At 40.5% G+C, this 41,756-nt stretch carries 27 protein-coding genes; 16 read left to right on the top strand and 11 right to left on the bottom strand.

The window, feature by feature from the left end:
• The first annotated feature begins 112 nt into the window (after positions 1-112).
• The gene (locus WC743_RS25555; protein WP_373016390.1) at positions 113-352 is read left to right on the top strand and encodes a hypothetical protein; all 240 of its coding nucleotides are present in this window, start codon (positions 113-115) and stop codon (positions 350-352) included.
• Here WC743_RS25555 and WC743_RS25560 read toward each other — a convergent pair.
• The 3 genes from WC743_RS25560 to cobA all read right to left on the bottom strand — a co-directional run bounded on the left by WC743_RS25560 (position 349) and on the right by cobA (position 3,388).
• Complete coding sequence (locus WC743_RS25560) at positions 349-2,178, bottom strand: DNA topoisomerase 3 (RefSeq protein WP_373016391.1); 1,830 nt, start codon at positions 2,176-2,178, stop codon at positions 349-351. The genes WC743_RS25555 and WC743_RS25560 overlap by 4 nt on opposite strands.
• Positions 2,179-2,277: 99 nt before the next feature.
• Positions 2,278-2,625 carry a hypothetical protein gene (locus tag WC743_RS25565; protein WP_373016392.1) on the bottom strand — a complete coding sequence of 116 codons (348 nt, stop codon included), beginning with the start codon at positions 2,623-2,625 and terminating at the stop codon, positions 2,278-2,280.
• Entirely contained in the window at positions 2,579-3,388 is an 810-nt protein-coding gene (gene cobA / locus WC743_RS25570; RefSeq protein WP_373016393.1) for a uroporphyrinogen-III C-methyltransferase, read from the bottom strand. Before cobA ends, WC743_RS25565 begins: the two co-directional genes overlap by 47 nt.
• Before the next feature lie 289 nt (positions 3,389-3,677).
• Between cobA and nirB the strand changes: the two genes are divergently transcribed.
• A complete protein-coding gene (gene nirB, locus WC743_RS25575; RefSeq protein ID WP_373016394.1) occupies positions 3,678-6,173 on the top strand; it encodes a nitrite reductase large subunit NirB in 2,496 nt (831 codons plus the stop codon).
• A 45-nt stretch (positions 6,174-6,218) separates the two neighbouring features.
• The gene (nirD, locus tag WC743_RS25580) at positions 6,219-6,569 is read left to right on the top strand and encodes a nitrite reductase small subunit NirD (protein WP_373016395.1); all 351 of its coding nucleotides are present in this window, start codon (positions 6,219-6,221) and stop codon (positions 6,567-6,569) included.
• Between the two features lie 4 nt (positions 6,570-6,573).
• Here the strand turns inward: nirD and WC743_RS25585 are convergent, their stop codons facing one another.
• The gene (locus WC743_RS25585; protein ID WP_373016396.1) at positions 6,574-7,272 is read right to left on the bottom strand and encodes a Crp/Fnr family transcriptional regulator; all 699 of its coding nucleotides are present in this window, start codon (positions 7,270-7,272) and stop codon (positions 6,574-6,576) included.
• Between the two features lie 502 nt (positions 7,273-7,774).
• Between WC743_RS25585 and WC743_RS25590 the strand changes: the two genes are divergently transcribed.
• The 6 genes from WC743_RS25590 to WC743_RS25615 all read left to right on the top strand — a co-directional run bounded on the left by WC743_RS25590 (position 7,775) and on the right by WC743_RS25615 (position 17,049).
• Positions 7,775-9,325: an alginate export family protein gene (locus WC743_RS25590; protein ID WP_373016397.1), complete on the top strand. Its 1,551-nt coding sequence runs from the start codon at positions 7,775-7,777 to the stop codon at positions 9,323-9,325.
• 9 nt (positions 9,326-9,334) lie between these two features.
• On the top strand, positions 9,335-10,633 hold the full coding sequence (locus tag WC743_RS25595; RefSeq protein ID WP_373016398.1) for an MFS transporter: 1,299 nt from the start codon (positions 9,335-9,337) through the stop codon (positions 10,631-10,633).
• A gap of 2 nt (positions 10,634-10,635) precedes the next feature.
• Entirely contained in the window at positions 10,636-14,148 is a 3,513-nt protein-coding gene (locus WC743_RS25600; protein WP_373016399.1) for a molybdopterin-dependent oxidoreductase, read from the top strand.
• 9 nt (positions 14,149-14,157) lie between these two features.
• Positions 14,158-15,621 (top strand): rubredoxin, encoded by a 1,464-nt coding sequence (locus WC743_RS25605; protein WP_373016400.1) that lies wholly within the window; start codon positions 14,158-14,160, stop codon positions 15,619-15,621.
• Between the two features lie 18 nt (positions 15,622-15,639).
• Positions 15,640-16,230: a DUF4202 domain-containing protein gene (locus WC743_RS25610; RefSeq protein WP_373016401.1), complete on the top strand. Its 591-nt coding sequence runs from the start codon at positions 15,640-15,642 to the stop codon at positions 16,228-16,230.
• Positions 16,231-16,455: 225 nt separating this feature from the next.
• Positions 16,456-17,049: an RNA polymerase sigma factor gene (locus WC743_RS25615; RefSeq protein ID WP_373016402.1), complete on the top strand. Its 594-nt coding sequence runs from the start codon at positions 16,456-16,458 to the stop codon at positions 17,047-17,049.
• Positions 17,050-17,216: 167 nt separating this feature from the next.
• Here WC743_RS25615 and WC743_RS25620 read toward each other — a convergent pair whose 3' ends face one another.
• On the bottom strand, positions 17,217-17,630 hold the full coding sequence (locus WC743_RS25620) for a multiprotein-bridging factor 1 family protein (protein WP_373016403.1): 414 nt from the start codon (positions 17,628-17,630) through the stop codon (positions 17,217-17,219).
• Between the two features lie 63 nt (positions 17,631-17,693).
• On the opposite strand from WC743_RS25620, the gene WC743_RS25625 reads away from it, so the two are divergent.
• From WC743_RS25625 to WC743_RS25655, 7 genes are all read left to right on the top strand, one after another.
• Positions 17,694-18,509, top strand: a complete 816-nt coding sequence (locus WC743_RS25625; protein WP_373016404.1) for a type II CAAX prenyl endopeptidase Rce1 family protein — start codon at positions 17,694-17,696, stop codon at positions 18,507-18,509.
• A 140-nt stretch (positions 18,510-18,649) separates the two neighbouring features.
• Positions 18,650-19,906 carry a FecR family protein gene (locus WC743_RS25630; RefSeq protein ID WP_373016405.1) on the top strand — a complete coding sequence of 419 codons (1,257 nt, stop codon included), beginning with the start codon at positions 18,650-18,652 and terminating at the stop codon, positions 19,904-19,906.
• Positions 19,907-20,036: 130 nt separating this feature from the next.
• Positions 20,037-23,435 carry a TonB-dependent receptor gene (locus tag WC743_RS25635; RefSeq protein WP_373016406.1) on the top strand — a complete coding sequence of 1,133 codons (3,399 nt, stop codon included), beginning with the start codon at positions 20,037-20,039 and terminating at the stop codon, positions 23,433-23,435.
• 10 nt (positions 23,436-23,445) lie between these two features.
• Positions 23,446-25,125 carry a RagB/SusD family nutrient uptake outer membrane protein gene (locus tag WC743_RS25640; protein ID WP_373016407.1) on the top strand — a complete coding sequence of 560 codons (1,680 nt, stop codon included), beginning with the start codon at positions 23,446-23,448 and terminating at the stop codon, positions 25,123-25,125.
• A gap of 87 nt (positions 25,126-25,212) precedes the next feature.
• Complete coding sequence (locus tag WC743_RS25645) at positions 25,213-27,225, top strand: FAD-dependent oxidoreductase (RefSeq protein WP_373016408.1); 2,013 nt, start codon at positions 25,213-25,215, stop codon at positions 27,223-27,225.
• Between the two features lie 23 nt (positions 27,226-27,248).
• Positions 27,249-29,171 carry an FAD-dependent oxidoreductase gene (locus tag WC743_RS25650; RefSeq protein WP_373016409.1) on the top strand — a complete coding sequence of 641 codons (1,923 nt, stop codon included), beginning with the start codon at positions 27,249-27,251 and terminating at the stop codon, positions 29,169-29,171.
• Positions 29,161-30,435: an MFS transporter gene (locus tag WC743_RS25655; protein WP_373016410.1), complete on the top strand. Its 1,275-nt coding sequence runs from the start codon at positions 29,161-29,163 to the stop codon at positions 30,433-30,435. Before WC743_RS25650 ends, WC743_RS25655 begins: the two co-directional genes overlap by 11 nt.
• A 58-nt stretch (positions 30,436-30,493) precedes the next feature.
• On the opposite strand, the gene WC743_RS25660 is transcribed toward WC743_RS25655, so the two are convergent.
• From WC743_RS25660 to WC743_RS25685, 6 genes are all read right to left on the bottom strand, one after another.
• Complete coding sequence (locus WC743_RS25660; RefSeq protein WP_373016411.1) at positions 30,494-32,230, bottom strand: hypothetical protein; 1,737 nt, start codon at positions 32,228-32,230, stop codon at positions 30,494-30,496.
• Between the two features lie 63 nt (positions 32,231-32,293).
• Positions 32,294-34,312 carry a sialate O-acetylesterase gene (locus WC743_RS25665; protein ID WP_373016412.1) on the bottom strand — a complete coding sequence of 673 codons (2,019 nt, stop codon included), beginning with the start codon at positions 34,310-34,312 and terminating at the stop codon, positions 32,294-32,296.
• A 48-nt stretch (positions 34,313-34,360) separates the two neighbouring features.
• Positions 34,361-36,634: an FAD-dependent oxidoreductase gene (locus WC743_RS25670; protein WP_373016413.1), complete on the bottom strand. Its 2,274-nt coding sequence runs from the start codon at positions 36,632-36,634 to the stop codon at positions 34,361-34,363.
• Positions 36,635-36,657: 23 nt separating this feature from the next.
• Entirely contained in the window at positions 36,658-38,334 is a 1,677-nt protein-coding gene (locus tag WC743_RS25675) for a sodium:solute symporter family protein (protein ID WP_373016414.1), read from the bottom strand.
• Between the two features lie 54 nt (positions 38,335-38,388).
• Positions 38,389-40,110, bottom strand: coding sequence for a hypothetical protein (locus WC743_RS25680; RefSeq protein WP_373016415.1), 1,722 nt, complete (start codon positions 40,108-40,110; stop codon positions 38,389-38,391).
• A gap of 15 nt (positions 40,111-40,125) precedes the next feature.
• A partial coding sequence (locus tag WC743_RS25685; protein ID WP_373016416.1) for a RagB/SusD family nutrient uptake outer membrane protein occupies positions 40,126-41,756 on the bottom strand: 1,631 nt, incomplete at its 5' end.

Consider the following 41,756-nt stretch of genomic DNA (forward strand, 5'->3'; position numbering starts at 1 on the left):
GGCAATTTTAGTGCACAATAACATACAATAACCCGTATCTTTTTACGTATTTAATATAAATTACAGCATATGGAATAAACAGATTTTTACTTTAACGTTTATCTTTTACCCAATGAATTACAAGATCAAATTAGCCGACGGTACTACACAATTAATACAGATCACTACTGAATTATATAAAAGTTGGAAAGTATGGAAGATCCAGTTTACTGATGGCAAAGCAGCTATGCTATTTAAATCAGGCAATCAATGGTTACAACGAAATGAAGACATCCTGGATGCTTATTTGTTAAACACTATAGGTAAATGTATTGATGAGATCATATTAAATAAAAACCGTTTAGCGTTTTAAGATGCTTTGATCACTATTCCCTTGCCTGCTTTAAGTAATTCTTGCGTAATGGCGCGGGTATAGATCTTGATCTCTTCCTGGAATTCCATTACAGAAGCGCCGCTGCGGATCTCTTCCAGCCGTTTTTCCCAGTTGCCTGTTAATTCCGCCTGGGCAATCTGTTGGTTTTTAACCACATCGTATACCGCTAACCCCGTATGTGTAGGTACCAGGTTCTTCTTTTCGCGGGCGATATAATTGCGTTTAAGAAGCGTTTCTATCATGGCTGCCCGGGTGGCGGGTGTGCCAAGTCCGCTATCTTTCATTGCCTGGCGCAGTTCCTCGTCATCAATTTCCTTGCCCGCGGTTTCCAGTGCTTTTAATAAACTGGCTTCGTTGTAGAGCGGTTTGGGTTTGGTTTGTTTTTCTAATAGCGTTTTATCGGTTACCGGCAGGTTTTCACCCATCTGTACTTTTGGTAAGGTTGCGTTTTCTTCATCTGCTTTCTCCTCGTCCTTATCATTGAAAACTGCCCGCCAACCTGCTGTCTGTATTATCGTTCCGCTGGCAATAAACTTTGATCCGGATCGTACCGTGATCTTTGTGATCTCCTTGATGCAATCCTGATGAAATGCTTCCAGCATGCGGCCTGTTACCATATTATAAATGACCTGTTGCTCTGCCGAAAGCTGGTTAGGTGTTTCACCCGTGGGCAATATCGCATGATGATCCGTTACTTTTTTGGCATTAACACTTCGTTTGTTAAGTTTTGTACTTGACAGCAATGTGGCTTGTTTGCCAAAGTCAGGGTGATCATTGAACTTGCCGATTAACGCCGGTACTTCCGCAAAAACATCATCTCCTATATAGCGGCTGCCTGTACGGGGGTATGTCACCAGTTTGCTTTCATACAGGTTTTGCAGTAGGGTAAGTGTTTGGTCGGCAGTAAACCCTTTGCGCTTATTTGCCTCTTGCTGCAGGCTGCTCAGATCATGCAATAAAGGTGGTGGTTCTTTGCGGGGCTTAGCTTCCACGCTTAAAATATGCCCGCCCTGTGAGAAACCTGAGGCAACATCCTCTACCTGTTCTAATATCGCTTGCGCCTCTTCTTTCGTTTTAAAGCTTTTATCAGAAATAGCTTTAAAAGCCTGCCCATTTTTATCCGGTTGGATACTTACCTGGAAATAAGTTTGCGGCACAAAGTTTTTGTTCTCTAAATAACGTGCGCAGATCATTGCAAGGGTAGGGGTTTGCACACGCCCTAAAGATAATACGGACCTTGTGCCGGACGATAGGCTCAATGCCTGTGTGGCGTTCATGCCAACCAGCCAGTCGGACTGAGAACGGCAATGCGCCGAATTAAACAGCGTATCATAATCTGTACCCGGTTTTAGATTACGGAACCCTTCTTTAATAGCTGCATCGGTTTGCGATGAGATCCATAATCGTTTAAATGGTTTTTTACACTTCAGGTAATAGTAAATATAACGGAAGATCAATTCGCCCTCCCGCCCCGCATCTGTTGCAACAATGATCTCAGTTGCTTCATCAAACAAAGCCTTAATAATATCCAGCTGCTTTCTAACACCCGGATCTTCTACCATACCATCCTTGGTTTTGATTTTACGAATAGATAGTTTGAATTTTGAAGGCAGCATTGGCAGGTTTTGCACATTCCAGCCGTAATACCCATATTTCTGCGGCGGGGCCAGTTGCAGTAAATGCCCAAAAGCCCAGGTAAACGTATATCCTTTGCCCTCTATATAGCCATCCTTTTTTGTGGTGGCTCCAAATACTTTAGCGATCTCTCGCCCTACAGAAGGCTTTTCAGCAATAATTACTTTCATAAATGATCGCAGCGAAAATAGGGAAACCCTATACAGGCTGCAACCTTTGTGGAGAAAATGGCATGTAGCCGTTATTGTCTAACAAATAGCTTCAATAAACTATTTTTTAAGCGGATTAGGGTAATTATCGCTTTGATCCTCGGCTACATCATCCAGGCATTTAAAATCCTTTTCTATCAATAAGTATAACTCATTATCAGTGCTTTCAAATCCAACCTTTTCAGTTGCAACCCATTCATTAGCCATATCTGCAGGCATAAATAAAGTTATGCAATTGTTTTGGAGATGGGCAGTTAAATTAGGTAAACTATAGCGTTGTAACGCATATATAAAACGCTGCCCTCCAAAATCTGTGATCTCTTCCAGGTACCCATGCTTCGCGAAACATTCTACATCTGTTTTAGTGAGCCTGTAGCGCAACGAATTTCCCTTGATGCGAATTTTCATAATTTGTTATTACTTCGTTATATAGTAAGTTTGTTTGTGTTTCTAACCCTGCTACTTCTCCTATAATAATAATAGCCGGATAAGTTAATTGATGTTTAGCAACTATATCAGGGAGGTCTTTAACAAGGCCTTTAACGCATTTTTGGTGTGGCAACGATGCATGCTGAATAATTGCTGCAGGCATATCGGCTTTACCTTCTTCTAAATAAGTTGCTGTTATAGTAGCTATTTGTTTCATGCCCATATAAATAACAACAGTGGCATTGCTTTGCATGGCCAATTTCAGGTCGGCAGATAATGAACCATCTTTTTTGGTGCCGGTTATCATCCATACACCTTCGCTTACAGCCCGGTGGGTTAATGGTATATCCAGAAAACCCGATGCCTGCATACTGGTAATCCCAGGTATAAAATGTGTTTTTATTCCATGTTGGCGGGCAAAGATGACCTCTTCAAAACCCCTGCCAAAAATAAAAGGGTCGCCGCCTTTTAATCTTACTACTTTACCTTTAGTAAAAGCATAGTGTTTAATCATTTCATGTATGGTTTCCTGCGGCGTATAATTCCCGTAGGGTTGCTTGCCAACATATATTTTCTCACAGCTTTCTTTTGTAATAGCTAAAAGATCCTTGTTAGCCAGGTTATCATATAGTATAACATCGGCTTCCTGTAAAAGCTTATAACCCTTAACAGTTATTAGATCAGGGTCGCCCGGACCTGCACCTAACACAAATAATTCAGGAAAAATCTCATTATTTTCCATTTTCTTTAATTTTAATGATTAAAAGTCTATTTCCTGTATTTAAAATCTCTATGATTCTAATTTAAGGAAGAAACATGTATATAAGAAGCGTTATTTTATATAATAATTATAAAAATAGCGTTTTTTTAACAAATTATATTGCTAATATCATAAAAAGTAAATTAAATCTTAAATTTTATCGGTTATTTATATGATTTTAATCAATTAATTGTTAATATTGTTACTGTAAATGCATTTCGGTCGCAACTAAATGTATTTTTAATTAGAAAATGCTTTAACAAATTTAAAAATGAACATGCCACAGCAAACCATCATAGTTATAGGCAATGGAATGGTAGGTTATAAGTTTTGTGAAAAACTGGTAGCCAAATCATCTCATTTTAATATTGTTGTATTTGGCGAGGAATCCCTCATAGCTTACGATAGAGTTCATTTAAGTGAATACTTTAATGGTAAGTCTGCCGATGATCTTTCACTATCTTCAAGTTCTTGGTATGAGGAAAACGGTATTGCTTTATACCTAAATGATCCTGTGCAGGAAATTGATCGTTCCAGGAAAGCAATTCATTCATTAAGCGGTATTACTTTAAAATATGATTACCTGGTGCTGGCAACAGGTTCTTCGGCTTTTGTGCCCGACATACCAGGCGTAGAAAAAGAAGGGGTATTTGTATACCGTACTATTGAAGATCTGGATCAGATTAAAGCTTATTCTGCAAATGTTAAAACTGGCGCGGTTATGGGTGGTGGGCTTTTAGGGCTCGAAGCTGCAAAGGCGTTGATAGATTTGGGTATAACAGAAACACATGTTATTGAATTTGCACCAAGGTTAATGCCCCGCCAGATAGACTCTGCCGGAAGTGGCATGCTGACATCAAAACTAAAAGCCCTGGGGTTAAATATTCATCTTAATAAAAGCACAGCAAGCTTTATAGGTGAAAGTAAAATTGAGGCCCTGCGCTTTAATGATGATAGTACGCTGGCGGTAGATATGATGGTGATATCTGCAGGGATACGCCCGCGCGATGAGTTAGCTAAGTTGGCAGGTTTGCAGGTAGGTACCCGCGGGGGAATTATAGTGAACGAAAAGATGCAAACCAGTGATGAGTTCATATTTGCCATTGGTGAGTGCGCGCTTTATGAAGGAATGATCTATGGCTTAGTGGCGCCGGGTTATGAAATGGCCGACATTGTGGCTGCCTGGTTAACCGGTGGCAGTAAGGCATTTTACGGTTATGATATGAGCACTAAGCTTAAACTAATAGGTGTGGATGTAGCCAGCTTTGGCGATGCCTTTATAACCGAGCCTGATTGCCGTACCCTTGTTTTTGAAGATACCTATAAAGGCATATATAAACGTATAAATATTAGCAATGACGGTAAATACCTGTTAGGCGGCATTTTAATTGGCGATGCTGATGCTTACAATATTTTACTCCAAACAGTTAACAATAAAATAGTACTTCCGCCAAATCCGGAAGACCTTATATTAGGCTCAAGGGGGGGCGATGCTGGTGAAAATGCCGGCGCAATGAGCCTGCCTGATGATGCGCTTGTATGTTCATGCGAGGCGGTGAGCAAGCTATCTATTTGCAACGCGGTAAACGATGGCGCAACAAATATTGACAGTATAAAGAAATGTACAAAGGCCGGTACGGGGTGTGGTGGTTGTGTTCCATTGGTAAAGGATCTCATCACAGGGGCATTAAAAGCCAACGGCCAGTATGTTAAAAATGTAATATGTGAACATTTTGATTATTCAAGACAGGAGTTGTATGACCTGGTCAAAATAAACAAGGTTAAAAATTACGATCTGGTACTTGATCATTTCGGAAAGGGCGATGGCTGCGAAGTGTGTAAGCCGGTTATCGCGGGTGTTTTATCCAGCTTGTGGAATGATGTGATTGTTAAGCAGGATACTATACAGGATAGTAATGACCGTTATTTGGCCAACATTCAAAAAGGCGGTACCTATTCTGTGGTGCCGCGTATCCCCGGCGGGGAGATCACTCCGGATAAGCTTATTGTTATTGGGCAGGTAGCCAAAAAGTACGGGCTTTATACCAAAATAACGGGTGGTCAGCGTATAGATATGTTCGGTGCGCATGTAAATGATCTTCCGCAGATATGGGAAGAGTTGATAGATGCGGGTTTTGAAAGCGGGCATGCCTATGGTAAAGCCTTGCGTACTGTAAAAAGTTGCGTAGGTAGCACATGGTGCAGGTTTGGTTTGCATGATAGTGTGTCATTTGCTATCGAAATAGAAGAACGTTATAAAGGGGTGCGTTCGCCTCATAAATTAAAAGGCGGTGTAAGCGGCTGTGTGCGCGAGTGCGCCGAAGCACAGGCAAAGGACTTTGGGGTTATAGCAACCGAAAAAGGGTGGAATTTATACGTATGCGGTAACGGCGGTTCTAAACCGCAGCATGCTCAGTTACTGGCAACAGATATTGATAATGAAACGTGTATGAGATATCTCGACAGGTTTCTGATGTTTTACATTAAAACTGCCGATCCTTTAACGCGTACTGCAACCTGGCTCAACAAAATGGAGGGCGGGATGAGCTATCTTAAAAATGTGGTGATCAATGATAGTTTGGGTATAGTGGAACAGCTTGAAGAAGAAATGCAGGAGTTGGTAAACACTTATCACTGCGAGTGGAAGGAAGTTGTAGATAATGCCGATCTGCGTAAGCGTTTTGCCCACTTTGTAAATGCACCCCAGGCAAAAGATCCCAATATAAAATTTGAACCTATGCGCCAGCAGGTGAAAGCCCAGTGGTAGCATGAACATATAATTAATTATATCACTATTCTATTAAATGATAATATGGAAACAGTAACAGATATTGAATGGGTATTGGCTTGTTATGCTGACGATGTGCCGGCAAACGGCGGCGCCTGCATGAAACATGGTGATGAACAGATAGCGATATATAATTTCGCCCGCCGCAATGAGTGGTATGCCACGCAAAACTTATGTCCGCATAAACAGCAGATGGTATTATCGCGGGGGATGATAGGAAGCACAGGTGATGATTGTAACCCCAAAGTAGCCTGTCCGTTCCACAAAAAGACATTTTCTTTAATTAACGGCGAATGTTTAAGCGGAGATGAATATCAGATTAAAACTTATCCTGTTAAGGTAGCGGATGGGAAAGTGTATGTAGGTATTGTTTAACTAATTAGGGAAACATAACGTCCTGTGCCAAAATAGAGAGCGCATCAAGATTATTTATCCTGATGCTTTTTGCTGAAATACTTATAAGGCCGTCATGCACAAGTTCATTAATCATTCTGAATACGGTTTCATAAGTTGCGCCGCAATAGGATGCCAGGTCTTGCCGGCTCATACCGATATTTATAAAGCCATCATGATTTGTTCCAAACTGTTTTTGCAATGCCATCAATGCTTCAGATACCCGCCCTTTAACGGGCATATGTGCAAGGTTGCGCATTTTTCGTTCAGATTCTCTTAACTCATCAGCAAAGAACATTAATAACTGGTAAGTAAAATTTGTATTTACTTTTAAGGTGGCCTCAAAAAAATCCAGGCTGATGTAGCAAACTATCCCCGCTTCCATTGCCGATGCCGATACAGGGTAGGTGTCATTTTTCCCCAGGCCACGGTGGCCAAAAATTGCACCTTCTTTGGCAAAGCGTATAATCAACTCCTTTTCAGTGTCCCATTTTTTGTAAACTTTTACTAATCCTGTATAAACAAAGTAAATACCTGTAACCGGATCGCCTTCTTTAAAAATGATCTCACCTTTCTTAACTTTTAAATTGGTTTTATTGGCAGCTATTGCAGATTTCCATTCTGAGAGGCAATTCTTGCACATAAAGCAACTTTTGGTATCGCAGATATTGGTTTTTTGTATCATTTAAGAAGAATAAACAGTTTAAAGCATTATAATGGTAACAGTTTGGCTTTATTTGATGGGCATTGTGTGGTTTTATTATAATTATATCAAATAGTATGGATAAAAATATTAACATTTTGTCGTTGGCGCACTGTTTTGTCAATAATTATTGGCAAAGTAATTACTAATTAGCGTAATAAATGCAATGTATGTTTAAAATTATGTTGTAAACTTCGTATTTTCTCTAATTTGTTAATGTGGATTTTTACTTTTTTAATAAAAAACGCTATTAAATATGATTTAAATCATAAAAATTAATCATAATTAAGATTTCGTTGATTAATTAAATTAAATTAGATATATTTATAATAATGAAACCAATAATTTATTAATATTTAAACAAATAAATGCCCATGGTGATAAATTAATAATTACACAACATAAAAAAGCCCTGCCGGGAGGTCGCATTCCCGAACAGGGTTAAACAGTTTTCATTGCTTTAACAAATTAAAAACTATTTCAAATGTACAAAAATGTATTAAACCAATACACTATTGCGCTTTCTATCCCAATAATTATAATATTATCTGCCTGTAGCTTAAATGTTAAAGCACAGGTATCAATTGTTGGGCAATTACGGGCAAGAGGTGAATTGAGGAGTGGTTACGGCACATTACAAACCACGGGTTACAAAAATGCTGCCTTTATTTCACAACGAACGCGTTTAACGTTCAATTATAAATGGAGCAATCTGATTTTTCATACTTCAATACAGGATGTAAGATTGTGGGGGCAGGATGCATCAACTATAAGCAGTGCAGATGGCAATAAGCTGGGCCTACATGAAGCATGGGCCGAACTCATATTATCCAACAAAAGCGACTCTTCATTTAAAATATCGCCGGTTGATTACTTTTCTGTTAAAATAGGCCGCCAGGAACTGGTTTATGATGATGAGCGCTTACTTGGTAACTCTGATTGGTTGCAACAAGGCCGGCGGCATGATGCTATTGTGTTAAAGTTGCTGCAAAAAGGCTGGCGGCTTGATATTGGCGCCGCATTTAATCAAAATTCTGAGGCTATAAATTATAACGGTACTTATTATACCCCCGCTAATGTACCGGCCACTGTAAAAGATAGTAAGGGTAACCTGGCCAATACCCCATCCGGATTAATCCCTTTAATTAATAGCGCGGGTATCAGCGCAAAAAACGGCAGCCCGGCTTTTTTAAACGCTCCCGGTACAAATGCCTTAAATCAAAATTACAAAGCCCTTCAATATTTGTATGTCGCCAGGAAAATCAATAAAACTAACATTTCGGGCCTTTTCCTGGCCGACCAGTTTGGCAGATATATTCTTGATTCAGTAAAAAACGTTAGCGGTACAGATGTAGGTTATATATATGGTAAGCGTTTTAATCAAACGGGTGTAAACACACGCTATACCACCGGCTTATTGATTACCCCTGTTTTCGGAGATAAAAATCAGTTGGGATTAACTGGTGGTTATTACTACCAGGGTGGGCATGATAAGGATGGCTTAACTTTAAATGCTTATACTTTTACAGCATCCTTAACCTATAAGCCAGCCAATTTAAGTTATACTGCCGGATGGGATTATCTTTCAGGCAACGATGCTTATTCAACTTCAACAACTAATCACAGGTTTGACCCTTTGTATGGCACACCCCATAAGTTTTGGGGATACATGGACTATTTCTATGCAGTAAGCGGGGCACCCACAGGCGGCTTAAGCAACCTGTATTTAAAAGCAAAGTTTGCATCACCTAACAAACGTTTTAGCACTGAGCTGGCCGGCCATTATTTTATGCTGGCGCAGGATCAAAAAGACATAAGTGGGCAGCCTGTTAGCAAACATCTCGGATCGGAATTTGACCTCACTACAGGCTATAAGCTAAATAAATTTACTGGTATTGATCTGGGCCTTTCCTATATGGCTGCTACCCGCAGTATGGAATATGCCAAGAATATCGTACCCGGCTCATCAGGCATGCACCCATTTTGGGCTTACCTGCAACTAAACATCAAACCTGAATTTCTTAATAAACAATAAAATATCACAATGGAAAAGCAACTAACCAAACTCAATATATTTTCAATGAAAGGTGTACAAATGCGCACTTTTCACATTACCTGGCTTATGTTTTTTGTATGTTTTTTCGGTTGGTTTGGGTTGGCGCCTTTAATGCCAACCATTCGCGCCGAACTGCATTTAACTAAGGGACAGGTAGGTAATATTATTATAGCATCGGTATCAGCAACTATAATTGCCCGGCTTATCATAGGCAAACTTTGCGATACCTGGGGGCCTCGTAAAACAGCAATAAGGCTGCTAATTGTGGGATCGTTGCCTGTGTTTTTTGTAGGCCTTGCACATGATTATGCTACATTTTTATTGTTCAGGTTGGCTATTGGTATTATAGGTGCATCTTTTGTAATTACACAGTTTCATACTTCCATGATGTTTGCCCCTAAAATAAAGGGAACGGCTAATGCAGTTACCGGTGGCTGGGGTAACCTGGGGGGTGGGGTAACCAATATGGTAATGCCGTTAATATTTGCCGCTATTGTGGGTTTTGGTTATACCAAGGCAGATGCGTGGCGCTATGCAATGATAGTACCGGGTGTTATGATGCTTGTTATAGCCTACTTATATTCAAAATACACTAAGGATACGCCCAATGGCAATTATGATGAGATAGGATATACCACTGGTAAATCATCAAAAACCGATTGGAAGATACTTGCAGACTGGAGGGTATGGGCCTTAACGCTAGCTTATGCCATGTGCTTTGGCATGGAGATCACTTTTGATAATGTGGCCTCACTGCATTTTGTTGATTCATTTCACTTGTCCCAAAGTCAGGCAGGTTTTTGGGCTGGTGTATTTGGGTTTATGAATTTATTTGCACGTGCATTGGGTGGCATTGTATCTGACAAGGTTGGTCACAAATTTGGTATGCGGGGCAAGGGTTTATTGCTTGCCGGTGTTTTGCTGCTTGAGGGGGCCGGCTTGATATTATTTGCGCAATCCGGTACTTTATTGATAGCTATTGTTTCTATGCTTTCATTCGCGCTATTTCTTAAGATGGCTAACGGGGCTACTTATGGTATTGTACCTTTTATTAACTCAAAAAATGTTGGGATGATAAGCGGCATTGTTGGTGCAGGCGGTAACCTGGGAGGAATGATGTTTGGTTTTCTTTTTAAATCTGACTCAATTACCTATGTACAGGCATTCACTTATATAGGCTATACAGTTATTGTGGTAGCCGTAATTGTTTTTTTAACCCGATTTATTAAAAAACCGGTAACAAGTAATCAAACAGAAATTTCTGTTATGGTAGAAAGCATGGCATAAAAATGGACGTAAAAGCATCATCGGGTACATCAACAACTGTATGCTGCTACTGTGGCGTAGGTTGCGGTATAGTTGTAAATAAGGAAAGGAACGGAGCTATTACTGTGCTTGGTGATCAGGATCATCCTGTAAATAAGGGTATGCTTTGCAGTAAGGGCCTTAATTTACATTATACGGTTAATGATAAAAGTGACCGTTTGCTGTATCCGCAAATGCGTTATAATAAAAGTATGCCCTTACAGCAGGTAAGCTGGGACGAAGCCCTTGACCGTACCGCCGCCGTATTTAAAACCTTTATTGATAAATACGGTCCGGATTCTGTTGCTTTCTATGCATCGGGGCAATGCCTAACGGAAGAATATTACGTGGTTAATAAACTGATGAAAGGGTTTATTGGCAGTAATAATATTGATACTAATTCGCGTTTGTGCATGAGCAGTGCTGTAGCGGCCTATAAAATAGCCCTGGGCGAGGATGCTGTTCCGGTTTGTTATGACGATATTGAACTTGCTGATTGCTTTTTTATTACAGGAGGTAACCCGGCATGGTGCCACCCTATATTATGGCGCCGGGTAGAGGCACATAAGGCAGCCAACCCGCACGTAAAGATCATTGTTGTTGATCCACGGATTACGGATACCTGCGCTATTGCAGATCTGCACCTGCCTATAAATCCGGGAACTGATATTACTTTAAATTACGCCATTGGCCGGTTGTTGATTGAGAACGGTGATATTGATATTGACTTTATAAATAACCATGCAGAAGGTTTTGAACAATACAGTAATTTGGTGTTTAAAAAGACACTTTCAGAATTAGCGCAGATCTGCGGGGTAAGCGAAAGCAGCATTCGCCTGGCGGCAAAGTATATTGGTGAAGCAAAGGGATTTATCACCATGTGGACAATGGGGCTTAACCAAAGCGCCATAGGAGTTAACAAAAACCTTAGTCTTATTAACCTCAATTTAATTACAGGCCATATCGGTAAACCCGGTTCTGGCCCCTTTTCGCTTACGGGACAACCAAATGCTATGGGCGGCAGAGAGGTCGGAGGTTTAGCCAATTTACTTCCGGCCCACCGTGAGTTAAATAACCCTATTCACAGGGAAGAGGTTCAAAAATTCTGGGGCGGCAGCATTATCCAGCCCAAACCGGGATTAACTGCTACAGAAATGTTTGAGGCATTGAACGACGGCCGTTTAAAAGCCATCTGGATAATGTGTACCAACCCGTTAACCAGCCTGCCAAATGTTCGCCTTGCCGAAGAAGCCTTAAAAAAAGCAAAGTTTGTAGTTGTGCAGGAGATCAGCAATAAGCCGGAAACACTGGCCTATGCTGATGTGATTTTACCCGCTGCTGCCTGGGCCGAAAAGGAAGGCACCATGACCAATTCTGAAAGACGTATTAGTTATTTAAATAAAATAATTGAGCCGCCGGGCGAAGCCTTACCTGATGCCGAGATCATTTGCCGCTTTGCCCGTAAAATGGGCTATAAAGGATTTGATTTTGAAAACCCAGCTGCTATTTATGCAGAACACGCGAAACTTACCGCTAAAACCAATATAGATATCAGTGGATTAAGCTATGCTATTTTAAAGGAGAACAAAACCGTACAATGGCCTTATAAAAAAAAGAGCCGGACCCAGGGTACACAACGATTGTTTACCGATAAGCTTTTCTATACACCATCAAAAAAAGCCACGATCAGTGCTGTTCCGGATATTCTGACGAGTGAAAAGCCTGATAATGATTATCCGTTTATACTTACCACGGGCCGCATACGCGATCAATGGCATACCATGAGTAAGACAGGGAAAGTGAACAAGCTTAATCAGCATTATAAGCAAGCCTTTGTAGAGATACATCCTGCAGATGCAGCGTGCCTGCAAATTAATGAAGCGGATATTGTAACCATTTCATCAAGAAGGGGCGAGGTACAGGTGCAGGCAAAATTATCGGCACAAATAAAGCCTGGCGTGGTGTTTTTACCCATGCACTGGGGCAAAGTATTAAATAATGACCTGAACAGAACTAATAATGTCACCAATGACTTGATTGACCCAATATCTAAAGAACCGGATTTTAAGTATTGTGCCGTCAACGTAAAGAGATACCAAAAGCCTTTTCAGCGTATTGTGGTTATTGGTGCCGGGGCGGGTGCATATGGCTTTGTTAAATCATACCGGGAATTAAATCCTGATGACCAGATCACAATTTTCAGCAAAGAAAACCATCCATTTTATAACCGTGTAATGCTGCCTGATTACATAAGTGGCGAACAGAAATGGGAGCAGCTGGTAAAAATGAAAGATGAAGAAGAACCCGCGTATAATATTTCGCTTTTAAGAGGGATAAGTATAGAGAAGATAGATCGGATAAATAAACAAGTTACCGATTCGCGCGGCATTAAAACATCTTACGATGTTTTGCTGATAGCTACAGGCAGCAGGGCAACTATCCCCAAAAACGTACCAACATTGCCGGGTATATTTAGTATGCGCAGCCGTAACGATGCGGATAATTTTAAGCGGTTTGTTCCGGCAAACGGCCATGTGGTTATTGTTGGTGGTGGTTTGCTGGGGTTGGAAATGGCAGCGTCATTGCGCGAGATCGGGATTAAAATTACGATAGTACAACGGGTATCCCGTTTTTTAAACCGCCAGCTGGATACATTAGGCAGCCAGTTATTGCACGAAGAAATGGTAGACCAGGGTTGCGATATTTACTATGACGATGAGGTGCAGCTGTTTTACGGCAGATCGAAATTGACTGGCGTGGTTTTAAAAAGCGGGCGTAAAATTGAGTGTAATGCCATGATTATTGCGGTAGGTACAACACCAAACTTAGAGATAGCAAGAGACTGCGGCCTTGACTGCAAACGCGGGGTTATTGTGAACGAAAGAATGCAAACCAGCGACCCGGATATATATGCCATTGGCGAAATTGCAGAATTTGAGGGGACCTTATATGGTATTACCGCTGCAGCAGAACAGCAAGCGGAGGTAATGGCTAAATATATGAATGGTGATATTGCAAGCTATTATAAGGGTAGCATATTTATGAATATAATAAAGATCAATGGATTTGATCTTTGCAGCATAGGATTACCGGAATGCCCGGATAATAGCGATTATGAAGAGATAGTATTTATTGATAAGGCCAAGCGATATTACAAAAAATGTATTATTCATAATGACCGTTTGGTTGGGGCTATACTAATTGGCGATAAAAGTGAGATGCTGGAGTTTAAAGAACTGATAGCTAACAAGACAGAGCTGAGCGAAAAACGCCTTCAATTATTACGTGGCGGCAATAAAGCCGAACCTGTATTGGGGAAACTGGTTTGCAGTTGTAATAATGTTGGCAGCCAAAATATTATTAATAAAATAGCATCTGGCTGCGATAATCTTAAAGACATATGTTTGGCTACAGGTGCCGGCACAGGGTGCGGATCTTGCAGGCCAGAAGTAAAACGATTACTGGAAGAAAGCCTTAATAGTATGGTTTCAAATTAAGCAGATCAAATGGAGGTAAAAAACCAATATTGTATAAAAATAAATCTGCCTGGTGGTGTTGCATCAGCGGGAGATATGTATGAGATATTGATAATTGCTTCAAATGCCGGGGCAACAACAGTAAGTATTGGTAATCGGCAGCAATTATTTTTTTATATAGATGCGGATAGGCTTGAAGATATAAGAACAGATTTGATGCAGGCTGAGATCAACTATGAAATTGATAAAGATGATTTCCCTAACATTCTCAGTTCCTATGTAACAGATGCCATTTTTAATGTGGAGAGTTGGATTAAAGAAGGGGTTTATAAAGATATATTCGACCTGTTTGATTTTGTACCCAGGTTAAAAATCAACCTTGTGGACAATAATCAAACTTTTGTGCCTTTTTTTAGCGGAAATTTAAATTTTATAACATCTAATATAAGTAACTATTGGTTTTTATACATCCGGTTCCCTAAAACCAACAGCAGTTATTGCTGGCCTTCACTTATATATTCTGATGATATCCCGGTTATAAGTAAGGTAGTAGAAAATACTATATTAAATAACAGGCACTTGTTTTACGATCAGCCGGAAATTAAGCATCAACTGTTTTTTAAGATGGTTATGGCCGGTAATACTTTTGGCGACCAGCCAGTAACCGAACCACTTAAACTCCCTGATTTTTACTTGCCATATTACGAAGGCTTTAATAAATATGCCAATAATAAATATTGGCTGGGTGTTTATCGCCGAAATGAGGTTTATCCATTAGAGTTTTTAAAAGACATATGCGCTTTATGCCTTAAAACGCGCGTAGGGCAATTGTATACTACCCCCTGGAAATCATTATTAATAAAAGGAATAAATGAAGCCGACCGTGCCCAATGGGGTGCAATCTTAAATAAATACCGGGTGAATATAAGGCACGCAGCAAATGAATTGAACTGGCAACTGGAAAATTTATGCAGCAAAAGCCTTGAGTTAAAAAAACAGCTTGTAAGAGAATTTGAAGAACATGACTTAAGAACGTACAGGCTCGGCTTCGCTATAAAAATGCAACCTAAAACCGGGTTACCCGGCTCCATAATTATACGAAAGCAAAGGGGGGAGCTATTTGATATTTTGCATTCAAAGGATTTCAATCCAAACTCAAAAGATTTGGTCAATTATAAAGATAATGTATCACAAAATGACCTGGCACAATGCCTCATAAGCCTGTGTAACTATTATCACTTAACATTAAGTGATAATAGCGGAGCATTAAGTACATTAGAAAACGAGGTAGAACAAAACGATACTGAAATTGTAAAGCATATTGTTTACCAATGCAAGAGCTGTTTAACTATTTATGATAAATCTTACGGTGACCTGGTTAACGGAATTGCGCCTTATACAGAATTTGAATCGCTTATTGAATATGCCTGTCCGGTTTGTGAAGCATCAAAAGAAAACTTTTTACTTGTAGAAAAGATGATAGCCGCGTCTTAATAAGTATTTTAGTAGAATATGGACAAATTAACCACTGCATTTGAGCAATTTGACAATTACAATAAAGCAGATCCTAACGTTTTTACGTTGGACGGTACAGCATATCCACAGGAATACATTTTAGCGCTTAAATTATACGAATGGGTTTTGAAACTGGCGCCAGACGCAAGTGAGGCGCTTTTACTGGCTTCCCGTAGTCAGCATATAGGTCGGTGGGAAATTCCGCGCGATAGTTATCCCGAAGGAAGGGAAGCCTATTTACAATGGCGCAAAGATTTGGCTAAACACCATGCAGAAATAGTTGCAACAATTTTACAGCATTTAGGATACGGGGCTGAGCAGATTAATAGGGTTACTCAAATAATTTTGAAACAAAAAATCAAAGTTGATGCAGAAGTACAGGTTATGGAAAATGCACTGTGCCTGGTTTTCCTTGAATTTCAATACGAGGATTTTTATCCAAAACATGAACCTGAAAAGGTGATCAATATTCTTAAAAGGTCGTTACTGAAAATGGACGCCCGGGGCCATGGGTTTGCTTTATCGTTAAACTATTCCAATAAAGGTTTATATTATATAAATGAAGCTTTAAAGCTTATTAATAAATAAAAATAACATTAAGATGTATTGGTTGCTGCTCAACTCTGAGCACATTGAGCTCTTACTACTTTAAATTTATAATGGCATATCTGTAATGCTATAGTTTTGGTTCAGTCGATTTATCTGTAAAAATTCGGCAAGAATGATGTTAAAATGCAAACGACATAAAATATGTTGTTAATGTAAATTATTCATTACATTTGGTTACCAATTATTATTTAACCTAATTATTAAATGACCGGACATGAAGATGAAAGGACACTAATACTACGTATTATTGAAGGCGAGCGCACAGCCTTTACTGTCCTTTATTCACGATATATTAATAGCCTTTATCGCTATATATACTTGTTTACCAAATCAAAGGAGACAAGCGAAGATATCGTTCAAAATGTCTTTATAAAAATATGGGAGCGCCGCGCATCGTTAAAAAACATAACCTGCTTTAAAGCCTACTTATACCAATGCGCCAAAAACCTTATGCTTGATGAGATAAGGAGAAACCAAACCCGGGAAAAGATATTCTTGATGATCAAAGACGGTACAGAAGAATCTGTAGAAGGACTTGAATCTGATATTATTTACGGCGAATATTATCAAATAGCCCAGGATGCAATAAATCTTCTTCCCGAGAAGAGAAAGCTAATAGTTGAAATGCGTACTAAAGAAGATCTTAGCCTTGATGAGATCGCAGAAAGATTGGACATCTCCAAATTTGTTGTAAAAAAACAACTATATACGGGTTTGCACTTCGTCAAATCTTACCTGCAAAAGCATGCCGAGCTCACGCTGTTTTTAGGGCTATTTATCTCTCTTTTTGAATTGTAATAAGTCTTAATAAAGAAAAAACTGTCCTTAAACCTTAGTTGCGATTGTAACAATTCACAGTTTATCATACACCTTATTCATCGTTAATCTTCCACATCGATTTGCTGCTATAAATTGACAAAAAGAGATATAGTGCGCAATAGTCCCGACCTTAAGCATATCCTGTCTTAATCCCAGATACGGTAAAGGATAATGCCATAGATGATGCAGCCGGCGAGCAGCATTAGTAAGCTCTCGAATAGCGTTTCGGGAAAGGTGGGCGACTGGATCACATAGGCGGAGAAAGCCAGTACCAGCCCCACGAGCGAACTGACACTTAATATCCATTTGCGGGCCAGGTTGGGTTTGGGGGCCGTCGCAGGTACGTGCATCAGGTCGATATGCGCAGCCAGTTGGCGCCACGTGTAGGCCCGTGGCAATACCTCTGCGTTCTCGATGCGTTGGAGCGAGCGGAGGCTGATACCGGCCAGATCGGCCAGTTCTTTTTGGGTCAGCGGCTTTTTGAGGCGCGCTTCCCTGACCAGCCGGGCGGTCTGCTCACGCGTCAGCGGGGGTGTTTCGGGAAGGACATTCAGCGACATTTGGACGACATTTACATTAAAGGTACCTGGATCTGCTTGCGAAGGTAGTAATTTGGCCCTTGCATGAAAAACCTGTTCCGTACTTATCCTGATTGGACGCGCCTGGTCGTGGGCGCTGTATTACTTGCTGCCGCGCTGATCGGCAGTGGTTTTATTCACCTGCCTTACATACCAGCAGGCCTGTTGCTGGTCATCCTGGTCACGTGGCTGTTGTACCGCTCCGAAAACAAAAACCTCACTGCGCTGGGTTTCGATCTGAAGCGCGGGCACTTGCTATTGATACCGGCCGGGCTGCTGCTGGGTATGGGCTCGTTTCTGTTGTCGTTCTATGTGGGTACGCTGGTCAGGGGCGATCACATTGTGGTCAGCCACACGACGGACTGGAACGGTCTACTGAAGGCATTTTGGTGGGTCTTCCCGACCGCGGCGGTGCAGGACTTTATCGTGGTCGGCTACTGTTATAATAAGTTGATCCGGCTGACCAATAAATGGGTGGCTACGGTAGCGTTCGGCCTTTTTTTTATTTCCCTGCATGATGTGTGGGGCGGTAATTTCGTCAACGTGCTTTTTTATGCGGTCGGGCTGTTCGTGGGTTATCTGATGTTCTCGACGGCGCTGCTTCGTTCGGGCAGTATCTGGCTGGTGATCGGGATCCATTGGGGAAATAATTTTACCAACTCTTTTCTGTTCACGTTCAGTCATACGCCGACGTCTTGGTTATATCTCAGCGGGCAACAGCAACAGAATTTAAATGTGTGGCAAGCCATCGGGCTGTTCATCGCGCTGAACATCGGCGCGGCGGCCGTGATCGCGCTCGTTTTGTTGCTTTGGAAGACCAAAGACAGTCTACAGCTATCAGATCAGAAAGTGGTATCTTAATTTGGCTCCCCGCATTGCGCCGATAGGTTAAATATGAATAAGGTGTATGATAGACTGCGAATAATGACAGCTATAATATTAAATTAAAAAAAGATACACCCTGAGGGGTTCTTTTGTTCTGTTCGTTCGTCTCTGCAATAATGATGGACGAAAAATCACTTAATGAGTTCCTTGAAAAATATATGGCTAACCGCCATACAGAACAGGAACATGAATTATTTATTGAATGGTTAAACACTGCACCTTTAGACCAGGTGCAGCAAATAATTGATAAATATCAGTTTGTTGTTCAAAGGAATCTAAATGAAGAGCCAGTGCTGTATCCGCATCTGGCCAGCCGTATTGAGGCAGGGATTGATGAGTTAGGCAAGAAAGATCAACAAGTTAAACCTGTAAAAATGCTGTGGCCATCTTTTAAAAAGATAGCTTCTGTAGCAGCTGTTTTTTTAGTGATTGCTTCAACTGCAATATATTTTCTTTCATCTCCGGATAGTAAAAAGCAGGAAATTGCAGCAGCTAAAACCACATCAAAAAATCAAATTCTTCCGGGTGGCAATAAGGCTGTACTTACCCTTGCCGATGGTTCACATATTATATTGGGTGATGCACAGAACGGTATATTGGCCAAACAGGCTAATATTGATATCCGGAAAGCAATTGGCGGCAAAATTATATACAATGCATCAAACACCTTAAGCTCCAATACTCCGGTTTTATATAACACTATTACCACCCCTCGTGGCGGGCAATATCAGGTTACTTTATCTGACGGAAGTAAAGTATGGCTTAATGCCGCCTCTTCATTGAAATTCCCGGCTGCATTTTCAAATAACGAACGTGTAGTTGAACTAACGGGAGAGGCGTACTTTGAAGTAGCAAAACTTACCGGCCCGGCGGTTGCAGGACGTGAGGGTGGCCGTATACCATTTAAGGTAATTACAAATAATCAAACGGTTGAGGTATTGGGCACTCATTTTAATATTAATGCCTATGCTGATGAAACTACTATAAATACAACTTTATTAGAGGGCAGCGTAAAAGTAGTTCAATCCAAAACTAATAACTCACAGCTTTTAAAGCCAGGCCAACAGGCAAAGGTTGGGGCTAAAATTCAAGTCTCAGATGTAGATGCTACTCAGGCTATTGCCTGGAAAAATGGCTATTTTATTTTCTCACATGAAAATATCGGCAGCATCATGCGCCAGGTATCCAGATGGTATGATGTCAATATTCAATATGAAGATAATGTTACACAAGAAGGGTTTATAGGTACAATATCAAAATTTAAAGATGTAGCGCAGGTATTGGATATGCTACAATTAACAGGGGCCGTTCATTTTAAAACAGAAAACGATCCGGCAGAACCGGGAAAGAAAAGGATAATAGTTATGCCTTAAGAAAAACTTTTAATGTACTCTGGAAATATGAAGGTTCCGCTGGCAGGCGGAACCTCAAAATGTCTGGAATTAGCATATAAATCATCGTCTAACAATCTAATAACCAATTAAAAACCAAACGTTCAAATGTATGAATTTTTTTACTCAAACCGGGTATAAGCTCCCAGCTTATGTCCATGACAAAATGCTTATTGTTGCAGATTTGAAGCTTTTTGGCTGCAATTCGGCAAATAAAAGAAAGATCATTATGCGAATAAACCTAACATTTGCTTTTTTGATTACCATGCTTCTGCAAATAAGCCTCGCGGCAGATGCACAAAAAGTAACCTTTCACAAAGAAAACGCTTCACTTGAAGATGTCTTAAAAGAGATCAGAAAGCAAACGGATTACAATTTTTTGTATACCGATGCAATGATGAAAGATACTAAACCGGTTGATGCCCAGTTTAAAAATGTTTCTCTTGAAGATGCGCTTAAACAATGTTTTGCTGGTCAGCCATTAACTTATTCCATCAGTCAAAAAACGGTGGTCATAAGGAGGCTTTCTAAATCGGTAAAGCAGGTATTGGTAGCACCATTGCCACCGCTTTCTATTAAGGGTAGGGTAACCGATACCTTAGGAGCGCCTCTCCCCGGTGTGAATATTAAACTTAACGGAACAAGTACCGGTACTACTACCGATGCTGATGGCCGGTATTCGATAACTATCCCTGATGCGAACGGTACACTAATCTTTAGTTATTTAGGCTTTACCACGCAGGAAGTAGAAGTAAACGGCAGAAACACTATCAATATCCAGCTTAAGGAAAAAGCCTCAGCGTTAAATGAAGTGGTAGTTGTAGGATACGGAACGCAAAAGAAAGTGAATTTAACCGGTGCTGTTTCGGTAGTATCAGGTAAGGATATCGATACCCGCCCGGTTGGGCAAACATCGGCGGCTTTAGAAGGTATAGCGCCCGGGGTAACTGTTACACAAAGCTCGGGAAGGCCGGGTGGCGATGCGGGAACTATCCGCATCAGGGGCGTTGGAACTATACCGAATGCTGCTAATGGTAGTAGTGCTAATCCTTTAGTACTGATAGATGGAATAGAAGGTACAATGGATAATATTGACGCCAATATTATTGAATCTATATCCATTTTAAAAGATGCCGCATCAGCATCTATCTATGGTTCACGCGCTGCAAACGGTGTTATTTTGGTAACCACAAAGCGTGGTTCTGGAAAAAAAATTGCCATTACCTATAATAGCTATGCCGGTTGGCAAAAGCCAACAAACATGCCTGATGTGGTGAATGCGCTTGATCATATGCTACTGATGAATGAAGCTTATACCAATGTAGGCAGAACCCAGTTGTATCCTAACGATTTAATTGAACAATACCGTGGCCAAAACGGGGTAAGCTCTGATAAATATCCAAATACGAACTGGCAAAAAGAGGTATTAACCGGTTCTGGTTTTCAGCAAAGCCATTTTGTAAATATCAACGGCGGATCGGACAATATCCGTGTACTTACATCAATAGGCTATTTTGACCAAAAAGGTATCATAGAAAACTCGGGTTACAGGCGCTATACCGTTCGTAATAATACCGATATCACGTTTTCGAAGAAACTGAGTATGAAATTCGATCTTCAGTTTGTAAACGGAATTACCAGAGAGCCTGCTATAGGCACAGGAAACGTGTTTAACTATATGGATGGTATTCCTGCTAACCAGTTAGCAAAAAACTCTAACGGAACATGGGGTATCGGCTGGAACGGCCTTAACCCGGTAGCCGCAAGTATAGACGGCGGTACTAATCAAACTACCAGTCCATCAGGAATTATCAATGCATCCCTTAACTATCGCCCTGTAGAATGGCTTACAGCTGAATTTACCATAGCACCTAAATTGGGAGAATCTATTGGTAAAAACTTTAACAAGGCTATTCAAACTTATTATCCCGACGGAACTATAGGTTATAGATCGCCTGCCTTGACTTCGTTAACAGAAAATAACAGTCGCTCAATTTATAACAACATGCGGGCCACGCTTACTGCGGATAAAGCATTTGGGGCCCATACGCTTAAAGTGCTTTTAGGTGCCTCGCAGGAAGATTTCCATAATGATTATATAAGCGCTTTCCGCGATACCTATATATTGCCAAATTACCCGGTATTAAACACCGGTTCGGCTGTGAACCAGCAAACTTCTGGTACATCCGAAGAATGGGCGCTGCGTTCATTTTTTGGCAGGATAAATTATGATTATAAGCAAAAATATCTGTTGGAAGTAAATGCCCGGTATGATGGGTCTTCCCGTTTTGCTACAGGTAATAAATATGCCTTTTTTCCTTCGGCTTCTGCCGGATGGCGCATATCTCAGGAGAAATTTATGCAGCCACTTAAAAATGTTATTGATGAGTTGAAGCTAAGGGCATCATGGGGACGTTTAGGTAATCAAAATATCGGGACTTATCCATTTGTAACATCTGTAGACTTAGGATCAGGTACTTTAGGGAAACAGATAGTAAATATAGCGGCACTTAATAACCTGGCCAACCCGGATATCAGTTGGGAAACTACAGAAATGTCTGATATAGGAATTGATATGGTTTTGTTCTCTAACCTGACAATAACTGCCGACTACTACAACAGGAAAACAAAAGACATATTGTTATTACTAAATGTCCCTTTAATTATCGGCTTAAATGCTCCATTTCAGAATGCCGGGGTAGTTAGTAACAAAGGATGGGAAGTAGCGGTAGGTTATAAAGGAAATATAAATGAATTTAAGTATGGCATAAACGTAAACCTGTCTGATGTAATAAATAAAGTGGTTGATATGCGTGGAATAAGCGAAAACAGGCTTCAGGTTAGCCGGGAAGGTTATTCTTACAATTCTATTTATGGTTTACAGGCAGAAGGGTTTTTTAAAGACGCCCAGGATGTTGCAAGCCATGCAAAACAATTTGGCACGGTTGCCCCGGGTGATTTAAAATATAAAGACCAAAACAATGACGGATTCATAAATGATAACGATAAGGTAGTTTTAGGAAGTACTATTCCACGGTATACATTTGGTGTTAATTTTAACAGTTCTTATAAAGGTGTTGATTTAAGCTTTCTTTTACAAGGTGTCGGAAAAGGCAACTCTTATCTTTATGGGCCAGGTATAATGCCATTTAGCGTAGGTAATTTAGGCGGTACCATCCTTGAACCTAATAAAGACAGGTGGACACCTGAAACACCTAATGCTAAATATCCACGACTGGCATTTGGCGAATCCAACAACGAGCAAAACTCAAGCTTTTGGATGAAGGATGCTTCTTATGTGAGGCTTAAAAATGTACAGTTAGGTTATACATTCCCTGTCTCAATATCCAGCATGGCCGGAATTAAAAAATTACGGTTATATGTAAACGGTTCAAATCTCTTCACGCTTGATAAATTTTGGGATGGCTTTGATGTTGAATCGCCTGTTGGAACTGTAAGTGTGTATCCGCAGGTTAAAGTTTACAGTTTTGGTTTAAGTGCTAATTTTTAATATTTTAAAAATGAAAAAGAATATAAAGTTTTATTTATTAATCACTGTCCTGGTTCTGGCAGGCACAGCTTGCAATAAAGACTACCTGGATAAAGACCCCTTATCTGGCCCATCAAATGAATCTTTTTTCGCAAGTCAGGATGAATTGGTGCTGGCGGTAAACGGTTTATATACTGCAATGGCTATCAGCCCTACTGATGCTATGCCCTTTAATACTACTATAGATGCCACAACAGACATTAACTGGGACCGTAACACAAGTGGCCTTCAGGCTTTAGGCAGAGGTAATCAAGATAGCAATAGCGATTATGCGCTAAGCCTATGGACTTCATTTTATAAACTTATTGCAAGGTGTAATTTTATATTAGACAACGTAAGTAAGGTAAAAGACAAAACCACGCCTGCAATTTATGCAAGGTCTGTTGCAGAAGCACGTTTTGCAAGGGCATATGCCTATCAAAACTTAATTGAGCTTTATGGCGGCGTACCATTGGTAACAAAAGTATTGGCTTTAAATGAAGCGCAGATCCCAAGAAATACAAAAGATGAAGTTTTAACCTTTGTTTTAACTGAGTTTGATGAGGCAGCAAAGGACTTGCCGGTTACTTACGGTGCAGCTGATGTTGGCCGTGCAACAAGGGGCGCAGCACTTGCTTTTAAAGCCCGCGCCGCTTTATTTAATGGTAAATGGGATATTGCATCTGCTGCCGCAAAGGCGGTAATGGATTTAAATACCTACAGCCTGCATACCAATTTCGGCGACCTGTTTACTTATAACGGTCAAAGTTCTAAAGAGATCATTCTCTCTTTGCAGTATTTAAAAACAGCAAAAAGGACACATTCTGTACCCCGTAATTTATTATCAAGAAACGGGCAGGGTACGGCCAATAAAGTTCCATCACAATCATTGGTTGACTCTTATGAATGTACAGATGGTTTAACAATTGATAAATCGCCACTGTATAGCCCTGCAAAACCATTTGTAAACCGCGACCCAAGGCTTGGTTTTACAGTTGCATTGCCAGGCTCTGTGTATTTTAATTATCAATTCGAGACACATAAAGACAGTCTTAAGTGCTGGAATTATAATACCAGTCCCGCAACAAGGATTGACAACCAGGACGCTATCAATCCTTTTGCTTCTTTTACCGGTTACTGCTGGCGTAAATACGTCGATTTAACAGACAAAGTAGATGTGTCCAATTCTGAGTTAAATATCATATTGATAAGATATGCTGAAGTTTTACTAACCTATGCCGAAGCTAAGATAGAAGCAGGGCAGATAGATGCAAGCGTTTATGCTGCTATTAATTTAGTCCGCCAAAGGCCGAGCGTAAATATGCCTGCAATATCATCGGGGCTATCACAAATCGAACTTCGGTCCATTGTACACAAAGAACGTTTATACGAACTGGCTATGGAAGGCGTAAGGCTTTTTGATATCCGTCGTTGGAAAATTGCTGAACAGGTAATGCCAGGGCCTTTTTATGGCCGTATAGCCAAAGGCTTATTAGCTACCGCACCTGTTATAGATGCAAACGGAATTGCAAAGTATGATAATGTACCCAATAAAGCAGCTATGCGTGTAATAGAAACCAGGCTGTTCAATGCTAACAGGGATTATCTTTGGCCAATTCCTAATATTGAGATTGTTACTAATCCAAAGCTGACACAAAATCCGGGCTATTAAGCCGGGGGCCTGTCGGCATACCAATTAAAGCCTGCTGTTAATGAGCAGCAGGCTTTTCTTTACCAATTATTTAACAAACTGATAGTTATGAAGACGTATCAAAAGATCATAGTCCTTTTACTGGTTGCCCTGAGCTTTATTGGCATACCTGGTGCATGGGCACAAAAAGAAAATATTATAGAAGCAGATGTATGTATATATGGCGGTACTTCCGCGGGTGTAATTGCTGCCTATACTGCAAAAAGGATGGGCAAAAAAGTCATTCTCATTGAACCAGGTAAGCATTTAGGCGGGATGACCTCGGGGGGATTGGGTTATACAGATATTGGTAATAAATATGTAGTGACCGGCCTAGCCAGAGATTTTTACCGCCGTATTGGTCAACATTATCAAAAATTTGAACAATGGATTTTTGAACCAAAAGTAGCAGAAGGCATATTTAATGATTACGTAAAGCTGGCGGGCTTTAGTGTGTTATATGAAAATCGGATTATTAAGGTAAACAAGTCGGGAAATCAATTAAAAGAAATTGTAGTTGAAAATGCTGTTGTGCCAACTGCTGCTACCCGTAAATCTATCCGTGCAAAAGTATTTATTGATTGTACTTATGAAGGTGACCTGATGGCGCTGGCAGGTGTTGCTTATAGTGTTGGCAGAGAAGCTAATAGTCAGTATAATGAAACCATAAACGGTGTCGAGCTGATGGAGGGGCACCAGTTTCCTGATGGGATAGACCCATATGTTACACCTGGTGACCCTAAAAGCGGCTTGTTATGGGGTATTGGCAATTTGCAGTTACAACCAAAAGGTGCTGGTGATAAAAAGGTTCAGGCATATAATTTTCGCATCACACTTACTAATGTGCCCGAAAACCGCATTGCCATTACTAAGCCCGAAAATTACGACCCTAAAAAGTATGAACTGTTATTACGTTTAAAGGAAAAAAGGCCCTGGAAAGTGCTTAGTGATGTTTTTATATGGAGTATAATGCCCAATGGCAAAACAGATATTAACAACAAAGGTGGATTTTCTACTGATATGATAGGTATGAACTGGGATTATCCCGATGCTGATTATAATAAGAGGGCTATCCTTTGGAAACAGCATGAGGATTATACAAAAGGCTTGCTGTATTTTGTAGGTAATGATTCGCGTATACCGGAAAATATCAGGGCCGAGATGCAAAAATGGGGATACCCGAAAGATGAATTTACAGACAATCATAACTGGACGTCACAACTTTACATCCGCGAGGCACGCAGGATGATTGGCGAGTTGGTAATGACCCAGCATTATTGCCAGGGCAGGGAAGTAGCAAATGACGGAGTTGGTATGGCTGCATACACAATGGATTCTCATAATTGCGACCGCCAGGTTGTAAACGGGGTAGTAAAAAATGAAGGCAATGTAGAAGTTGGTGGTTTTGGGCCGTATCCTATTTCTTACAGGGCTATTGTCCCAAAAGAAAAAGAAGCGGCTAATTTATTTGTTCCGGTATGTTTATCAGCCACGCATATCGCTTATGGTTCAATACGTATGGAACCGGTATTTATGGTTTTGGGGCAATCTGCAGCGGTAGCTGCCTGCCAGGCAATTGATAAAAAGATACCTGTACAGCAGGTAAATGTAACAGCGGTTCAGAATATATTAAAAAGGAATCCCCTTGCAGACGGTAGCACACCAGAGTTATTAGTTGATAATGGAGATGCTAACGTGCAAATAGCAGGTAGTTGGAAAACTGAAAAGAATGGCGGCTATGGGCCATCTTTTCTGGTAGATACTACTAAAGCGGCAACAGCCGGGTCGGTTCAATTTAGTCCCGAAGTGATTAAAGACGGTACTTATCATGTGTATTCCTATTTTCCGAAAGTAAAAAATGCTTCGGCTAAAACTATTATTACGGTTTATGATGGGCAAAAGGCTACAGAAAAGGTAATAAACCAGGCAGATATCCAGGTTCAGGGACAAACATCAGGAGAGTGGATCTCATTAGGGTCTTATAATTTATCCCGTGGAAAAAAAGCATATGTACAGGTTTCAAATAAAAGCGCAGACGGCGCTATCATCGCTGATGCTGTTCTTTTTGTTCCTGTCAGATAAACTACCAAACAATAATTACAATAATGAATATAGTTCCATTGAAAATTAAACTCTTGCTTTTTGTCAGCATTGCATTTTGCACTGTTGTTAAAGCGCAACCCGGTACGGATGTTAAAAAATACGATCTGGTGATTGTTGGCGGAACCCCGGCCGGTATCATGACGGCTATTTCATCAGCCAGGTTAGGTAAAACATCGCTTATTCTGGAACGCACCTCACATGTAGGCGGGTTACCTGCCAACGGGTTAGGAGCAACCGATATTGCCACACGCGGGGCTACTACGGGCTTGTTTACAGAGTTTGTTGAACGTGTTAAAAAGTACTATACTGACAAGTATGGTGCTTCGTCTGAGCAGGTTAAAGCATGCAGTGATGGTTATCACTTTGAACCATCTGTCGCCGAAATAATATTTGGACAGATGCTGGCTGAGCATACCAATAAAATAACGGTACTTAAAATGCGCCAGTTTGATGCCGAGCCGCAGAATATTCAAATAGCAAATGGCAAAATATCCCGCATAAGCATATTAAACAGGGAAACCAAGAAAAGTGAGAACTATGAAGGTGCGGTTTTTATAGATGCAACTTATGAAGGCGACCTTGGTGCAGCCGCTAGCATCCCTTTTAGGGTAGGTCGCGAAGGCAAAAGTGAATTTAATGAGCCAGGAGCCGGTAGGGTTTACAAGTACTGGCAAGGGGGCGAGGGCGAAGGCAGTACCTATCAGGCAGACAATGCAGTACAGTCATATAATTACAGGATATGCCTTACCAATGACCCATCGAATAGTGTGCCCATTGAGAAGCCACTTAAATATAACAGGGACGAATATGTTTCAATGATAGAAGATGTTTGGACTGGTAACCATACAGGTGTGCAAATGAAGCAGATTACCACCGCTATGATGGAAGATAACCGTAAGACCCTTGCAAATGGCGGTGTAACAAAAATACCTGGAGACAGATGGGGGATTGGCAAAATAACCAATATGGTAACCTTACCTAACCATAAAACTGATGGCAATAATCAGCACATGTCCTTTATTTCTACTGATCTCCCGGAAGAGAACTGGCCCTGGCCTACATCTGGCTGGGCCTGGCGAGACGCTTTTGCACAGCGATTAAAGGAATATACCCTCGGGCTTATCTATTTTGCACAAAATGAAAAAGAACTTCCCGAAAGTTTTCGCAAAGCAACAAAAGAATGGGGTCTGGCTAAAGATGAGTATAATGACAATGAGCATTTTCCCCGCCAGGTGTACATAAGGGAGGGCCGTCGTTTTGAGGCCATGTACTTTTTCACCGCACGCGATGCTACGCCGGTATCGCCGGGTAAGCGCCCGCCTGTGCACCCATCAAGCGTTACTGCAAGCCACTACGCGCTTGATTCGCATGCTGTAAGAAAACGTGAGCCGGGTAAAATTCATCTTGATGGTTTTATCAGTTACCCAACGGCTGTTTATACCGTACCACTTGGGGTTATGATACCAAAACAGGTAGATAATTTAATTCTTCCGGTGCCAGTGTCAGGCAGTCATATAGGGTTTTCAACTATTCGTATGGAGCCTTGCTGGATGGCACTTGGGCAAGCGGCTGGTATAGCTGCATCACTGGCAATTGATAATCATACCCGTATAAGAGACATAAAGAATGATCAATTACAGGGTGCGTTAATTGACCAAAAAGCCACTTTAATATATTACAAAGATGTTAACCCCTCAAGCCCGGATTTTAAAATGGTTCAATTTATGGGTTTGAAAGGCTACCTGCCAGCTTGGGAAGCTAATTTGGATGCACCTGTTGATAAGAAGCAAATTGCATCATGGAATAAGTTATCCGGTTTAAAAATAAAGTTTACATCAGATACAAGCACCCGAAGGGAAATGTTAACCAACCTATATAAATCCTTAAATAAAATAAAATCAACCAGATCGAAAAATGGCTTTTAATGATATTTTGACGGAAACAGAAACGATTAAAACTAACAGCGATAAGGCCAGCAGCAAGTTGTTCAGTGCAGCTGTGTTGGTAGCCGCCCTGGGGTATTTTGTAGATATCTATGATCTGTTACTATTCAGCATTGTACGTGTACCAAGTTTGCAATCATTAGGTTTAAAAGGGCAGGACGTAACAGATAACGGCATTTTTTTGCTAAATATTCAAATGATAGGCTTGCTGACCGGAGGTATATTTTGGGGAATATTGGCAGACAAGAAAGGACGTTTATATGTACTATTCGGATCCATTTTTCTGTATTCTATAGCTAATATTGCCAATGGGTTTGTTGACACCGTTCAAAGTTACGCCATATGGCGTTTTATTGCCGGTTTTGGCCTTGCCGGAGAGCTTGGAGCCGGCATAACACTTGTAGCAGAGCTTATGCCTAAAGAAAAACGGGGATATGCTGCTACCATTATAGCATCAGTAGGTGTAAGCGGTGCAGTGGCGGGCTTCTTTATTGCGCAACTGTTTGATTGGCGCACTTGTTTTTTCATAGGCGGTGGCTTAGGCCTTTCCTTACTTTTTTTAAGGATAGGAGTTGTAGAATCGGGAATGTTTGGGAAACTGGAGAAAACAGATGTAAAGCGGGGAGATTTCTTTTCTATTTTCAAAAAAGGCCGTTTTCTAAAATATATACGATGTATCCTTATCGGTGTTCCGCTTTGGTTTGTTGTAGGTATTTTGATTACTCTTTCTCCTGAATTTGGGAAAATTTTAAATGTAAGCGGACCTGTGAATGCAGGCGCAGCAGTGGCCTGGTGTTACGGAGGTTTAGTTTTAGGGGATATTACGAGTGGATTGCTTAGTCAGTATCTCAAAAGCAGGATTAAAGTAGTGTATGCGTTCTTATTCTTATCTGCAGCATCTCTTTGTGTATTTTTCCTTTTGCATGATATAAGCCTGATGGCATTTTATGCAACCTGCCTGCTTTTAGGTTATTCGGTAGGTTACTGGGTTATTTTTATGACCATTGCTACAGAGCAATTTGGCACCAATATAAGAGCGACAGTAACCACAACGGTGCCAAATTTTGTACGCGGGTCTGTGGTTCCCCTTTCATTACTCCTAAAATATTTAATGGGGTTATTTAACGGTTCATTAATTTATGCGGGCGTTGTAGTTGCTATTATAAGTCTTGGACTGGCTTTTTGGGCTTTAAGTTATATGCAGGAAACTTTTTCAAAAGATCTGGAGTATGTTGAGGATGATTAAGAATCCCTGCTATTAATATAGATGCATATTAAATACATAAGTTTAAATTTACCGTGAACTAGAGCTTTGATTTTTGCAAAGTTTTACTCATAAATTGTAAGCCCGAGTTATAGTAAGTTAGGTATGCCAGACTAACGTTCCATGCTGCATTGAAAGCCGTCCATCCTTCGGGATGGCGGAACTTTCCGTTAGGGTTATAAGGATACATTTCGGTTGAACATGCTGAACTTATAGCCCCCCTAACTGTTTCTAAACGTGCACATATATCATCGATATACCCTTTAGGCCATCCTTTTTCCAAATTCTGAAATCCTAAAGTATGATGATGGGGAGAACAGGCATTTAAAGGATTTCGACCAAACAGATCGTCTATTGCCGCAAAAGCAAGCTGCTCTAAACGTTTTACCTTTAATGGATCAGTTTGTACTGCCGCCGCCGCCAGGGCGCTAGCCGGAAAGCCTGCAATATTACCCGATTCGCTATATTCTGGAATGGTCCAGTTACTTTCCAGATCATAACGCCTAAAATCCCAAATGTTATTTGAACGTTTAATGGCAATATCAGCCCAGTCATTTATTTTTTGTTTAAGGCCTTTGGGTGCCTGGTTAGGATAGTGCTGCAGAACATAAACTAATGATGGAATTAATTTATGTTCACTCATCCGTTGCCCTTTTGTGGTATGCGGATCATTCCAATCCAAATTTTTAACTATCCATTCTGTTTGATTTATAGCAGCTTTTAAGAATTTAGAAGAGTCTTTATTTCCCTCTCTTTTGGCTACTTCAAACATAAGCAGGTTGGGCATAATAGAGTGCCCGGGGCACTCGCGCCCCTTGCCTGTACCAACAGTAGTAAACAGTTCAAACAGCCCCGCATCACTCCATGATTTAAAGGCCAGCTCTTTTGCTTTTACATAATAAGCATCGGTAAAGTACTTTTTATACATTGGATAGGCATATAAAAAGAACGCGAATTGTTCAACTGTTTGCGCATGTAACCTGCGCCCTTCAAAATCTCCGCTTGGGTCAAGCGTTACCGGGTTGAGCATGTAATAACCTATACCCCAGTGTATGAGCTGGACAATATCAGGTACATTTGCGCCAACCGGAGCATCAAGTTCTGTATAATATTTTTGCGTGGTCTTTAATGCATCTTGTCCCTCCGAGTCCATTACATATTTAAAGCCTGGAGAGGTAACCTTTTGCTTGTCCTTTTGATAATCGATCTGTACTGGTAACGCTTCATATGTGGACGGATTAGCCATGTACTGCATTATTAAGGAAGGGACTTCAAAACTGTAGTAAGTGCCATCGCGCCATGGGCAGCCGCCAAAAGCTGAAGGGTGAGTGCCGACAACGCTCCGGTCATCAATCATAAAATCAAGCGAAGACTGTAAAAAAGTGTTTTCTATCCAATGCTTGCTGATGGAAAAAGGATAAGAAACCAATTTATTTACCCTTACTACAAATTGGCCTTTATTATCAACCGGGTTAAAGGCGGTAAAATCGCCTATGCCTTTGTGCAATTTTCCTTTAAATAGCGGGGTGTTATTATTCGCTTCTGTAACTATAAATAACTGTCCTTCTGTTGATTTTGGTACGGTAAACCTTTTTGGCGAACCAAGGTTATAACCACTTTGATTAACAGAAATTATTGATGGAAATGTTTTAAGGGTATCGGTTTTCTGATAGCCTATTGAAATAGCGTTTGCCTGTACCGGATTGAAGCAGGAAAATAACAAGGTTATATTTAAAATGCTTTTTATATAGATCAATGTCTTTTCGTTTCTTTTCATACTGATTAATATTACTACTTATGGCTACGGCTGTTACTCTTTTACAAGCTAATAATTAACTCTTTATTTCTTTCCTTCGGTTATCTCTTTCCAGGTATCTGTCCTAAAAGGGGATAACGGAAAACCTTCTTTATTAAAAACATTGGCACCATTGCTTTCCACAGGGCTGCCGGTCCAGGCGTACCTTACCGCGGCGGGTTTTATGTTCTTTTGCCATATCACTATTTCATTGCCTTCAATTTTTGCGTTGGCCCATACAAACTTTTTATCCGCGCCAGCTATGGCAAAACCTTTAGGTGCGGTTGTACCTTTGGTCATTAACCCTTTAGGAGCATTAGTAACTTTGATGCGTACGCTATCGGCATTATAGGTTACAGATTGGTATAAGGGCGATGTATTGATATCACTTTCGCCATAAACCAGCTTCATTGCCTCAGCAGCTAAACGTTTACCAACAACCTGTTTATTTAACGGGTGTATATCGTAAGGGTCACCAATATCTATGGTGACTGCCATGCCTGTATTTGGTAATGTGAGCGTTTGGAATTGAGCTTCCCTTAATTCAGCCCAAAAATTATCTACCGGATCATTGGTAATTGGGCCATAGCCTGATAATTGTGTGAAAATAAAAGGCAGATCTCCCTGATTGAATTTTTCTCTCCAATCTTTTATCAGCAACGGGAATAATGTTTTATACTGAAATGCCTTTTCCGCATTATTCTCGCCCTGATACCATAAGAAACCTTTTATTGTGAACTTTTCAAGAGGCACTATCATACCATTATAAAGCACCGATGGAAGCGATGAAACAGTTATACTCGGTTTAGGTTGCTGCGGATAATCAGCCAAAGGTAAACCCGGCATGTATTTCCACTCGCCGGCAAGTGGTATGGTAGTTGGTGAATCAGTTTCAACCATTTGCTCCAGTCTTATAATTGACGCGTCCCTTGCTTCAAAACCCGCCGGTTTAATAAACGATTCCAGCCTTATGGTAATTACATTCTCTCCCTGGTTAACCATAGCTTTAGGGATACGATAAACTCTTTTGCCACCGGCACCTGCTATGCGGCCTACTTCGGTTCCGTTAAAATAAGTGATATCACGTTCATTCAACTTTTCCATAATCAGCGTAAGGTCTTGCCCGCTCATTGACGCCGGAATTTTGATGTGTTTACGCAGCCAAATACTTCCTTTATAATCGTTAGGGCCAAACTGTTCCAACGTGCCAGGTACAATAAATGGTTTCCAACCGGCATCGTTGTAATCGTTCTTATTCCACTTCTCAATAAAGCCCCTGTCTTTTTGTAATAAACTTTTCAGGTAGGGTAGGCTGTTATTAGTATATACCTGTTTCTGCAATACCTCAATTGTATTACCACTTTCAAATGCCTTTGCAAGGCTGTCGGCTTTCTGTTTATAATCGGGATGAGTTGCAATGGCTTCCCGGCTAATCCATGATTCGGCAGGCGTTCCTCCCCACGAAGAATGAATTATGCCAATAGGCACGTTATATTTTGCATACAAGTCTCTTGCAAAAAAATAGGCAACAGCAGAAAATTCCCAGGCATTATCTGTTGAACAGGTTTTCCAACTTGCATCTTTAGTGTTTTCTGTGGGGAATGAAGCTACATTTTTAGGTACAGTAAAAAAACGAATACCATCACAATTGGCTTTCTTTAACTCATATGGGCCGTTAAGCGTACGTCGTAATACCCATTCCATGTTAGACTGGCCCGAACAGATCCATACATCCCCTAATAAAATGTTTTTGAGTGTAAACGAACTATCAGAAACAATTTTAAGCTGGTATGGGCCTCCAGCTTCCATGGCAGGAAATGTGACTTCCCAGTTTCCCTGGCCCGATGTACTAACCTTTTTTTTCTTGCCGGCAAACTCAACCTCAAATGAAGCCTTTGTATTGACTGTGCCGTAAATTTTAATTTGTTTTTGCCGTTGTAGTACCATGTTATCGCTAAACAAGTTTGATAACCTTACAATGCCATTAGCTTTTGATACAATTACTGTACAACTAAATATGATCAGTAATAATAAGGATCTGCGAAATTTTAAAATGGTATTCATGTCTCTTTTATTATCAATATGCTTTTATTGTGCCGCTAATTTATGCTGTTAACTAAACAAAACCTGGTAAATAGCTGCAGGTGCTTTGTCCGGATGCTTTAATTGCAGATGTAATAGGTCTGTTGTAACAGGGGCTTTAAATACTATCTTATTTATAGTTTGATGATTATCAACGGTGGTATACACAATGGTTTTGTCCTTGTTGAAAATTGAATAATCACTCACACAAAACGGGATAACATCTTCCGGATGACCGTATAGGGATGATTCTAATGCATGATCATAATCGGTATCAAAATATAGTGTTATCGCATTTATAGTTTGTGGATTGTCCCAACTAAATGTAAGCATGGGCTGTTTATCGGCAGTATCAGCAACCCAGGCATTTGTACCTAGATAAGGCCTCGTAAATCCGTTTTGTAGATTGTTGGTATGATAAGCGGACAGGGCCGGGGTAATTTCCATTCCTATATTGTAGCTGTCGGGTCTGCGTCTTGGAATCCAAAATTCAAAGCTTTCAACTCCTGTGTTTGGATCAACCTCTTGTTTTCCATTATTTGAGACCGCTTTATTTTTTCCATTACAAACAGAAGTTATTCCGGTAAGAAGTGTGTTACTTAATTTTACTTCAATAATCTCATTTTTTTGCAGAATTAAAAAACCATAAGCATTTTCAGGAAATGTTTCTGAAAATTGCAAGGTAACTTTCTGTTCACCTGCTTTTACAGGCACTTCAATTATCTGGATGCTTTTGTCCGGCGTATAATTATCTTTTTTTGTGCTGCAGCGTAATTCAGCTTTTAATACGGTATCAGTTGATGCTTTGATCTGAATAACAAACGTATATTTCTGTTGATCAAGTGGTAATATCTGCGCTTCGGAAACGGTTAATTTTTGCCATTTTCCATCAGCCGGTATACTGGATAATGATAATGTTGAAGATGCACTGATTGCTGGTATTTCGATGTTAGTGGTATCGGGGATAATGGGCAAACCCGGAATAGATTGCCCGGCAATGTTTAGTTCTTGCTGTAACTCTTTTAAGTATTCGGGTTGTAGTAGTGCAGCCGGTTTAACCTGGTGTTTGGTACATAATGCCGCCGCCATACCAACCGCCTGCGCGCCATGGCCGCATGTTGCCATAACCCTGGTAGAACTGAACGCCACATGTGTGGTACTAATAATACGACCCGCATAAAACAGATTGTCTATATCACGGCTAACAAAACAACGGTAGGGGATACTGTAAACCCCTTTACTATGGTATTGATTACAACCCGGCTTACTACTGTATAAACCATCTGCCGGATGGAGATCTAACGCCCAGCCACCAAAAGAAACCGCATCATCAAAGTTTGTTTGTTCAACAACATCTTGTTGTTTAAGCATGTGCAAGCCTTCAAACCGTCTGCTTTCACGCTTGCCGGGAATAGCGCCAACCCACTCAAGGGTTAAATTTTCAACATCATCAAATTGGCCCGAATTTTTGATATAATCCCAAACACCGTATATCACTTTCCATAATTCCCATTTAATTTCTTCGGTATCATGTACAGTATCCCTTCTGCCGCCATACTCTATCCACCAAAGCCGGCATCCGTAATCGTTTTGATTTAGTACCTTATATCTCGGAATTTCTGTAATGTCTTTTAACGCGAATGCGGGCGGAATATAGGAAACCGGCTGATCCGAACGTTTACTGTAAAAGTATAAGGAGTGGCCAAGCAATTCGCCATACGCGGCATCTGGTGCCAATGGTTCATCAAATTCTTCTTTACTCTCTGCACCCATCCTAAAGCCGGCACCCGCTAAAAAACTTACTATACCATCGCCTGTGGCATCACAAAAAACTTCTCCGTTTAGTGTGTAAGCTGTGGAGTTTTGACTGCAAAAAGCATTAATACTTTTGATAGTTCTTACCTCACTCTTTTCTATATCAGTAACTGCTGTGTTCAGTAATAAAGTAATATTTGGTTCTGAAATTACTTTTTCAAGTAAGATGGTGTCCAGTATTAATGTATTCCCTTCTTTATTACGATATAAATTTTCTATTAAGATTTCGTCAATTACACCACCTTCACGAGACCAGCGGTTGTTATTTCCCATGTGGGAGGTTGCCCCCAATATCCACAACCGGACTTCGCTGCTTGCATTACCGCCCAATACCGGCCTGTCCTGTACTAATATTACTTTGCTGCCTTTTCGGGCTGCGGTAATGGCGGCACAACAGCCTGATATACCACCACCTGCTACCACAAAGTCAGCATCTAAGATCACTTTTTTGTTTTCACGCTTTTCTGCTGCGTCACCCTTAATCATCATGTGTATTATTTGAAATTTAGATTTTAGATAATGGATTTTTGAATTTTAATCGCAGCACGCCATATTGGCAAAAATGCCATAGCTATTATGCCCCCTACGATCATGGCGACAGACCCCTGATGTGCTATTGTCCCCAAAATGAAAACACCGACACCTACAATGCCTATTGATATGGCAATCACTTTTATTCCAAAAATATTTTGTTGCTGTGCCTGCTCATGTATTTCGCCGGAAGATGTTTTGGTTTGAGATTTGTCTGATTGATCAAAAGACGCAATTTCGAGCGGAACCGGTTGGGCTTTATTAACTAGCTCTGTAACAGCAAGTATTATCAATGGGATACATACACCCAAAGCGGTTTCCCAAACACGGCTTAGTTTAATGCCCAATAAACCCGGTGCCAATAACTTGAAGAACAAACTGATAATGAGCCCCGCAAGTGATGCGAGTACTATTGAGCTTGCTGTTTGTTTTTTTGAATAAAGGGACCAGATAATTGGTGCAAACAAAGCGCCGCCGGCAATTGACGCCGTACTTAATACCATTTCAACAATGCCCCCCACTAATGGCACCATCATGGCGATAAGTATGGTTAATGTTCCGAATAAAACAGTAAAGAACCTGGCCGCTGCAATAAGATTTTTTTCAGAAGCACCTGGCCTTATTATTTTTTTATATACATCATGTGCAAAAACAACCGCCACAAGGTTTATGGTAGTATTGGCCTTACTCGCTGTGGCCGAAACCATCCCTGATAAAACCAATCCTATTAAACCGGCCGGTAAAACCTGCTGGCAAATTAGCATGTAGGCACCTTCGGCCTGTAAGCCTGTTAAATTAGGGTTTAATACCCTGTAGATCATTGGCGGTAGCATCCATATAAAGGGGCTAATGAGGTACAATCCTGTAAACAGATAAGCAACCTTGCGGGCATTAGGTACGCTGCTTACACTGGTATACCTTTGTACATATGCCCAGTTACCACCTATGTAAACAGTTTGATAGGCTGTAAAAGCCAAAAAGAAACCTATGGAATATTCTGAATTTAAAAAATTAAAAAAGTCGGGGGGAGCTTTTGAGGTAAAGTTTTGCATGCCACCTACATGTTGTATAGCAAGCGGGATCACGATGAAAACAGCAGCAGTTAAAATAACAAACTGTACAACATCGGTTACTAAAACAGCCCATAGGCCACCGGCGGCAGTATAAAGTATTATTATGGCGCCAATAACTAATATGCAGGCATTTATAGGTAACCCGGTAACAACATTAACCATTTTACCCACCGGATACAGTACAGCCGCGGTAGAAAACAAGCTGTAAAGCATTATCAATATGGTATAAAATTGTTGAGGTTTAACTCCAAAACGCTTGCCAATGTATTCGGCAGCAGTTACGGCGCCTATTTTTTTCCATTTGCCTGCTATGAAGATTGCTACAAAAAATCCGGCTAAAGCCATCGAGATCTGTATCCCGTTTGATACAAGGCCATATTTGTAAGCTATTGAGCCCCAAACAACAAAGGTGCCTGCTGAGAAATAGCTTATAAAAAGAGATAGCCCATTGATCCACCACGGCGTTTCCCCTCCGGCTTCAAAGAATGAGCTGGAACTTTTGCTTCCTTTTCGGGTGAAAGCCATTCCTATACTTAAGATAAGAACAGCAAAAATGGCCATTACTACGTAGTCAATTTTACTCATATATTATTTGGATTGCTTTGGTATACAGTGTTATAAGTTAGTTTTGTGTGTTAATTATTGATCGTTAACAACATTAAGGCAAGCATTAATTTTAATTTTTTCCTGAACATTTATAAATTGATTGCCACTTATAACCAAGCCGTTTACACCTGCGGCGTTAATACCTGTAATACAATTTTTAATAATGTTATTCTTAATTGTGATGTTCTTCATATAAGGTGTAGTTAATGGGAGCGGTAAGTCTTTTTTGGCCGGATCGTAATCCAATTTTTCGTTAACATCCTGCGTCCTTATGGCAATGGCCCCACTAACATTATGACGTGCCATCCAACCGGAGCTTTCGAAATAGTTGCCTGTAATTTTAATATTTTGTGGAATGCCCCCTTCGCCTTCTTCAATAGCTGCACCTATCAATAAAGGATACATGACGTTTGAAAATTTGCAATTAAGAATACTTACATTGGTATTGCGAATAATGCTTGCACAGCCGGCAATATTTTTGAAAGTGGAGTTGCTGAGCGTATAGGAATTAATATTCCAGCTATATACGGTACATAAAGTACTGGCATTAACAAAATCGGGTACGGGTGTTGTAAAGGTTACCATAAAGCCACCTACATTACCCGGTAGTTTCGCTACATAACTGGTATCAACTATCCTGAACACCTCTTGCTGCCCATTCCAGAAACCTATTTTTGATCCTGCTTTGATAGGGAAGGCCGCGGCATATTTTTTCTTAAACCATATTTTTTTCTTGCTGATGATTTGATGAGGCCAAACAAACGAACCATGAACATTCTGCCCATCCCATCTTACACCTTCCATGTAAATATTATCCATAACTACCGTTCCCCGGCAGGCATAGAGTTTCCATCCATCCCTTGAGCCAACAGCAAGCTGGTTGGCAGGTGCTATGATCTTTACATTTGAAGCATGGATATTTTCACAGATCTGCGCTTCCATACAAAAACCAATGGCGTTATAGGTCCACACATTATCAACATTCAGGTTATTGCACTTTTCAAAGAGCACCTGCACACCATTAAAGCCGTAATGCCAGCTTAATCCTTCGCCAATGTGCACTTTTGACGCTGCCGAAGGGGAATTTAGCTTCATAAGGCGTTTGGAAGGGTCACCCTCGATATGCCAGGTGTATTCATTTGCTTTGCTTGAAACATCACCGCCATAGGTAATACTTTCAACAGGCAATAACGACTTACTTTTTAAATCCCAACTATTGGCACAATAAAACATGCTGCCATCTAATACAGGGTTTCCGTCAAAAATTTTAACGGTTATTGACTTTCCGTCATTAGCTACGACTTCTCCGGCAGTTGAGTACCTTGGTGCATTGTCAAAAATGATGTTCTTTAAAGAAAAGTTGGTGCAATTGTTTATGTAAAGGATGTTTTTAGCCGAGAGGTTATTTTTAAACTTATAGTGCCTCAATAGGGTAGTAGCTGGTTCTTTATTGGCTTTTACAGCCCCTTCAAAAGTCAAATTATTAATGTTACTGATGCTTAATGCAGTATTTTTTGCAGCATCATCAACATCCAGATCATATACACCAGCTTCAAAAATCAACTTTTTAACAGCCGATGTATTAAGGTGTTTAATGGCTGACCGGATAGCCTCCAGATCGTTTTTCGAGTCGTTAGGAACAGCGCCAAAATCAGCAACTCTTACCTGCGCATATAGCGTTGTGGAAAATGCTGTAAGCAGCAAGCCAACTAACACGCAAGCAGCGTGGCTAATCATTTTATTTTTACTGTTCATTAACATCATAACCTATTATTGGATTGACTTATTAGCATCAAGCTCAGTTTTGGGAATTGGCCATAAATAGCCTTTAGATGCATTATAAGGAGTGCGCGTTAATGCGGTGTTAATTTGATATACTATCCCTGTTGATGCGAACTGGGTCAATTTTGCCGGATCAAAACCTTGCAGGTTTGTGTAAGCATCTGCGCCGATATCCCACCGCATAATGTCAAATATTCTTAATCCCTCAAAAGCAAATTCAACTCTTCTCTCATGCCTTATCACATTTCTTAACGTAGCTACAGGAAGGCCACGGCCTTCAACATCTTCTACTTTTGGCATCATTACACCGGGGCGCTGCCTAACCTGATTTATTAAGCCAAAAACAATGTTTTCATCATAACCGCCTTTTTCAACCATGGCCTCAGCTTCCATTAGTAAAACATCGGCGTATCTGATAATTATGGGGTTAACACCGGAGATTCCGGTTACACTGTAATTAGTGTAATCTATATACTTTCTTACCCTAAAGCTGGTTGTATTTGTAGCTTTAATGATAGACGGGTAATATACTCCCGGGGCATGAGTGGTTTTGTCATATTTATCTATTGAATAGGGAACAACCATAGAATAATACATGCGTGGGTCGCGGTTCTGGAACCGGTTATCATAACCACCAGCAATTATATATTTTGAAGGAGATACAAGATCGGAAGTGCGTACAGCCGGATTATATAGCTTGTTTTTTGAATCATTGATTGATAATCCATTAGTAGAATAATACTGCTGATACAGGTCATAAGATACCTGGTACCCTCCAAACGAATAAAAACGATCATACCAGGAGTTTGATAAATTTTGAGGCGCAGCATTTGTCATGAATTCCATATCAAAGATCATTTCCAAATTCCCTGCTTCTCCGCCTGGTATAAACAATGAAGTATAATCCGGCATTATTCTGTAGTAGTTTAAGGCATCAACCTTTTTACAATAGGTAATAGCCTCGTCATAGCGCTTGTTAAATAGCAATACCCTTGCTTTAATAGCCAAAGCAGCACCTTTAGTTGCCCTGCCTTTTTCAGAAGCAGCGTACGATACCGGCAGCATGTTTGAGGCATCTTCCAATTCGGTAAGCACAAAGTTCACAATGTCCTCTTTAGAAGTAAGAGGTTTATTGGCATCTTCCAGTCCTTCGGGTTTTAGTCTTAGCGGAACGCCGCCAAAGAAGAATGATAGGTCGAAATAAGCAAGGGCCCTTAAAAATGTTGCTTCGCCTTTATATTGATTATAAGCAGTGGGAGTAAGTTTTACACCATCAATATTTGCCAGTAGGGTATTGGCGCGTAAAATCACCTTGTAATCCCTTGACCATTTGTTAACAATATAGCTTGTTTCATTATTATAAGTCCTGTTCCACATATCCCTGTAATCGGGGAAATAACCGTTGTCAACAATGAAATCGGTATATATAGGTTCATTCTTGTCGGATATGTATGCGGTATAAATGCCATTTACAGCGCCTTTGATATCATTCTCGGTTTTAAAGTTATCAGGGGCTAAAAAGTCAATGGGCTTACGATCCAGAAAATCCTTGGTGCAGCCGGTAAACAGGCAGGCTATAAGGCTTAAAAATATATATTTTGTCTTCATCTGATTTAAAT

This window comes from Mucilaginibacter sp., assembly GCF_041660805.1.
Classification (GTDB): Bacteria; Bacteroidota; Bacteroidia; order Sphingobacteriales; family Sphingobacteriaceae; genus Mucilaginibacter.

Coding starts and splice junctions, on each gene's coding strand:
- WC743_RS25555 (WP_373016390.1), top strand. CDS start 113: ATGAATTACAAGATCAAATTAGCCGACGGTACTACACAATTAATACAG.
- WC743_RS25560 (WP_373016391.1), bottom strand. CDS start 2,178: ATGAAAGTAATTATTGCTGAAAAGCCTTCTGTAGGGCGAGAGATCGCT.
- WC743_RS25565 (WP_373016392.1), bottom strand. CDS start 2,625: ATGAAAATTCGCATCAAGGGAAATTCGTTGCGCTACAGGCTCACTAAA.
- cobA (WP_373016393.1), bottom strand. CDS start 3,388: ATGGAAAATAATGAGATTTTTCCTGAATTATTTGTGTTAGGTGCAGGT.
- nirB (WP_373016394.1), top strand. CDS start 3,678: ATGAACATGCCACAGCAAACCATCATAGTTATAGGCAATGGAATGGTA.
- nirD (WP_373016395.1), top strand. CDS start 6,219: ATGGAAACAGTAACAGATATTGAATGGGTATTGGCTTGTTATGCTGAC.
- WC743_RS25585 (WP_373016396.1), bottom strand. CDS start 7,272: ATGATACAAAAAACCAATATCTGCGATACCAAAAGTTGCTTTATGTGC.
- WC743_RS25590 (WP_373016397.1), top strand. CDS start 7,775: ATGTACAAAAATGTATTAAACCAATACACTATTGCGCTTTCTATCCCA.
- WC743_RS25595 (WP_373016398.1), top strand. CDS start 9,335: ATGGAAAAGCAACTAACCAAACTCAATATATTTTCAATGAAAGGTGTA.
- WC743_RS25600 (WP_373016399.1), top strand. CDS start 10,636: ATGGACGTAAAAGCATCATCGGGTACATCAACAACTGTATGCTGCTAC.
- WC743_RS25605 (WP_373016400.1), top strand. CDS start 14,158: ATGGAGGTAAAAAACCAATATTGTATAAAAATAAATCTGCCTGGTGGT.
- WC743_RS25610 (WP_373016401.1), top strand. CDS start 15,640: ATGGACAAATTAACCACTGCATTTGAGCAATTTGACAATTACAATAAA.
- WC743_RS25615 (WP_373016402.1), top strand. CDS start 16,456: ATGACCGGACATGAAGATGAAAGGACACTAATACTACGTATTATTGAA.
- WC743_RS25620 (WP_373016403.1), bottom strand. CDS start 17,630: ATGTCGCTGAATGTCCTTCCCGAAACACCCCCGCTGACGCGTGAGCAG.
- WC743_RS25625 (WP_373016404.1), top strand. CDS start 17,694: ATGAAAAACCTGTTCCGTACTTATCCTGATTGGACGCGCCTGGTCGTG.
- WC743_RS25630 (WP_373016405.1), top strand. CDS start 18,650: ATGATGGACGAAAAATCACTTAATGAGTTCCTTGAAAAATATATGGCT.
- WC743_RS25635 (WP_373016406.1), top strand. CDS start 20,037: ATGAATTTTTTTACTCAAACCGGGTATAAGCTCCCAGCTTATGTCCAT.
- WC743_RS25640 (WP_373016407.1), top strand. CDS start 23,446: ATGAAAAAGAATATAAAGTTTTATTTATTAATCACTGTCCTGGTTCTG.
- WC743_RS25645 (WP_373016408.1), top strand. CDS start 25,213: ATGAAGACGTATCAAAAGATCATAGTCCTTTTACTGGTTGCCCTGAGC.
- WC743_RS25650 (WP_373016409.1), top strand. CDS start 27,249: ATGAATATAGTTCCATTGAAAATTAAACTCTTGCTTTTTGTCAGCATT.
- WC743_RS25655 (WP_373016410.1), top strand. CDS start 29,161: ATGGCTTTTAATGATATTTTGACGGAAACAGAAACGATTAAAACTAAC.
- WC743_RS25660 (WP_373016411.1), bottom strand. CDS start 32,230: ATGAAAAGAAACGAAAAGACATTGATCTATATAAAAAGCATTTTAAAT.
- WC743_RS25665 (WP_373016412.1), bottom strand. CDS start 34,312: ATGAATACCATTTTAAAATTTCGCAGATCCTTATTATTACTGATCATA.
- WC743_RS25670 (WP_373016413.1), bottom strand. CDS start 36,634: ATGATGATTAAGGGTGACGCAGCAGAAAAGCGTGAAAACAAAAAAGTG.
- WC743_RS25675 (WP_373016414.1), bottom strand. CDS start 38,334: ATGAGTAAAATTGACTACGTAGTAATGGCCATTTTTGCTGTTCTTATC.
- WC743_RS25680 (WP_373016415.1), bottom strand. CDS start 40,110: ATGAACAGTAAAAATAAAATGATTAGCCACGCTGCTTGCGTGTTAGTT.